The organism is Abiotrophia sp. HMSC24B09 (assembly GCF_001815865.1).
Classification (GTDB): domain Bacteria; phylum Bacillota; class Bacilli; order Lactobacillales; family Aerococcaceae; genus Abiotrophia.
The window spans coordinates 113,809-171,479 of the sequence record NZ_KV822210.1; the positions used below are offsets into that span (position 1 = coordinate 113,809).

The 57,671-nt window shown below is 46.5% G+C and carries 54 protein-coding genes (2 of these 54 only partly in view); 50 read left to right on the plus strand and 4 right to left on the minus strand.

Going from position 1 to position 57,671, the window contains the following annotated elements:
* The 11 genes from HMPREF3093_RS06790 to HMPREF3093_RS06840 form a co-directional block, all read left to right on the plus strand.
* Window positions 1-761, plus strand: partial view of an LCP family protein gene (locus HMPREF3093_RS06790; RefSeq protein ID WP_070756240.1) — the 3' portion only. It extends 70 nt beyond the left edge of the window; 761 of the gene's 831 nt are visible here — the last part of the coding sequence; the start codon falls outside the window, past its left edge; it ends in the stop codon at window positions 759-761.
* A gap of 10 nt (window positions 762-771) precedes the next feature.
* On the plus strand, window positions 772-1,662 hold the full coding sequence (gene galU, locus HMPREF3093_RS06795; RefSeq protein WP_070756241.1) for a UTP--glucose-1-phosphate uridylyltransferase GalU: 891 nt from the start codon (window positions 772-774) through the stop codon (window positions 1,660-1,662).
* Between the two features lie 309 nt (window positions 1,663-1,971).
* Entirely contained in the window at window positions 1,972-3,321 is a 1,350-nt protein-coding gene (locus HMPREF3093_RS06800; protein WP_257244566.1) for a sugar transferase, read from the plus strand.
* A 186-nt stretch (window positions 3,322-3,507) separates the two neighbouring features.
* Window positions 3,508-4,371: a diadenylate cyclase CdaA gene (gene cdaA / locus HMPREF3093_RS06805; protein ID WP_070756242.1), complete on the plus strand. Its 864-nt coding sequence runs from the start codon at window positions 3,508-3,510 to the stop codon at window positions 4,369-4,371.
* Window positions 4,368-5,498, plus strand: a complete 1,131-nt coding sequence (locus HMPREF3093_RS06810; protein WP_070756243.1) for a CdaR family protein — start codon at window positions 4,368-4,370, stop codon at window positions 5,496-5,498. The genes cdaA and HMPREF3093_RS06810 overlap by 4 nt, the downstream gene beginning before the upstream one ends.
* A 51-nt stretch (window positions 5,499-5,549) precedes the next feature.
* Window positions 5,550-6,905 carry a phosphoglucosamine mutase gene (glmM, locus tag HMPREF3093_RS06815; RefSeq protein WP_070756244.1) on the plus strand — a complete coding sequence of 452 codons (1,356 nt, stop codon included), beginning with the start codon at window positions 5,550-5,552 and terminating at the stop codon, window positions 6,903-6,905.
* Between the two features lie 135 nt (window positions 6,906-7,040).
* Window positions 7,041-7,934 carry a methyltransferase domain-containing protein gene (locus tag HMPREF3093_RS06820; protein ID WP_070756245.1) on the plus strand — a complete coding sequence of 298 codons (894 nt, stop codon included), beginning with the start codon at window positions 7,041-7,043 and terminating at the stop codon, window positions 7,932-7,934.
* 140 nt (window positions 7,935-8,074) lie between these two features.
* Entirely contained in the window at window positions 8,075-8,707 is a 633-nt protein-coding gene (locus HMPREF3093_RS06825; protein ID WP_070756246.1) for a GTP pyrophosphokinase, read from the plus strand.
* A 17-nt stretch (window positions 8,708-8,724) separates the two neighbouring features.
* Window positions 8,725-9,561, plus strand: a complete 837-nt coding sequence (locus tag HMPREF3093_RS06830; protein WP_070756247.1) for an NAD kinase — start codon at window positions 8,725-8,727, stop codon at window positions 9,559-9,561.
* Between the two features lie 31 nt (window positions 9,562-9,592).
* Window positions 9,593-10,201, plus strand: coding sequence for a thioredoxin family protein (locus HMPREF3093_RS06835; protein ID WP_070756248.1), 609 nt, complete (start codon window positions 9,593-9,595; stop codon window positions 10,199-10,201).
* Between the two features lie 2 nt (window positions 10,202-10,203).
* A complete protein-coding gene (locus HMPREF3093_RS06840) occupies window positions 10,204-11,106 on the plus strand; it encodes an RluA family pseudouridine synthase (protein ID WP_070756249.1) in 903 nt (300 codons plus the stop codon).
* Between the two features lie 75 nt (window positions 11,107-11,181).
* Here HMPREF3093_RS06840 and cbpA read toward each other — a convergent pair whose 3' ends face one another.
* Window positions 11,182-11,817, minus strand: a complete 636-nt coding sequence (gene cbpA / locus HMPREF3093_RS06845) for a cyclic di-AMP binding protein CbpA (protein ID WP_070756250.1) — start codon at window positions 11,815-11,817, stop codon at window positions 11,182-11,184.
* A gap of 228 nt (window positions 11,818-12,045) precedes the next feature.
* Between cbpA and HMPREF3093_RS06850 the strand changes: the two genes are divergently transcribed.
* The 7 genes from HMPREF3093_RS06850 to HMPREF3093_RS06885 all read left to right on the plus strand — a co-directional run bounded on the left by HMPREF3093_RS06850 (window position 12,046) and on the right by HMPREF3093_RS06885 (window position 20,497).
* The gene (locus tag HMPREF3093_RS06850) at window positions 12,046-13,422 is read left to right on the plus strand and encodes a hemolysin family protein (RefSeq protein ID WP_070756251.1); all 1,377 of its coding nucleotides are present in this window, start codon (window positions 12,046-12,048) and stop codon (window positions 13,420-13,422) included.
* Between the two features lie 69 nt (window positions 13,423-13,491).
* Window positions 13,492-14,007: an ATP-binding protein gene (locus HMPREF3093_RS06855; RefSeq protein WP_070756252.1), complete on the plus strand. Its 516-nt coding sequence runs from the start codon at window positions 13,492-13,494 to the stop codon at window positions 14,005-14,007.
* A gap of 718 nt (window positions 14,008-14,725) precedes the next feature.
* Window positions 14,726-15,514 (plus strand): epoxyqueuosine reductase QueH, encoded by a 789-nt coding sequence (locus HMPREF3093_RS06865; RefSeq protein ID WP_083316316.1) that lies wholly within the window; start codon window positions 14,726-14,728, stop codon window positions 15,512-15,514.
* Window positions 15,507-16,106, plus strand: a complete 600-nt coding sequence (locus HMPREF3093_RS06870; RefSeq protein ID WP_070756255.1) for a GNAT family N-acetyltransferase — start codon at window positions 15,507-15,509, stop codon at window positions 16,104-16,106. Before HMPREF3093_RS06865 ends, HMPREF3093_RS06870 begins: the two co-directional genes overlap by 8 nt.
* A gap of 210 nt (window positions 16,107-16,316) precedes the next feature.
* Complete coding sequence (locus HMPREF3093_RS06875; protein WP_070756256.1) at window positions 16,317-17,366, plus strand: Gfo/Idh/MocA family oxidoreductase; 1,050 nt, start codon at window positions 16,317-16,319, stop codon at window positions 17,364-17,366.
* Window positions 17,367-17,408: 42 nt separating this feature from the next.
* Entirely contained in the window at window positions 17,409-18,884 is a 1,476-nt protein-coding gene (locus HMPREF3093_RS06880; RefSeq protein ID WP_070756257.1) for an HAD-IA family hydrolase, read from the plus strand.
* A gap of 56 nt (window positions 18,885-18,940) precedes the next feature.
* Window positions 18,941-20,497, plus strand: a complete 1,557-nt coding sequence (locus tag HMPREF3093_RS06885) for a ClC family H(+)/Cl(-) exchange transporter (protein ID WP_070756258.1) — start codon at window positions 18,941-18,943, stop codon at window positions 20,495-20,497.
* 36 nt (window positions 20,498-20,533) lie between these two features.
* On the opposite strand, the gene HMPREF3093_RS06890 is transcribed toward HMPREF3093_RS06885, so the two are convergent.
* Window positions 20,534-21,877, minus strand: a complete 1,344-nt coding sequence (locus tag HMPREF3093_RS06890; protein ID WP_070756259.1) for an APC family permease — start codon at window positions 21,875-21,877, stop codon at window positions 20,534-20,536.
* Between the two features lie 295 nt (window positions 21,878-22,172).
* Between HMPREF3093_RS06890 and HMPREF3093_RS06895 the strand changes: the two genes are divergently transcribed.
* Window positions 22,173-24,140 carry an alpha-galactosidase gene (locus tag HMPREF3093_RS06895; protein WP_070756260.1) on the plus strand — a complete coding sequence of 656 codons (1,968 nt, stop codon included), beginning with the start codon at window positions 22,173-22,175 and terminating at the stop codon, window positions 24,138-24,140.
* Window positions 24,141-24,196: 56 nt separating this feature from the next.
* Here the strand turns inward: HMPREF3093_RS06895 and HMPREF3093_RS06900 are convergent, their stop codons facing one another.
* Window positions 24,197-25,030 carry an AraC family transcriptional regulator gene (locus tag HMPREF3093_RS06900; protein WP_070756261.1) on the minus strand — a complete coding sequence of 278 codons (834 nt, stop codon included), beginning with the start codon at window positions 25,028-25,030 and terminating at the stop codon, window positions 24,197-24,199.
* Between the two features lie 495 nt (window positions 25,031-25,525).
* Here HMPREF3093_RS06900 and HMPREF3093_RS06905 point away from each other — a divergent pair, with 495 nt between their 5' ends.
* The 6 genes from HMPREF3093_RS06905 (at window position 25,526) to HMPREF3093_RS06930 (ending at window position 31,140) form a co-directional block, all read left to right on the plus strand.
* The gene (locus HMPREF3093_RS06905; RefSeq protein ID WP_070756262.1) at window positions 25,526-25,912 is read left to right on the plus strand and encodes a hypothetical protein; all 387 of its coding nucleotides are present in this window, start codon (window positions 25,526-25,528) and stop codon (window positions 25,910-25,912) included.
* 68 nt (window positions 25,913-25,980) lie between these two features.
* Window positions 25,981-26,427, plus strand: a complete 447-nt coding sequence (locus tag HMPREF3093_RS06910) for a hypothetical protein (protein WP_070756263.1) — start codon at window positions 25,981-25,983, stop codon at window positions 26,425-26,427.
* Window positions 26,428-26,639: 212 nt separating this feature from the next.
* Window positions 26,640-27,830, plus strand: a complete 1,191-nt coding sequence (locus tag HMPREF3093_RS06915; RefSeq protein WP_070756264.1) for a hypothetical protein — start codon at window positions 26,640-26,642, stop codon at window positions 27,828-27,830.
* 108 nt (window positions 27,831-27,938) lie between these two features.
* Window positions 27,939-28,760: a hypothetical protein gene (locus HMPREF3093_RS06920; protein ID WP_070756265.1), complete on the plus strand. Its 822-nt coding sequence runs from the start codon at window positions 27,939-27,941 to the stop codon at window positions 28,758-28,760.
* Between the two features lie 230 nt (window positions 28,761-28,990).
* Entirely contained in the window at window positions 28,991-29,833 is an 843-nt protein-coding gene (locus HMPREF3093_RS06925; protein WP_070756266.1) for a MurR/RpiR family transcriptional regulator, read from the plus strand.
* A 407-nt stretch (window positions 29,834-30,240) separates the two neighbouring features.
* Window positions 30,241-31,140, plus strand: coding sequence for a DUF7916 family protein (locus tag HMPREF3093_RS06930; RefSeq protein WP_070756267.1), 900 nt, complete (start codon window positions 30,241-30,243; stop codon window positions 31,138-31,140).
* A 57-nt stretch (window positions 31,141-31,197) separates the two neighbouring features.
* Here the strand turns inward: HMPREF3093_RS06930 and HMPREF3093_RS06935 are convergent, their stop codons facing one another.
* Window positions 31,198-32,385, minus strand: coding sequence for an ROK family transcriptional regulator (locus HMPREF3093_RS06935; protein ID WP_070756268.1), 1,188 nt, complete (start codon window positions 32,383-32,385; stop codon window positions 31,198-31,200).
* A gap of 209 nt (window positions 32,386-32,594) precedes the next feature.
* Here HMPREF3093_RS06935 and HMPREF3093_RS06940 point away from each other — a divergent pair, with 209 nt between their 5' ends.
* The 25 genes from HMPREF3093_RS06940 to HMPREF3093_RS07060 all read left to right on the plus strand — a co-directional run.
* On the plus strand, window positions 32,595-32,912 hold the full coding sequence (locus HMPREF3093_RS06940; RefSeq protein ID WP_070756269.1) for a PTS sugar transporter subunit IIB: 318 nt from the start codon (window positions 32,595-32,597) through the stop codon (window positions 32,910-32,912).
* Window positions 32,913-32,924: 12 nt separating this feature from the next.
* Entirely contained in the window at window positions 32,925-33,242 is a 318-nt protein-coding gene (locus HMPREF3093_RS06945) for a PTS sugar transporter subunit IIA (RefSeq protein ID WP_070756270.1), read from the plus strand.
* An 87-nt stretch (window positions 33,243-33,329) separates the two neighbouring features.
* On the plus strand, window positions 33,330-34,694 hold the full coding sequence (locus HMPREF3093_RS06950; RefSeq protein WP_023391244.1) for a PTS sugar transporter subunit IIC: 1,365 nt from the start codon (window positions 33,330-33,332) through the stop codon (window positions 34,692-34,694).
* Window positions 34,691-36,496 (plus strand): beta-galactosidase, encoded by a 1,806-nt coding sequence (locus HMPREF3093_RS06955; protein ID WP_070756272.1) that lies wholly within the window; start codon window positions 34,691-34,693, stop codon window positions 36,494-36,496. The genes HMPREF3093_RS06950 and HMPREF3093_RS06955 overlap by 4 nt, the downstream gene beginning before the upstream one ends.
* Entirely contained in the window at window positions 36,493-37,422 is a 930-nt protein-coding gene (locus tag HMPREF3093_RS06960; protein ID WP_070756273.1) for an aldo/keto reductase, read from the plus strand. Before HMPREF3093_RS06955 ends, HMPREF3093_RS06960 begins: the two co-directional genes overlap by 4 nt.
* Before the next feature lie 156 nt (window positions 37,423-37,578).
* Window positions 37,579-38,757, plus strand: a complete 1,179-nt coding sequence (locus tag HMPREF3093_RS06965; RefSeq protein ID WP_070756274.1) for a nucleotide disphospho-sugar-binding domain-containing protein — start codon at window positions 37,579-37,581, stop codon at window positions 38,755-38,757.
* A 175-nt stretch (window positions 38,758-38,932) separates the two neighbouring features.
* Window positions 38,933-40,015 (plus strand): ABC transporter substrate-binding protein, encoded by a 1,083-nt coding sequence (locus HMPREF3093_RS06970; RefSeq protein WP_070756275.1) that lies wholly within the window; start codon window positions 38,933-38,935, stop codon window positions 40,013-40,015.
* Between the two features lie 9 nt (window positions 40,016-40,024).
* Window positions 40,025-41,647: an amidohydrolase gene (locus HMPREF3093_RS06975; protein ID WP_070756276.1), complete on the plus strand. Its 1,623-nt coding sequence runs from the start codon at window positions 40,025-40,027 to the stop codon at window positions 41,645-41,647.
* 246 nt (window positions 41,648-41,893) lie between these two features.
* Entirely contained in the window at window positions 41,894-42,745 is an 852-nt protein-coding gene (locus HMPREF3093_RS06980; protein WP_070756277.1) for a PRD domain-containing protein, read from the plus strand.
* Window positions 42,746-42,750: 5 nt separating this feature from the next.
* Window positions 42,751-43,212, plus strand: a complete 462-nt coding sequence (locus HMPREF3093_RS06985; RefSeq protein WP_070756278.1) for a PTS sugar transporter subunit IIA — start codon at window positions 42,751-42,753, stop codon at window positions 43,210-43,212.
* Window positions 43,213-43,227: 15 nt separating this feature from the next.
* The gene (locus HMPREF3093_RS06990) at window positions 43,228-43,506 is read left to right on the plus strand and encodes a PTS sugar transporter subunit IIB (RefSeq protein ID WP_070756279.1); all 279 of its coding nucleotides are present in this window, start codon (window positions 43,228-43,230) and stop codon (window positions 43,504-43,506) included.
* 50 nt (window positions 43,507-43,556) lie between these two features.
* On the plus strand, window positions 43,557-44,909 hold the full coding sequence (locus HMPREF3093_RS06995; protein WP_070756280.1) for a PTS galactitol transporter subunit IIC: 1,353 nt from the start codon (window positions 43,557-43,559) through the stop codon (window positions 44,907-44,909).
* Between the two features lie 3 nt (window positions 44,910-44,912).
* Entirely contained in the window at window positions 44,913-45,713 is an 801-nt protein-coding gene (rhaD, locus tag HMPREF3093_RS07000) for a rhamnulose-1-phosphate aldolase (RefSeq protein WP_070756281.1), read from the plus strand.
* Between the two features lie 251 nt (window positions 45,714-45,964).
* Window positions 45,965-47,434, plus strand: a complete 1,470-nt coding sequence (locus HMPREF3093_RS07005) for a BglG family transcription antiterminator (protein ID WP_070756282.1) — start codon at window positions 45,965-45,967, stop codon at window positions 47,432-47,434.
* On the plus strand, window positions 47,435-47,911 hold the full coding sequence (locus HMPREF3093_RS07010) for a PTS sugar transporter subunit IIA (RefSeq protein WP_070756283.1): 477 nt from the start codon (window positions 47,435-47,437) through the stop codon (window positions 47,909-47,911).
* 17 nt (window positions 47,912-47,928) lie between these two features.
* A complete protein-coding gene (locus HMPREF3093_RS07015) occupies window positions 47,929-48,801 on the plus strand; it encodes a ketose-bisphosphate aldolase (RefSeq protein WP_070756284.1) in 873 nt (290 codons plus the stop codon).
* Window positions 48,802-48,818: 17 nt separating this feature from the next.
* Window positions 48,819-49,127, plus strand: coding sequence for a PTS fructose transporter subunit IIB (locus HMPREF3093_RS07020; protein WP_070756285.1), 309 nt, complete (start codon window positions 48,819-48,821; stop codon window positions 49,125-49,127).
* A gap of 29 nt (window positions 49,128-49,156) precedes the next feature.
* Entirely contained in the window at window positions 49,157-50,248 is a 1,092-nt protein-coding gene (locus tag HMPREF3093_RS07025; protein ID WP_070756286.1) for a PTS fructose transporter subunit IIC, read from the plus strand.
* A 22-nt stretch (window positions 50,249-50,270) separates the two neighbouring features.
* Entirely contained in the window at window positions 50,271-50,792 is a 522-nt protein-coding gene (locus tag HMPREF3093_RS07030; protein WP_070756287.1) for a D-lyxose/D-mannose family sugar isomerase, read from the plus strand.
* Between the two features lie 17 nt (window positions 50,793-50,809).
* The gene (xylB, locus tag HMPREF3093_RS07035) at window positions 50,810-52,285 is read left to right on the plus strand and encodes a xylulokinase (RefSeq protein WP_070756288.1); all 1,476 of its coding nucleotides are present in this window, start codon (window positions 50,810-50,812) and stop codon (window positions 52,283-52,285) included.
* Between the two features lie 179 nt (window positions 52,286-52,464).
* A complete protein-coding gene (locus tag HMPREF3093_RS07040; protein ID WP_070756289.1) occupies window positions 52,465-53,541 on the plus strand; it encodes a competence protein CoiA in 1,077 nt (358 codons plus the stop codon).
* 176 nt (window positions 53,542-53,717) lie between these two features.
* Window positions 53,718-55,529: an oligoendopeptidase F gene (gene pepF / locus HMPREF3093_RS07045; protein ID WP_070756290.1), complete on the plus strand. Its 1,812-nt coding sequence runs from the start codon at window positions 53,718-53,720 to the stop codon at window positions 55,527-55,529.
* 158 nt (window positions 55,530-55,687) lie between these two features.
* Window positions 55,688-56,380 carry a sugar transferase gene (locus tag HMPREF3093_RS07050; RefSeq protein WP_070756291.1) on the plus strand — a complete coding sequence of 231 codons (693 nt, stop codon included), beginning with the start codon at window positions 55,688-55,690 and terminating at the stop codon, window positions 56,378-56,380.
* A 13-nt stretch (window positions 56,381-56,393) separates the two neighbouring features.
* Window positions 56,394-57,623, plus strand: coding sequence for a DegT/DnrJ/EryC1/StrS family aminotransferase (locus HMPREF3093_RS07055; protein ID WP_070756292.1), 1,230 nt, complete (start codon window positions 56,394-56,396; stop codon window positions 57,621-57,623).
* Window positions 57,624-57,627: 4 nt separating this feature from the next.
* Window positions 57,628-57,671, plus strand: partial view of a glycosyltransferase family 2 protein gene (locus HMPREF3093_RS07060; protein ID WP_070756293.1) — the start only. Its footprint extends 985 nt past the window's final position; only the first 44 of its 1,029 coding nucleotides appear in the window; the start codon lies at window positions 57,628-57,630; its stop codon lies beyond the right edge, outside the window.

Sequence of the window (57,671 nt, forward strand, 5' to 3'; positions counted from 1 at the left end):
CTCAAGTTCAGGCAACGCCAGATTCTGAGCCTATGTCTTTCCTCTTTCTAGGAATTGACACGGGGGAATTGGGTCGGACAGAACAAGGGCGTTCCGATGCCATCATGGTGATGACCCTGAACCCTAGCCATAAAACCTTACGCCTCGTTAGTCTACCGCGAGACACCTATGTCAATATTGAGGGCTACGAGGGCATGGATAAGCTCAACCACGCCTATGCCTATGGTGGTGCGGAGTTATCCAAACTAACCGTCGAGCACTTACTAGGCGTCCCCATCCAACACTATCTAGCGCTTAATATGAAGGGGCTAGAAGATTTGGTGGATTTAGTGGGCGGCGTAGAAGTAGTGCCACCTGAAACATTTACCATTGATGGCTATGAATTTTACCAAGACACGCCGGTTTATTTAGATGGCCGGACAGCCCTCTACTATGTGCGAGATCGCTTTTCTTCAAGCGGTGACTATGCCCGCCAAGCCCGTCAACGACAAGTGCTTGAAGCCCTAATGCATAAGGCGCAAGATGCTTCTTTTAAGCTAGATCCTTTGAAAGTTGCGTCACTTATGACATCTGTCTCGACTGACTTGTCCCTGGATCAATTGATGGGCCTCTTCAACCAGTATCGTCAGGCCGATTTACAGCTTGAACTTGGCCAGCTACAAGGGCAGGGCCAAACCATTAATGGGGTTTACTACGATATTCCTGATCAAGCCTCTCTAGCTGAATTGCGCACGACCTTGCTATCTGATCTAAAAGAATAGGAGACTCCTCATGAAGAAAATTAGAAAAGCTGTCATTCCTGCGGCAGGCTATGGAACAGGCTTCTTGCCAGCAACTAAAGCCTTTGCCAAGGAAATGCTCCCGATTGTAGATAAGCCTATTATTCAGTTTATTGTGGAAGAAGCTATTGCGTCTGGTATCGAGGAAATCTTGATTATTACGGGTAGAACCAAACGTCCCATCGAGGACCATTTTGACTCCAATATTGAATTGGAAGACAACCTCCGCTCAAAAGGCAAGGCTGATTTGCTTAAATTAGTAGAGGGGACTACCCAGGCTAATCTCTTCTTCGTTCGCCAATCCTATCCAAAGGGCTTAGGAGATGCGATTTTAGCGGCTAAGGCCTTTGTGGCGGATGAGCCTTTTGTAGTGATGCTAGGCGATAATATCATGACGGGTGAAAAACCTGTCACTCGCCAACTCATGGACCTTTATCAAGAGACCCAGACGGCCAATGTAGCCATTATGGAGGTTTCTGATGAGGAAGCTGAACAAATGGGGATTGTTGAATTAGGCAAAGAAGTATCCAGTCAAGTCGGCTTGCCTGTTCATCACATTGACAATATGGTGGAGAAACCAAAGGCTAGCGAACTCAAGAGTCACATGGCTATTGCAGGACGTTATGTCTTGCCACCTGAAATCTTCAATCTCTTGGAAGACCTACCTGTAGGTAAGGAAGACGAGGTTCAGTTGACGGATGCCCTTAATAAGCTCAATCAGACCCAGCGAGTGCTAGCGGTCCAATGCCAAGGCAACCGACATGATGTCGGCAACAAAATGGGTTACATGCGCTATATGGTTGAATATGGTCTAAACCATCCTGAAACGGAATTAGGTCTAAAAGCCTACATCAAGCGTTTGGCAATAGAACTAGATAAATGATAACAAAGGCTGGGATAAGAGTCCCGGCCTTTTTTGATGTCAGTGCGATGAATGTGACTAGCCTCTTGTTGAAAGGGCTTGTATTTTATGATATTATTGCTAAACATTTTGCGCACTTTCTTTCATCTTCTAGATGAAAAACAATAAGTATCAATTTTCATTGTGAAAAGCATAGAATTTTTAGGTAAGAGGTGCTATAATGGGTTAATGTTGTTACTAAGCCCTTGGCTTTTCCTGTAAGGAGGATACTCTGTTGTGACCACGAAAGATCGTGATTTAAAAAAATTTTTAATATGTATGGTTGACTTGATGGGTGTCATATTAGTAGGCCTATTTTTAACCCAGAGTAGTTCACCTCGATTCCATATTGATATAGAAGATGTTAATACCATGCTGCTGATCCATATAGCGGCTTTTTATATGTCAAGCCAGTTTAACTCCTTGTTTGATAGGGGTTATCTAGAGCAACTCAAATCAGTCATCATATATTCTTTGTATTTTCTTGTTGGTATTACCATGATGGTCTTTATGTCAAAAAGTCATTTCTATATTCCTCGGACTGCATCCCTGGTTTTTGTCGCTTTGAATGGACTTTTGGTTTTTGCTATTCATTCGAGTATTAAGTACTATTACCAACACCTCTATCCAACTCTCAAATATTCACGTAAGGTTCTGTTAGTTACTACTTCCGATCGATTAGATATCATCGCTGAACGATTTAAGGTAAGTCAAGGTTGGGGTGGTCAGATTAGTGCGATTGCGCTACTAGATGATCCTCAAGAAATTGCTTTGCCTGATATTTTTAAAGGTAAGCATCTAGTCACGGTTGATGAAATGGAATGCTATGCTAGGCAAAATGTTGTTGATGAGGTTTTCCTCAATTTGTCTCGTGATTTCGATGAGCAGATTTCAGACTACCTTTTGCTCTTCCAATCCATGGGAATTATAGTAAGCCTTAATATTTCGGCCTTTGAGATTCCTCTCAATTCGGATCGCCGAGTCCGCAAGTTAGGTAAATTTAGTGTCTTAACTTTCTCTACTAAATTCTATGATTACGAGTGGATGGTAATTAAGCGACTACTGGACATCCTAGGTGCCTTAGTTGGCCTTGTCCTGACCTTTTTAATAGGGTTAGTGCTAGTGCCTTTGATCAAGCTAGAATCCAAGGGCCCAGCTATCTTCGCACAAAACCGTGTAGGTCGTAATGGACGGGTCTTTAAGTTCTATAAATTCCGCTCCATGTATGCTGATGCTGAAGAGCGCAAGAAGGAATTGGAACAATACAATCAGATGAAGGGCCTCATGTTCAAATTAGAAGATGACCCACGTATTACAAAAATCGGTCGCTTTATTCGCCGGACTAGTTTAGATGAGCTGCCGCAGTTCTATAATGTTCTGATTGGTGATATGAGTCTAATCGGCACCCGGCCACCGACTGAGAGTGAGTTCAAAGCCTATTCTGCTGGCCACAAAAAACGCCTTAAGTTACGGCCCGGTATTACCGGCCTCTGGCAAGTAAGTGGCCGTAGTGATATTACTGACTTTGAGGAAGTCGTGCGGTTAGACGCCGAATATATCGATAACTGGTCCTTGTGGTTAGATGTCAAAATTCTCATTAAAACCATACAAATTGTCCTACTTGGTAAGGGCGCTCGCTAAGTTGCGATAGGAAAAGATCAGCTTTTGCTGGTCTTTTTCTTTTAGAATAGATAGTCATTCAGATAACTCGTGTTCTTGCCCAGTTTCAGTTGACAAGATTATCTGGGAGCTTATCTATACAAAAATTTTCTCCCTTGCCCAACTTATGGTATAATAAGTCGAATACAAGAGAAAGGTGAGGAGAAGATGTTAGAATGGTTTAATCAATTCTTAGCGGACAAGCCCTTGGTTCGGCTCCTAGATATTGCCATTGTCTGGTACATTATCTATCGTGTCTTGCTCTATGCACGTAATACTCGAGCAATGAACTTGTTAAAAGGGGTCGGCATGATTCTGGCCGCAAAATTTATTGCCTCTATTGTTGGCCTGCAGACCATTGACTGGTTGTTACAACAAATCATTTCCTGGGGTGTGGTGGCCGTGGTCATCCTCTTCCAACCAGAATTACGTAGAGCTCTAGAATCAATTGGCCGTACGGTTAGTTCTCGCTCACGAAAGGGATTGGAGCATGATCCGACTGCTCGATTGATTCAAGACTTAGACAAGAGTATTTGGTACATGTCGCGGCGGAAAATCGGGGCGCTGATTTCCATCGAACGAGAAAATAGTCTGAATGAATACATCCAAACAGGGATTCCTATGGATTCAGCTATTTCCCATCAGCTCTTAGTTAATATCTTCATCCCCAATACGCCACTTCATGATGGGGCCGTTATTATCGCGGGCCATCGCGTGGCAGCAGCTGCCTGCTATCTGCCTTTATCTGGTAGTCAGGCCATTCCTAAGGAATTAGGGACGCGCCATCGGGCGGCTATCGGTCTGTCAGAAGTAACAGATGCGGTGACCTTGATTGTCTCGGAAGAGACAGGTGGGGTTAGCTTGGCCATGAGAGACCATTTGCACCGGGATGTAGATTCTAAGGAGCTCAAGGAGCTCTTAAAACGATATTTAAGTAGAGACGACCAAGGCGATAATGCTGAGTCTAATCGTAACCGCCTGGTTAATGAGCTCTTGTCATTCTTTAACAAGCAGAAAGGTGGTGCCGCATGAATAAGTTTTGGAATAGTCGTTGGTATGACAATAAATGGTTCTTGCGGATTGCTTCTCTAGTCTTTGCGGTCTTCCTCTATGGTATGGTACAGGCAAGTAGCCCCTCAGTGACTAGCCTATCTAATTTGCAGCAAGTAGTCAGTGTGGATACAACCGAGACCATCTCCAATGTGCCAGTTAAATTAGGTAAGCACGACGACGATATTTTCGTCAGCCAACTGCAAGAAACCGTGACCGTTACCCTAACGGGTCCTAAGAATATCGTTTCTTCCCTAGCTAGTGGCAATTTAGTTGTCCAAACCGAAGATCTAACCGGTATTGAGACAGGGCAACAAACCCTCAAATTAGAAATTCCTGGCTTGCCAGACAGTGTTAAATATCAGATTAACCCATCGCGGGTAGTCGTCCAGGTTGCAAGACGTAAGACCGTGACTGTACCAGTAGAATACGAAATAGAAGAAGGTACCATTGCCTCTGGTATGGAAGTTGGAAATGTGACGCTCAATCCAAGTCAAGTTGAGTTGACGGGCAATGAGGAAAATATCAATAAGGTGAAACGCGCCTACATCCGCATAGGCAATACTACTGCTCACAACCGGACCTTTACCGGTAAGTTCAAACTCCAGGTAGTGGATGCTGACAACAAACTCTTGGACGTCAATGCCAATGTTAGCGAAGTAGAAGCACATGTTGAGCTTAACGCACAACAGCGTAAGACGGTTAACTTAGTGGTGGCCGCGCAAGGCGAATCCAATAGCTTTCGTTACCAATATCAACTGGTTGATGCTAGTCAAATTGCCCTTCAAGGATCGGCTTCAGTATTAGAAAACATCCGTAATATTAAGGTCAATGTAGACGTCAGCAACTTGACCTCTAGTGCCACACTCAAAGGTCAGTTAGAACTGCCAGAGGGTGTCACCGCCAATCTTTCAGGCCCCGTTTCAGTTGCTGTGACGGTCACCCCAATCACAACGGATACCAGTGATACTACCAGTAGCACACCTGCCGCTAGCTCCAGCAGTGCGGTGGAAGAAGCCCCAACAACCCCCAATCAAAATGGTGGCAACGCCAATCCGGGTGTGACAGAAGACAATAACGCCAATCCTGGCGCTCAAGGTGTCGAATAAGCATCGAACACCTTTAGATTAGCTCATAATAAGAAGGAGAAAACAAACACAATGGGAAAATACTTTGGAACTGACGGCGTTCGCGGCGTCGCTAATACGGAATTAACACCGGAGTTAGCCTTTAAACTGGGCCGGTGCGGGGGTTACGTTTTAATGCAACATGCACCAGAACAGGCGCATCCACGCGTCTTGGTGGCACGCGACACCCGGATTTCTGGCCAATTACTGGAGCAAGCTTTAGTAGCCGGCCTTTTATCAGTAGGGATTGAGGTTATGCAATTAGGCGTCATCTCGACGCCAGCAGTAGCCTACCTGACCCGTACGCAGAATGCGGCAGCAGGGGTTATGATTTCTGCTTCCCACAACCCAGCCTTGGATAATGGGATTAAATTCTTTGGTTCTGACGGTTTCAAACTTTCTGATCAACAGGAAGAAGAAATCGAAGCCTTAATTGATGCACCAGAAGATACCTTGCCACGGCCAAGTACCGACGGTCTTGGTACCATCGATGAGTTCCCTGAAGGGGCCATCAAATACTTGCAGTTCCTGCAATCGACTATTTCGGGTGATTTGGAAGGTATTCGTGTCTGCATCGATGCAGCTAACGGGGCAACAGCACCTCTGGTTAACCAACTCTTCGCTGATTTAGAGACCGACTTCTACACCATGGGTGACCGTCCTAACGGCATTAACATTAACGATGGCGTAGGTTCTACTCATCCAGAAGGTCTGCAAGCCTTCGTCAAAGAAAAAGGCGCCATGGTTGGTTTGGCCTTCGATGGTGATGGCGACCGTCTGATTGCAGTAGATGAGAATGGTGAATTGGTTGACGGTGACAAAATTATGTTCATCTGTGGCCAACACCTTAAATCTAAAGGCCGCCTAGAAAAAGACACCATCGTATCGACGGTTATGTCCAACATTGGCTTCCACAAGGCCATTGAAGAACATGGCATGGTCGCACTGAAAGCCCAAGTGGGTGACCGTTACGTAGTAGAAGCCATGCGTGAAGGTGGTTATGTCCTTGGGGGCGAACAATCTGGCCACATCGTCTTCCTTAACTTGAATACAACTGGGGATGGCCTCTTAAGTGCCGTTCAACTCCTAGCCGTAATGAAGGAAACAGGTAAGAGCCTGTCTGAATTAGCGGCTCAAGTGACCATCTTCCCCCAAAAACTAGTTAACATTCGCGTACGAGACAAACACACCGTTATGGATGAGCCTGCTGTTAAGGCAGTGATTGAAGCGGTTGAAGCTGAAATGAACGGTGACGGACGTATCTTGGTTCGTCCAAGTGGGACTGAGCCTCTCTTACGGGTTATGGCAGAAGCCTCAACCGACGAGAAGGTTTCCCGCTATGTGGATACCATTGCCGATGTCATTCGTGCTGAACGCGGAATCGAATAAGCCTAGTATTAGGTTGGGACCTTAGGGTGCCAACCTTTCTTGTTGTTATTGGCTAGCTCGATTGAAAAATCAGCGGATAAGGGCTATAATGTCCAATGACGATCATGCAATAGTAAAGTGCGGAAGGAGCCAATTATGACGGAATTAAAAAGCAAGAAAGACCGGACCCAGGACTGGCTCCAAGCGCATTTGGGACATCTGAGCCTGCGCTGCCATCACTGCCATCAGGCTTTGAGCCTGGAGGATTATAGTTTGGTTTGTCCTCAGGGACACCGAGTAGATAGCCATAAACAAGGCACCTATTTTTTGAGCAATAAGTCAGTTGATGACCATTATGACCGGAAACTTTTTCAGGCAAGACGGCGGTTTATACAAGAATCTGCTTATTACGCTCCCTTGCAGGACCTGCTAAACCAATTAGTAAGCGACCATCAAGCAAGCCTAGGACAATCAGACTCGCCTTATCGCATCCTAGATGCAGGTTCGGGAGAAGGGAGTCACTTGGCCTGGCTCTTAGCTCAAGACTCTAACCACCGGATTGGACTTGGTGTGGATTTGGCGCGAGCAGGTATTGCACTGGCTACCGATTTTAATGGGCAACAACTTAATCTAGTAGGGGACCTAGCTCAGTTACCAATTGGCGACCATAGCATCGAGGGCCTATTGTCCATCTTATCGCCTTCCAATTATCAGGAATTCGACCGGGTCTTGGCTCCGGGCGGTCGGGTCTTCAAGGTTATTCCAAATTGCGGATATTTGGCAGAAATCCGCCGGGCCTTAGGGCAAGAAACTGTCAAGCAAACTTACGACAACCAGGCAACCCGACAAGTCTTTGAAAGCCACTACCGTCACCATCAAGCCTATCTAGTGCAGGAAAAGCGTCTGCTCACAGACCAAGCCAAGGCTGACTTAGTCTCCATGACGCCTTTGACTTGGCATCTAGATGCAAGTCAGGCTAGCCAATTAGTGGAGTCTCTACCGGATGAATTCCTACTCGATCTGACGGTCTTAGTAGGCTGGAAGGAATAAGGATTTACTTAAGGAGTTAGCTTGAGAGAGCTAGCTCCTTTTTCTATGGCATCTAGTCGCGTATTAGCTTAGGTTTCTAGTAGCCGAAGGGGCTTCAAATATGATAAAATGAAGGGTGTGAGTATCAGGAGGTGGGTTGCATGGTCGCGGATGATTTTATCGATGATTGGCAATTATTTTTGGCACCCTATGAGCAGGCAGTGGATGAGCTTAAGCTCAAACTTAAAAACCTGCGCAAGGAGTTTCGTATCGAGCATCGTCGGGCGCCTATCGAGTTTGTGACCGGACGGGTCAAAACGCGGGAGAGCATCTTAGAGAAAATGGAAGTACGCAAGATTGCGCCAGAAGATTTTTTAGTAGGGGTACAGGATATTGCCGGTGTTCGGATCATGTGTCAGTTCGTAGAAGATATCTATGAAGTGGCCAATATTTTGAAGAATCGTCAGGACTTCAAGGTCCTCTTAATTCGCGATTATATTCAAAACCGTAAGCCAAGCGGTTATCGCTCCTATCATATGGTTTTGGAGTATCCTGTCCAGCTGGCTTCCGGCGAAGTCAAGCAACTCATTGTTGAGGTTCAGATTCGGACCTTGGCCATGAACTTCTGGGCAACCATTGAGCACTCGCTCAACTACAAATACCAAGGCGAATACCCACAAGAAATCTTAGAACGGCTAGAGCGCGCCTCCGAGGCAGCCTTTCGCCTGGACGAAGAGATGTCGGAGATTCGCGATGAGATTCGTGAAGCGCTCTTGCTCTTCGACAAACGCTAAGGAAGGACGGTTGACGGATGAAACAAGCAATCATGATTTATACCAATCAACAGCCCCAATCCTTAGAAATTGAGGCCAGTCTCAAGGATAAATTGGAGCTTGCAGGCTTCCGATTGGTGGAACCTGGCCAGGTGCCTGATTACCTGATTACCATTGGCGGTGATGGCACGCTCCTAGCGGCCTTCCACGATTATCAGGACTGGTTGGATTGTGTCATCTTTATCGGGATTCACACCGGCCATCTGGGTTTCTATGCCGATTGGCTTCCACATGAAATTGACGAGTTAGTCGACAGTTTGGCTCGTTCTGGCGGGCAAGGCCATGTTAGCTATCCTTTACTTAAGGTAGAGGCTGCTTGCAAAGATGGCAAAACACATGAATGGTTAGCTCTAAATGAATGTTCCTTAAGGACTATGGCTGGCACCATGGTGGCCGAGATTCAGATTAACGAGAAGTTCTTTGCGACCTTCCGTGGTGATGGTCTCTGTATTGCAACACCAACCGGGTCCACCGGCCTTAACAAGTCACTAGGTGGGGCTGTCATGCATCCGCGCGTAGACGCCTTGCAACTAACAGAGATGGCTGCCCTTAATAATCGGGTCTATCGAACGCTAGGTGCACCTATGATTATTCCGCGTGATGAATACCTAACCTTGCTAATTCAAGAAGAAGCTCAGACCATGCTCATGATTGACCATCTCACTTGCGAGACTAAGGGCATCCAGTCAGTCAAATTCCAGTTGGCTGATACACGGATTAAGTTTGCCAGCTTCCGCCACACCCATTTCTGGGACCGCGTAGAGAATTCCTTTATCGGCCATAAGCAGGAACGAGATGCAAAAATCAAGCACTAACAAGTCAGCAAATAGAAAAAGAGGGAAACACATGCGTTTTAACCTACAAGTAATCATCAAATTCAGTCTTTTAGGACTAACAAGCTTGAGCCTAGCAGCTTGTAATTTAGGACCAGAGGCGAGTCAGCCTTCAAACAGCTCCGTGGCTAATGTGCCGGCTTCAGAAGTTGATCAAAAGGTCGAGATTCCTGAAGATACTAATATCGCGACCATGTCTGAATCTGATAAGGCGAGTTTTTACGCTAGTTTAGATCAAATTACCTTAGATACGAGCGAGGGCCATAAGGCCTCCAATTATTCCAACTTTAAGGAGATTATAAGCGAACAGGATTATAACGACTTAATCTTGTCAACGGCAGATGGGGCTAAGATTATCTATCTGGGCTTTGACGAGTGTCCTTACTGCCACGCCTTCTCTCCTAAGTTAAACCAACTGGCCAAGGAAAAGGGCGTGACCGTTTATTACTACAATACGCGTAAACACGCAAACGACAGTAACTTCGAATCTGCTATGCAAGTCTATGGTGTGAATAAAGTGCCTAATGCCTTTATTGTTAAAGGGGGCAAGCCAGGAATCAATGTTAACCACGCTAGTAAGATGGCGGAGCTAGAAGCTTTTATCAATGAGGCGGCGAAATAAGCGTGGTTCAGTTTCAATGGCACTATGAGGGGGACCATCCAGTACGGATTAAGGACTACCTTAAGCATCTGGGCATCCCTCGCAAGTTCGTATCACATGTCAAATTCGAAGGCGGTAACATCTTACTGAACGGACAAGAAGTCAATGTCCTTGCCAAATTAGAAGCAGGCGATGTCCTGACCTTGGTGGCGGCCGACGAGGGCACACATGAGACGGTGCCACCTTCACATGTTCCCATCCAGGTCATCTACGAAGATCGGGACCTACTGATTGTCAATAAGCCGACAGACGTTGTCTCCATCCCTTCCAAACGGATTCCGGATTCCGCCATGGCCAATCGGGTTAAAGGCTATTATCAGCGCCAAGGCTACGCAGACCAGGTCATCCATATTGTCACCCGTTTGGACCGCCAGACCACCGGCCTTATGTTGATAGCTAAGCACCGTTTGGCTCACGCCATGTTGGATAAGCAGGTCCAAGGTGGACAAGTTGAGAAGTATTATTTGGCCATTTCAACAAAATCAGACTGGCCGGCTCACGGCGTCATTGATCGCCCTATTGCGCGCACAGAAGATTCGATTATCACGCGTCGGGTCCATGAAAGTGGCCAGCGGGCAGTCACCGAATATTGGCTTAAGCAAGGTTTTGCTGACAGCAGTCTACTCAAGCTTCGCCTTCACACCGGTCGTACCCACCAGATTCGGGTTCATATGCAGGATGCAGGTGGGGTCCTAGTCGGAGATGACCTCTATGGTGGCCCGCATTTGGAAGCGATTAGTCGCCAGGCCCTACACTGCGGTGAACTACGTCTCACCCAGCCTTTCACTGGCCAGCGCCTAGTCCTATCGGCCCCTCTACCTGAGGATATGGCTGCTTGGCTAGCCAAGAGGGAAAGTAACTTATAACAAAAAGAGAGCTCGATCATTGACGAATCGAGCTCTTTTCTTATAGAAAAAGGTTGGAGTTAACTTCAACCTTACTTAGTGTATACGGTAGCTTCGAATGCGGTAGCCACGTCGCTCTAATTGCTTGACCAATTGATTAAACTCAACGGGGTCCAGACTGCTTGGCAGAACATAGAGAATCTGGCCCTTGGTATCCATATCGGTTTTCTCCAGGGTGGTAGCAGAGATAATGTCGCTAAAGCGATTGATTAACTTGCTGACTTGAGCCAGTTCCCCACGGCTCCCCAAGGTCTCAACCGATAGGGCAAAGCCTGCATTCGGCATGGCCCAGGCTTGAGCTAGCCACTGCAACATGGTGTTATGGCGAATAATACCGCTGAAGCGATTGTCACGATCCAGAACAGCTACGTAAGGTAGGTCATTGAGGGTAAAGACCATATGATAGAAGGAGTCCTGCTCGTGCACTACGCGAGTCGTGTTTTTGAGGAAATGGGTGACCGGCAGGCGACTCAAATCTTCATCAGGGTGATGATAGGCATATTGATAGATGTGATAGCGATAGAGATTACCGCGGTAGAGGGTCTGGGTGGCATCTAGGACGGGCACACAGCGTAGTCCCTGATCTTCTAATAAATCCAAGGCGCTTGCGCAGTTATCGGCTTCGGTTAGATAGGTAATCTGCTGTTTAGGGACGACTAGTTGTTCAATCATAGCGACACTCCTTTCTGGGGAACTTTTGCCCCCTAAAATGGGGCCCAATCTCATATAGTGTATCAAAAATAAGGAAAGAACACAATGTTTTCTCATGGATATCTCATATAATATTAAAAATATCTAAAAGAAAACGCATTATTGGTCCCTAGCTCTTGCAATTTGCATCATTTTTACCTATTATTAAACTTAACATTATATTGTAAAAGCAAAAGGAGATTGACGACAATGGACCCCTCGGGGAATTTAAGTACACAAATCTTATTAATCTTAGTACTGACCTTTATTAATGCGATTTTCTCGGCATCAGAGATTGCCTTCGTCTCGCTCAACCAACAAAAGATGACCCAACTGGCGGAATCAGGCAATGTCAAAGCCCAACGCGTAATGAAATTGTTGGATAAGTCGGACGACTTTTTGGCTACCATTCAAGTTGCCATCACCTTAGCAGGTTTCTTCTCTAGTGCGTCGGCTGCAACTACCTTTGCAGATCGAATTATGACTTGGTTGCCAAGTTTGCCGGGCGGAAAAGCAGTCGCGATTTTGATTGTCACCTTTGTTTTATCTTATTTAACCCTGGTTTTAGGGGAACTTTATCCTAAGCAGGTCGCCCTTCAGATGCCTGAAGAGATTGCCTTAGGCACGGCGGGCTTTATCTCTGTTACTCAGTGGTTAGCCAAGCCTTTTGTGGGCTTGCTGACGGCTTCAACAGGGCTTTTGAAGCGATTGACGCCAATTGATTTTACCAAAGAAGAAGAAAAATTCACCCGTAGTGAGATGAAGGCCCTCTTGGCCAACAGCCGTAACGATGGGGCCATTGACACGGATGAGTTTGCCATGATGCAGGGCGTGCTATCGCTTGATAGTAAGTTGGCCCGTGAGGTCATGGTGCCTCGGACAGACACCCAGATGATTGATATTGAAGATCCGCTAGAAGAAAATATCAATGCCTTATTAGATAGTCCTTTCTCGCGGATTCCACTCTATGAAGGGGATAAGGACAATGTGATTGGTGTGATTCATGTTAAAAACCTCTTACGTGCCTCACGCCAACATGGATTTGATAACTTAGACTTACGTGAGATTGCCAATGAGCCAATGTTTGTGCCCGATACCATCTACACAGATGACCTACTTTTAGAGTTCCGTCGCGAACAAACCCATTTGGCCATCCTTAAGGATGAATATGGCGGTGTCGAAGGGATTGTCACCCTAGAAGACTTAATTGAAGAAATTGTCGGGGAAATCGAAGACGAGTCCGACATCAATAGCGAGTCCTTCCAGGCCATTGACGAGACCCACTGGGAAGTTGACGGCGGGGTTACCCTAGATAAGTTTAATGCGACCTTCAATGAGTCGGTGCGATCAGAGGACGTGGAAACCATTGCCGGCCTCATGATTCAAATTATCGGCTATGTGCCAGATGATGATGAGCGTTTGTCGGTGCGGGTTAATGACTATGTCCTGACCACCACTCAAATTGAAAATGGCCGTATTCGTTGGGTGCTGCTGACACTAGATGCAGAGCGCACACTGGCAGCTGATTTTGACTACCAAGACTTCGAAGAAGAAGAATTTGGTGACGAAGAAAACGAAGAAAACTAGACTTTTAAAGAGGTAGAGACGGAGCATCTCTGCCTCTTCTGCTATAGAATTCGAGAGGGAGGAAAGAATATGATTATCTTAATTATGGGGGCGTCTCATACAGGCAAAACCCTGCTCGCGCAGAGACTATTGGAAAAATATCATTATCCCTACCTATCCATCGACCATCTAAAAATGGGCTTGATTCGGAGTGGCCATAGTCCCCATCATGCCATGACGGATGATCAGACCTTGACCGAATTTCTCTGGCCGATTGTGCGGGAGATGATTAAAACAGCCATTGAGAATGGGCAAAATTTGATAGTAGAAGGCTGCTATATCCCGTTTGATTGGGCCAAGGATTTTGAAGCAGACGAACTTAGCCAGATTAAGTATTATTGCCTAATCATGAGTGAGGATTATATTAGAAAGCACTTTGCCGATATCAAAGCACATGCCAATGCTATTGAGCAAAGGATAGATGACACTTGGTGTACCCTGGACAGCGTCTTGCGGGACAATGCAAGGCAGCTCGCTCAGGCTAAGCAAGCGGGCGCCAACTATCTTCTGATTCAAGACGGTTACCAGGTAGAAATCGACTTATAAAAGCTATGGGGTACTGCTGACGTGGTGCCTTTTACTGTGTCTTGCTTTCGCTAAACTCGCAATGTTTGAAGGCGGTCTTTATGACATACCCCTAGGCTTCGGCCTGGGGGTCTTTTTTATTTGCATTCAACTATTGCAAAAAATGCAATGGTTGACTTGGCTTCTATTTACGGTTTTTGGTCTAAAAGTATATTTTCATGTCGAAAAAAAGCCACCTAAACGAGAACACGAGGTAACCTTCGAAATCAGCCTCTGGTTGTTCAAGCTCAAGTGGCGCATCAAGTGGGAAGCGTAAGCTTCCTACACCCCTCCGGGGGTCATGCTTAGTATATCATAAAAAACAGTGAAAATGAAGAACTTCAAGGTCGAATTCAAAATAGAGCGCACGAAGCCAGATTGGAAAGCGCTAATCGGACGGATTATCATCATCGGCGCTTTGTGGCTAACCTTTAAGTAGGAGATGACAACAATGTGTACGGCAGACTAGCAGGAAAGACTAACTAATTGTCACGCAAAGTCTTTTATCTCAAGTGGGTAAGCGACCTATAAAATCTGACCCCATTTTGACCCCTGAAATTTAGAAAGAGGTCAGAATGGGGTCTTTTTTTTGCGCAATATGAATAATAGGAATAACGTAAAATAGCCAATGCTATTTATTCGGCATTTATGGTATACTATAGGTAGATAAATGTGGGAAGGAGATGAGGCCATGCATGCTATGATTAACGCGGAAGAAGTCTTACGACGTCTGAAGAATCAGACCATTAACTATGACAAGGTCTTACGCAAAATGATTGTTAAATGGGAGGCCCAGGAAGACAAGCCAACCATCCTCTTGCATTCTTGTTGTGCGCCTTGTTCGACTTCCACCCTCGAATTTCTCTGCCAACACGCGGAGGTGACCATCTTCTTCTCCAACTCCAATATTCATCCTAAGTCTGAGTATCAACGCCGAGCCCATGAGCAGAAGCGTTTCATTGACCAATTCAATGAACGGACTGGCCATCAGGCGGGCTTTATTGAAGATGAATATCGGCCAGAAGTCTTTACGCGTATGGTCATGTTCCATCAATTGGCTGAAGAAGAAGAGGGGGGCGAGCGTTGCTCGGCTTGCTTTAATATGCGACTAGACCGGGTAGCGCAAGTGGCCCAAGAATTGGGCTTTGACTACTTTGGTTCGGCTCTGACCCTATCCCCTAAGAAAAACAGTCAGCTCATTAATGAATTGGGGCTAGAGGTTCAACAACTCTATGACGTTAACTACTTACCAAGTGATTTTAAGAAGAATAAAGGCTATGAGCGCTCAATCGTCATGTGCCGCGAATACGATGTCTATCGCCAGTGTTACTGTGGTTGTGTCTTTGCAGCCAAGCAGCAAGGGGTGGACTTACGGGAGGTGAATAAGGAAGCCTTGGCTTATCTCAAGGATAAGCACGAGAATTGGGACAAGATTTCATTTAACTTTGGCAGGGGTGAGGCGAAGGAGGCCAAAGAAAACCATGATTAAGATATTTGGTGGCGTGGTGGACAACCACTTGCCACGCGTGGAGACCAATCGCCTAGTCCTGCGTAAGCGGACCTTGGCGGATGCGGAAGACATGTTTGCCTACGCCCACTTGGATACCGTGGCTCAGGCGGCGGGCTTCCCACGCATTCGGAGTCTAGAACAAGAAATTACCTACTTTACCCAAGTTTTTCCTCAAGAAATGAGTTATCGCAGGGTGCCGATTGGTTACGGCATTACCCTCAAGGGCATTGACCGAGTGATTGGCTCCATTGATTTTATTGATCGTCTGGGGCCAGATATCTTAGAGATTGGCTATGTCCTACATCCTACTTATTGGGGGCGGGGCATTGTACCGGAAGCTGTTTCGGCCTTTATCGAGGTGGCTTTTGGCTTATTGAATCTCTATAAATTAGAGGCGTCCTGCTATAGCAGTAATGAACAGAGTCAGTCAGTCTTACGAAAATGTGGCTTTTCCCTAGAAGCATGTTTGCGGGGCAGACATCAGTTGGATGATGTCCGTATCGATGATTTACGTTATGGCCTACTCAAATCGGACTGGGCTCGTCGTCGCGAGCGCGCTTCTTATGCATAGGCTAAAATGGAACCGGTACTGTCTGGTGGTGCGTTACCAGACAGGAAAACCAGGCTAGAGTTCAAGCTCTAGCCTGGTTTTTGTCTTTCGGGACAGAGGGTAGAAAGCGCTTGTCGATAGCCCTAATCATTGCGTATAATAGAAGTAATTAGCAACTTATGTCAGCTTAGAAAATACTATTTCTCGTCACTAGCAAAAGGAGGTAATGCTATGACCACTCAGCCCCTCACTCTGGCCTATATCGGCAATGGCAAGAGTACCAACCGCTATCACCTACCCTTTGTCGATCAACTGCCCCATTTGTTTCGGGTCAAAAGCGTCTATGTTCGGCACTTTAATTTTGCTTGGCCTAAGCGTCAAGGTATCCACTATAGTCAAGACTTAGCGGCTATTTTAGCAGACCCTGAAGTGGACTTAGTAGTCATCACGACGCCCTTGGACTCCCACTATGACTATATTAAACAAGCTCTCCTAGCAGGCAAACACGTTCTGTGTGAGAAGCCCTTTTTAGCGACCGCCCAAGAGGCGCGCGAGCTCTTTGGCTTGGCGGAAGCATTAGGCCTACACCTAGAGTGCTATCAAAATCGTCGCTATGATTCGGACTACCTCACTAGCCTAGCGGTCATCGAGTCGGGCAAGTTGGGTGATTTGCTGGAAGTTGAAATGCACTTTGATTACTATCGACCAGAAGTTCCGCAAGGGCAGGAAACCTTTACTCTCAATTCGAGTTTTCTCTACAGTCACGCATGCCACACCTTAGATCAAGTGATTGCCTATTTTGGTCGACCTGACCGGGTGGTCTACGATGTTCGATCTCTTTTAGGCCCCAATCGTATGAATGACTACTTCGACCTGGATCTCTATTATGGTCCCCTCAAGGTTTCCGTGAAATCCTCCTACTTCCGCCTAGAAGAACGACCTTCCTTCCAACTTTATGGCAGTAAGGGCTCCTTTATCAAGGCTAGCAAGGACCGCCAGGAGGAAGATCTCAAGGCCTTCTATATGCCAGACCAGCCTGATTTTGGTTTGGATAGGCCAGAGCACTACGGCATTCTGTCTAGTCTCAATCAAGAGGGGCGCCTAGTCCGACAAGCCATTCAGAGCCAAAGGGGCGATTATGGCCGCGTCTATCAGGCCCTCTATGCCACGCTCAGAGAAGGTGCTCCCCGTCGCGTTAAACCGCAAGAGACCTTGCTGCAGTTAGAAATACTAGAGGCTGGTATTGCCAGTCTGAAGGCCAGTTGGCAAGCAGCACCTTAGTATTCAGCAAATGACTTAATTCAAGAAAAGGAGTTGTCGCCCATGGCCAACTTTATCTGGGACCTGGACGGGACCCTCATTAATTCCTATCCCCATACCCTAGAGGCGCTAGCCGAAACCTATCAAGACTTCGGACTCAGTTTCGATCGAGACATGGTAGCATCCTATATTATTGATTATTCCATCCGCGACCTCATCGCTAATCTGGTGGCATCAGGCCAGGTGGACCGCGACCCTTTTGTGGCCAGACTTAAACAAGCGACCGCTGCTCGGGACGAGCAGATTGGTCCCATGGAAGGGGCAGATGTCACCCTAGCTGGCTTGAAGCAAGCAGGCCATCGCCACTTTGTCTACACCCATAAGGACAAGGCAGCCTTCCAAGTTCTGGAACGATTGGGGTGGACTGACTATTTCGATGAAGTCATTACCATTGAAGCAGGATTTAAGCGCAAGCCTGACCCTCAAGGGGTGCACTATCTCTTAGCTAAATATCAATTGGATCCGGCTCAAACCTACTATGTTGGTGACCGCGACCTAGATATTGAGTTTGCCCTGGCTGCCGGTGTAGGAAGCATTAACTTTATCGGAGCAAAGACTGGTCAGCAACGCGTCATGACGCAGTTAAAGGATATTCTGGATTGGTTCGCGCCTAGTGATGGCCCCGTCACACCGGAATTTCAGGCTAAGTTAGCGGCCTCTTTGTCAGCCCGTTTAACACCCTTGGACCATCTATCGCTTAACGCGGTTTTCCGGGCCGACTTACCTCAGTACCAGCGGCGCTATTTCGTCAAGGTGTATGCGGAAGCAGACAAGTTTAAGCGGGATAAGCTAGGTCTTCTGGCAATCTGGCCCGATTGGTATGTTGCGGATTTGGTCTTAGAAGGGCGCCATGTTCTCGTTCAGGACTGGCAGGAACTAGCCCCAGTGGTGGCGCCAAGCCTTGAAGATTTAGGTAAGCTAGGTGAGCTCCTAGCCCAAACACATTTGAAGCTAGCGCCTTTAGCTGATCACTTGCGACGTCAACCGCCTCTCAGTCAGCAAGTAACCAGCTGGCATCAGGATTTACTAGGTAGCTCTGAAGCGGCAAGGCTAGCACCCCTCTATGATTTTTTCCAAGCTCGCTTTGAGCAAATCGATGCGGAGTATGCCAGTCTTCCGCAAGCGGTTCTGCATGGAGACTACTCTTGGCGTAACCTCAAACGTAGAGGGGATGAGTGGGCGGTCATTGACTTTGAGCGCCTTGTGGTCGATATTCCCTGGCGTGAATTAGGTAAGCTCTGGTTACGTGAAGTCAAGTCGACAGAAGAACGCCAAGCCTTTCTAGCAGGCTACCGCAAGATTCTGCCCCTGCAAGAACCAAGCCCCTTGCTAGATGCCTGTCTCTCCTTCCAATTGGCCCAAGGCATCTACCGCTATGTCCTCAAGGTCGATGACCGAGAGTTCCGTCAGATGGCGGATGAGGTGATTGAGGATGTTCAAGCCTGGTGCGTGAGTCAAGGATTGGATATGAGTAATTAATTTTTTACCACAGCTCTCAATTTTTTGCTATAATATTCACTAGAAGAGGTGATAGTATGCGTAGGAGATTTCAAGAATTTGCGGCTCGCCGTAATAAGACTCGCTATGTCTTAGCGGGACTCTTAGTCGGGGTCTTGGTCGGGCTGATTGTGTCGGCCTTCCGCTTCCTGATAGGTTTCGTCCTGTCTTGGGTGGTATCGGCTTATCAGGCCATGCAGGCCAACCCTTGGCTGATTTTGCCTTATATTGCGGGGACCATAGTGCTAGGCTATGTTCTGGGGCTGATTGTCCGAAGTGAACCCTATATCAAGGGGAGCGGGATTCCACAGGTAGAGCTCCAGCTTCAAGGGCATCTAAGCCTTAACTGGTGGTCTATTCTCTGGAAGAAATTTGTGGCAGGCGGTATTGCTATTGGGTCCGGACTCTTCCTAGGCCGTGAAGGGCCCTCTATTCAATTGGGATCAGCAGTCGGTCAAGGGGTCGCCAAGGTAACCAAGAGTAATCGTGTCCAAGAAAATATCCTGATTTCCAGTGGGGCAGGGGCCGGCCTAGCGGCGGCCTTTAATGCCCCTATTGCGGGCTTGCTCTTCGTCTTGGAGGAGGTCCACCATAGTTTCAGTCCGACTGTTGCCTTGACGACTTTGACGGCAACGGTGACGGCCAACTTTATTTCCCTTCATGCTTTTGGCAATCATCCAGCTCTTGATTTAGGCAATCATCTTAAATTCCCAGTCGCCTATTATGGCTATTTGGTAGTCTTGGGGATTTTCTTAGCACTTTTTGGCTGGTGCTACCAACGCGTCACCTTTGCTTTGCCAAGGCTTTATGCAAAATTAGTGCCTTGGGTTAAACCACCATTTTATGGCATTGTGGCTGGCTTGCTGATTATTCCAATTGGCATAGTCGCACCCCATATTCTAGGTGGAGGTGGTGAGCTCATCTTAGAATTAGCTCACACTAAGACGCCACTCTTAGTGCTAGCCCTTATTCTTCTGGTCCGTTTTGTATTTTCCATGGTTTCTTATGGGACTGGCCTGCAAGGTGGGATTTTCCTGCCTATCTTGTCCCTAGGTGCCTTGGTAGGTGCCTTATACGGTCAGTTCATTATCAATATTACCGGCATGGATCAGGAACTCTTGCTCTGCTTCATTTTCTTCGCTATGGCAGGGGGCTTTGCAGCCATCGGTAAAGCCCCACTAACGGCTTTACTTCTAGTTAGCGAAATGGTAGGCGGCCTCAACCAACTCATGCCGCTAGCGGTAGTGGTCTTATCAGCTTTTCTTCTTGCAGAAGCCCTTAAGATGCCACCAATTTATGAGGCATTAGCTGAAAAAATGCTGCACCAAGAGGACCTAGCCAAGACAGGTCGACGGACAACCTTTGAAGTGCCAATTTTCGTTGATAGCCCATTGGTAGGCCAAAAGGTAGCCGCTATTAAGTGGCCTGAAGATGTCTTAATCGCTACTATCCGTCGAGGTGAGAAGGAATACATTACCAAAGGCAAAATGGTCCTGCAAGCAGGCGATATTCTAATTGCGTTGACGGACGAAGGCATTGTAGGCCATATGCATCAAGCTATGAACCAACTAGCTATGCCAGCGCAAGATTCATGATAATAAAAAGGCTGAGACAGCGTCTCAGCCTTTTTGTTAGTTTTGCATTTGGCGTTTAGAGTAAAACCACCCGATTAAAATCACTAGGGCGCAGAGTAAACTGAAAACCAAAGTAGTTTGAAGGGAAGAAATCAAACTCCCACCAATGACCAGAGCAGCCCCGATAATCCCCATCACTGGAGCAAAGAGACTGGTCAGACGATTGCTAGCCAAGCCCTCCCGATTGAGTTTGATGACGCGAAGATAGAGGATGATGTAGAAGATGTAGTTGAAGACAATAGTAATTTCGCTGACATCGCCCTTGCCCATAATCCCGAATTTTTGTGTTAGGTAATGAATCAAGAGCCAAACTAGCGTAATAGCAGTAAAGAGGATGGCGGAAGGTACGGATACCTGATATTTAGGGTGAATCTCTTCCAAGCGACCTTTTGGTAACATGCCTTTTTCAGCATAGGCCTGTGGTAGACGCATCCCAGCTAAGAGGAGGCCGTTGAGAACCCCTAGCATGGAGATAATCACCACGACTAGGATTAGGTTGCCAGCGCGTTCACCTAAGAGTGAAGTAAGGGCGTAGGTGATGGCTTGGTCACCAGTTGATAGCACGAAAGTTGCCCCCAGAATGCGGACCATGCCATAGAAGAAGAGCAAGTAAGTCAAGAGAATAATGAGCGGTCCAATAATGAAGGCACGAATCAAATCACGTTTTGGATGTTTGAGCTCGGGTGCAATAGTCACGACATAGTTCCAACCTTCATAGGTGAAGGCCAGAGGAACTAGGGCCGATAGCCAACCTAAGCCCACATTGCTCGGTTCAATTGCGGAAATACTAGCCGGAAGATTTGGCGCGGGTGCTGACCAGAAGAGACCAGCAAAGACAATCAGGGCCAAGGGCACCATCTTGACGAACATGGTTAAGGTTTGGAAGTAACCCCCGAGGACACGAGAGAGGACATTCAAGGCCATGAAGAAGAGGGTATAGGCCATACCTAAGAGCACTTGCTGACCTAGGTTAAGGTCAAGATTGAAGAGTATGCCGGTGTAGATGGCAGAAGCCCAAGACACAACAGCAACCACACTTGGAATCATGACGAAGGCTAAGAACCAACCATAGCCAGTCGCTAAGCGAGAAGAAATAAAGCGGTCTAAGTAAGCCACAACCCCACCACTTGAAGTCTCTAACTTAGCAAATTCTGACAAGGATAGGGAACCAAAGACGATATTGCTGGCCCCAATGGATAGGACTAGTAAGCCTAAGGCTAGGCTACCACCCGTATAGGTCAGGATGTCATCAGCCTTGAAGTAAATCCCCGAACCGACCACAATCCCAATAATCATCGCTACAGCTGTTAAGAGGCCGTAGGCTTTTTTTGGTTGATTCATATATAATACCTCCTAATATCAAAGATGAATTACTCTACATTATACGCTTTTAGACCTTGGCGCACAAGAAGAATTTGAATAAAGTGGCAAAAAAATGAGAATTGGATGAGTCCTACTCGGTTCAGAGCGTTTTTTATACTGGAAATATGTGTAAAATCTACTATAAATATGACAAAAGTCCCTTAGTGATTAATCAGCACATAGAGAAGGTAGCAAAATAAGATAGTAAAATATTTGCTAGGCGCTTACAATTATATTAGGTAAGTATGATTACTTTTATGAGGAGGAGAGGCGTATGGAGCTCCAAAGCCAAACGCTTATCGGACATTTTGTCTGCAATCATCAACAGTTTTACTTAGACCGGCTGACCAATAGACAGACGGGAAAGACCTATGCATTAAGTGAGAGTGAGCCCTTTGTCATCCATTGGCAGGAGGGGGGGCAACTAGCCGCTAGCCAGATGCAAGCTCAGCTTGAGAAGGAGACCGCAGAAGCCATTCAGGTAGATTACCAAGGTGACCTAGCGCGAGTCAAGGTAATCTATGAGCTAATAGACGGTTACCTCAAATGCAAGGTTAGCCTCTTAGAGGCTAAACAGACGATTAATTTCCTAGATTTATCGGCCATGACCTTCCAGGAGGATGCCAAGTTTTATCCACCAAAGGAACAAGAGGCAATTCCTGAGATGGCAGGATTTAGTGGTTACTATGTGGCCTGTGGCCAGCCAGTCTACGCCAATAGTTTCTTCTTAGGGATGGAATTTCCCCTTGCAGAGAACCACCTAGAAGAAGGGCGCTATTGGTCCCGCTACTATCTAGGGCGAAAGGTGACTTCAGACCAACCAGTGAATTTACATGCGACGGTTATAGGGTCAGCAGCAAGCCCTGAATTTTCAAGCATCCAACAAGCCTTTTTCGCTTATATCGATAGCATTGCATTACCAAATCGCTTCCGCCTACAATATAATTCCTGGTACGACCATATGCTGGACATCGACGAGGACAAGATTATGACTTCCTTTGCTGCCATACGAGCAGGTTTCAGTGATTATGGGGTGCCACTGGATACCTATGTGGTGGATGACGGCTGGGCCAATTATGAGAGCTTTTGGGAATTCAACGAGAAATTTCCGCTTGGCCTCTCACGTATCAAGGACCAAGTAGCTAGCTATGGCGGACAGCTTGGCCTTTGGATGGGGCCGCGGGGTGGCTATGGTGGCACGCAGCTGACCATGAGCAATTGGCTCAAGGCTCATCCAGAATTAGGACTAGGGACTAAAAATGAGCGGACTCAAGACGTCAATGTGGGCGACCCGGCCTATTTGGATGCCTTAGAAGCTAAGCTTCTAGCCTATCAGGACCAGTATGACCTGTCTTATTGGAAGCTAGACGGCTTTTTGATTGAGCCTGCTCAGGATGATGCCTCTGGTCCCCATGGCATGCACCAGATGACCGCAACCTACGAACGTTTGATTAAGCTTTTCCAGAACTTACGGTCCGCCTATCGTCAAAAACATGCCCAAGACCATGATGAAAAAGGGACGCAGCGGGACCTATGGCTGAATTTAACCTCTTATGTCAATCCAAGCCCTTGGTGGCTAGCCTATGTCAATAGCCTTTGGATTCAAGTTTCTCAGGATACAGGCTACGATTCACTTGGGGAGACCGATTTGGCTCGCATGATGACCTATCGGGATGATCGTTATCACGCCTTCATTACCGAGCGATGTATCCAAGTGCCACAGAAATATTTCTATAACCATGAGCCAATCTTTGCTCATCGGGCAACTGCAGGCCTCTTAGACCATCCTATCCAGGCCAGTGTCAGTGAATTCCGTGACTACCTTTACTTTATTGGGACGCGCGGCAATGCCTTTTGGGAGTGCTATTACTCCTACGATCTCTTCGATCATGAGCGTTGGCGTGCTAATGCCGAGGCCATTCGCTGGGTACAGGATAACTATGACGATTGCCTTAAGAATAGTCGCTTTATCGGCCATAAGCCGGCTGACCATACGGGGCTGTATGGCTATCGCTGCTTGAGCGATGACGGACGGCGCGTCATTCTGTCACTACGCAACCCAACAAGTCAGCCACAAACCTATGTCTTAGGGGATGGCGAACTCCAGACCCTCATGCAAGTTGCAGGTCGCGCTGTCTTAGAAAGGACGGAAAAGCGTATCTGGCAAGCTACTTTAGCGCCTCAGGAATTAGTCATCTATCAACTAACTTATGCCGATCCCATGATTGGGTCAAGAACTTAGAATGAAAAAATCCGCACTGATTGAGTGCGGATTTTTGTATGTCATCATACTCTCGGCTAACGATAACGTCGACGCCATTCCATAGGCGTCATACCCTTGACACGTTTGAAGGCCGAAGAAAAGTTGAACTGATTGCTGTAGCCGATTTGCTCAGCAATGTCGCGAATGGAACGATTAGTCGAAGCCAAGAGCTCGCAGGATTGGTTGATACGATAGGTCAAAATGAACTGCGAAGGTGTCATTTGGAGCTCTTGCTTGAAGAGACGGGTAAAGTAATTGCGGTTGAGGTGGCAGATGTCTGCCAGTTGATCCACGCTGGGGTTGTCCATATAGTGGTCCTGGATATAGTGGATGGCTTCTCTAATATAGAAGGAATGAATCTCGTTAGGACGCTGCTGAGGACTGTGCTTGGAGAAGCGAATCAGATGATCAACTAAGAGATAGAGCTGAGCAATCAGAAAGGACTCATGCTGGGAGTGGTTGCGGATGATGGTCTCCAAGGTGTCTTTGATACTAGAGATAATCATGGGCTTATGAGGCGTAAAGATCAGGTTGTTAGCATTCAAACCTGCTTGGCGCATGAAATTAGCAGCCTTGAGTCCGTTGAACTCAATCCAACAATAGGTCCAGGGATCGTCTTGGTCGGCAGTATAGGAACAGACCGTGTTAGGGGGCATGAGAAAGCCTTGGCCTGGTCCCAGTTGAATGGCCTCGTGCTTCTCATTCTCAAGAAAGCTCCCCCGCCCCGACAAGATGTAGTGGAAGAGGTAATTATGGGTCAGGGTGGGCCCATAATGATGCCAGGGGTCACACTTCTCCTTGCCAAACTGAATGGGGTAGAGATCAACAGAAGATATATTATGGAAAACGTAAAACTCTTGCTCGGACATGGATATCACCTCGTCTGATAGAAGTTATAATACTATTATAATGCTAGTTAGCTTGGATAGTCAATTTAGATATGTTGTGTATATAATGAAAATTTGTGTAGCTAAGTTAGAATTGGAGACGCGAATGGAGAAGCCGAATATTCTCATATCTATGAGTTGGCTTAGGCTTAACCAATGCTGAGACGGTGACAAGTGTTCTCGACTAGTAAAGGTCATAGTAGGGATATAAACAGAAGTTTTGTAGTAAATATAGTGGGACGAAACATTTAAAATCCGAAAGTCAGCAGAAAGTTGACAAAATACAAGATGTGAATAGATGAAATGTTGATTTATCAGGTTTTTATCGGGTGTATAGGGTTAAATCTAGCGAGAAGGAAAAGGGAGAAAGCTTTACCAAGCTTTGAGAACTTTGGTATAATGATGCCATATTAATAGTCTATTAATTAAAGTCCTAACGGCATTAGGTTGGTTAGGGCAGACTGTGAGGTATGGAAAATGACGGAAGAAGTCAAGCAAAACCATCAACCAGGCTTTGAGAAATATATGAAGATCTATACGGCTTTGAGGCTGATAACCCTCGTGACAGGGATTTATATGTTAAAACTCCCAGTCATATGGTTAGTATACTTAGGCCGTCTGCTAGCCTTTTATTGGTTGATGACAGGTTGGAAAACCAATGATGGCCGACGTTTCAACTATGGCTTTATCCTAGATACTATCTTGTCAGTACTTGAACTTTCGGTTTGGGTGGTAGGGCTACTTGTGGCGTGGCCATACGTAATTTTGGCATTATCCTATGCGCCAATGTTTTTGATTTTTATAACTCCAATTATAGTGTGGACAGTGCTTTTTATAGCCAAGCTTCGCTTTGGTTCAGACTAATAGGGTCTATATGGCGGATAAAGGCGCAGAGATTAGTTGAATTTATAGGTATAGGAGTGATTTGATTGATGGACGAAGCTAAAAAGACTAGCAAATCCGAATTTAACCAATACATGACTGCTTACACGGCTTTGCGAGTATTAACGCTGATAACAGGATTAATTTTATTGTCGTTCCCATTTGTATTTTGGTTTGTATACTTTGGGCGCATATTGGCTTTCTGTTGGTTGATGGTAGCGTGGAAAGACTATGATGAATCAAAGTTAAAAAATGGCTACCGTTTGGACCTGATTTTGACAATCGCAGAATTTGTTTTGTGTCTTATTTCATTCTCATATTTCCCATTATTCCAATTTGCTTTATATGTAAGCAATGGGCTTGTCCTGATACTATTGATAATCCCTATCATAATCTGGCTAGCGCTTCTGAGCGCCAAGAACCGCTTCGAGGAAGCCAAGGATGCCTGGCTATATGAAATGGAAATTAAGAGGTTCAACCGTCAATTGCAAGATTAGTAAGGGGGCCTAATAACAGAATAAATCGAGAAAGATAACTAAGCAGGCTTCGAAGGATTCATGGTCTTATATACTGTTTTAAGAATTTATTTATCGTACTAGTTCTCTTTATATTAGAGTTATCGCCAGTCTACATACAGTGCTGTCTTGCCTAGCTAGTTCTAACTAGGCAAAGCCAGTAAGAGTTAATATCCCTAAGAGGAGGAAAATATATGCAAGTTAGCAGGTCAGTATCTAATCAGCAAGGTTGGTTGCTGGAATGCCAACTAGTCTATCTTTTATTCCAGCTTAGCCGAGTTGTTTTTGGTTCTGTTATGGTCGGACGGATTGGGCAGAGTGATTTGTGGAACCTATTGCTGGAGGAACTCATCTTTTTATTACCACTAGTATTAACCTGGTTAGGCTATAAATCACAGCAAGCTTGGTGTCATTATTTCGCTGGGGCGACCAATGCCGGTATCGTAATCCATTTCTTCGCAAGCCATGATATTCGAGAGTTATCCGTCTTTTTCCACCCTATCGCTTTCTTGGCCATATGCACAATTCTCTATATTCCAGTAGTGCCAGTGCTTTATTGTGCCCATCAGCAATTTTTGGTAGGGCGTGAACTTAGCAAGCGGGAGTCTCGATTAAAGCTAGCTACAACCATGGGGACTAAATCGCTTGATCGTGTTTTATTAGGCTATCTCTTCGTTAAAGGATGGCTGATGGTCGTTTTACGTTTGCAATATTTCCTTGGACTGACATATCTGTTAGTAATTGCCTTATGGTTAGCGACAATCCACTTAACATGGTGGGGCTACCGTCATCATCGCTCGGACTTGCTTAAGCTTGCCTGGATTTTAGATGTAGTTTATCTCCTGATGGGGATTTGGCCTTTTGTAGCGGCTCCGATTTTTTATAATTTGAACTATTACGAGACCTGGATGAAAGTAATCTTCAACCTAGGCTGGTCTGTTCTATTCTTGGTAGGGCTACCGGCACTAGCTCTATTGCTTTTATGGAAGCTCAAGGCTAGCGTTAAGGGCTATGTCTTTGGCGTGACGTCCCATTACCAAGGGGCAGAGGCCTATCAGTTACAAGATTTAGACCAAGTATTGACCCAAGCAGAGTCCTTATCTGGACAATCGATTGAATGTCGAATGATCATCGATGAGAAGGGCTTTTTAGGACAAGTAGGGGATGCTTACTGGTTTACTTTCAGTCAGTCTACTGGTGGGGAAGCCACAGCTAAAGTTCTGCGAGTGCGCGTTCAGGGGAAAGTCCCACAGGCTATCAGCAGTTGGCAGGGAGTCCTAACCCTTCGTGGTCAAGTAGGCTATCATGAAACAGACAGTCAGGCCATTCCAGATGGCTGGTATTTGGATGCAGATTGGCTTGCATTTGTGCCAGACAAGAGTTAAGAACTAATATGAGAAAGTGCGGGCGAGTCCGCACTTTTTTGAGCTAGTCGGTTAATGACGCCTTTTGGGGAGTCTGTTATAATAAAAGAAGGGAAAGGAGGGACTGCCATGGAACCCATAGTGGACAAAGCACGTCAAGAACGCGCTTTTGCCTTGTTTTTAGCCTTCAAGGTGCTGGCCGGTTTATGGATATACCAGAACATCTTTAACTGGGACTTCATTAACTTGCCTTTTGCTGCCTGGCTGCTAGCTATGGCAGTCACCTGGATGGCCTGGTTATTTCAATCTGGGGCTATCATGCGATGGGCCTATCGATTGGAGTGGCTAGGGCTAGTTGTGCTCTGGGGGCGTCTGCTGATGGGGCTGCTTGTGCCAGGACAAGGAAGTACAAAACTAAGGACTGCCTACGAAGTCGACTTGATGATTCGGTCAGGGGTCTTCTTCCTCGCTTCGCTATTTTGGAGCCATCGCCTTAAAAAATTTGCCCAAGCTTGGCCTAAACCAGAAAGGGCTCGAAACAAGAAGCAAGTAGCCTTGGAGCGTCATCAGTTGGGCTTGGCTTACTTACAGACGGGGATGTTGCTCTATTTTTTAGTCCCTTTATTGAATAATTTGCGTTTTGGTTTTAATAATTTAGATTGGCGTGAAGCAGCGCTTCTCAATGGTCTATTAGTTTTGGGCGCTATTCTAGCGACGGTGGCTCGTTATGGTCAGACCTGGCGGCTTTATCTTGGGCTCACCGGGGTCAATCTCCTGCTCTTCAGCCATCCTTTTCTTTTTTGGCTCATGATGCGGGGCGGTGTGGGCGTCGGTCCTGCCTATTGGCGGAGCCTGGTCTTGTACCTGCCTTTTGCCTATTTGTCGGCGCAAAGCCTATGGCTAGCGAAATGTCTGGGTAAAAAGGCGCTACAAAATAAACAGTGTGGATAGTAAAGAATGCAAAATATGTCGATGTTGTAAAATAAGTCAGATAAAAACAGGCTCTTAGAGCCTGTTTTCTTTTGGATAATGACAAAAATCTCTCTCTGTTTGTGAATAAACATAGGGAAAGCTAGTTGCTGTAAGCGATTTATTGTGATATACTGTAGGCGAAAATGGGCTAGGCGTGGCTATCATGGAAAGTAGGATTCAGTGTTTGGTATAACAAAGGAGAGAATCGTATGAGTTGTATTACCAAGATCAAAAGTGCCCTAGGATCAATGACAGCGACTGAACAGATGATTGGTCGCTATATACTGGAGCACCGGCATGAAGTGTTAGATATGAATACTGTGGAGTTAGGTTTTGCTTCTGGAACATCGGGGGCGGCTTGGACTCGCTTTGCTAAGAAGATGGGTTATAAAGGCTTGCCTGCCTTAAAATTGGACTTGGCACAGGACCGGACTGATGAGGAAATGCCAGAGGTGGATCTCTTTTTAGATCCTAAAGATTGTCTGTCTAAGCTCATCCATAAGACCCAAAGTATCCTAGAACAGAATCTACGCCAGACCTATGAGCTCATGGATGAAACAGATCTAGCGCAAGCCATTGATTGGATGGCTAGCGCCCATCGTCTCTTCCTCTGCGGAATTGGAGGCAGTGGCGTAGTTTGCATGGACTTGGTTCATAAGTTGACGCGAATTAATCGTCCAGTCACCTATGATCGTGACACTCATATACTAATGGCGCAAATGGCGCACTGTATGCCTGGCGATGTGGTGCTGGTAGTCAGTTATAGTGGTAGCACCCATAGTGTCAATCAAATGGCCTACCTTGCTAAGGAGCAGGGTGCCAAAATAATCGCTATCACGGGACATAATCTCAAGGCGCCCCTCGTCAGCCTTGCTGATATTTGCCTTTTCATCCCTCAAGATGAAAAAGAAATTCGCCTAGGCTCGGTTACTTCCCGAGATGGATCTTTGATTATTACCGACTTGCTCTACTATGGGGTGGCTCAACGCCAATTCCATGCAACCAAGGAGCATTTGGTTAAAACTCGGAAGATGATTCGAAAGATGGATTAAAGCAAAAGGTTGGGCCTAAACCCAACCTTTTTTGTCCATATAGGGTGAATAAACTAGGAGCTCAAGTTCCTAATGATTAGCAGATTTTATAAGTAGATTCAGCGGATTTTTTTAAAAGGCGTTTTGAAAAGAATTTATTTCGACCAATGCTTATATAATGAGGAAAATGCTCCTGAAATATAATTTTCTTAAGCGGTCACGATTTTATGGTGAGTTCGGGTTAACCCGAACTCGGCGTATAAAATTGACCCGATATAGTTACATCAAGACTAGCGCCCCCTAAAAACATAAACCGTTTACATAACTGACGAATCATGCTATACTAATTAATAACAAAATGTAAACAAAAAGGCGTAATCAAGTGTTAGGGTTGTTCTGATTAAGAAATAATAGAAAGAAGGATTCACATGGTAAAACGTTTGATTAGTGCCAACACGTCGGAAATTCTGGCCATGTCAGCAGCAGAACTAAAACAGAGTATTAAGGCTAGTGAAGGTCGAGTGATTTTGTCTGAGAATGTGGGCTTTAAGGAGTCCTACATTGGGGATATTACCAACTCAGAGATGGCTCGCGCTTTTGGGGCGGATCTCATTTTACTAAATGGGGTAGACTTACTAAACCCCGTTATATTTGCTATTGATCCTGATGCACCCAATTTTGTCGCAGAGCTCCATCGACTGGTGGGCCGCCCGATTGGCGTCAATTTGGAGCCTGTCGATCTTAACGCTAAGATGAATGAAGAACGGCAAGAATTAGTGACTGGGCGCCAGGTCAATGTGGCATCGCTACAGGCGGCCGAAGCTTTTGGTCTTGATTTTATCTGTTTGACGGGTAATCCTGGGACTGGTGTGACCAATCATACCATAGCGGAGGCCATCCGACTAACCAAGCAGCACTTCTCTGGCTTGGTTATTGCGGGGAAGATGCATGGGGCAGGTGTTGACGAGCCTGTTGCAGACTTAGAAGCGGTCAGCCAATTCATTGAGGCTGGAGCCGATATTATTTTGGCGCCGGCTGTAGGCAGTGTGCCAGGCTTCGATGAGGCGGATCTCAAGGCCATTGTTCAGCGAGCCCATCAAGCAGGGGCTCTAGTGATGAGCGCCATTGGAACTAGCCAAGAAAGCTCGGATACCGACACCATTAAGCAGATGGCTATCCGCAATAAGATTTGTGGGGTAGACATCCAGCACATTGGGGACTCTGGCTATGGTTGTTTGGCTCCTGTAGAGAACATTTTTGCCCTCAGCAAGGCAATTCGCGGTCAACGACATACCATTTCCATGATTGCGCGTTCCATTAACCGCTAATTAAGGCAATAAAAAGAGCGGACCATCTACTAAATCTAGTAGATGGTCCGCTTATTTTTATGCTGATAAGAAGCTGGCTTTGACACAGAGGCTAGTGGCTGCCCGCGCAATATTAAGTGGGCTATAGGCTAGGGGAATGAGTCGTATTTTCTTTTGCTTATGGAAGAGCGGGGTGGTAGCCGCCAGCTCCTGGTGCAAGAGGGTGTCAACTAGCGGATAGGAGAAGAATTGGCCGTCAAGGTAGATGGCGTCACTGTCAATCAGCTGACTGAGATTGGATAGGGCAATCGACAGGTAGTGACAGGCTTGCTGAATCAATTGGAGACAGCTAGTATCGCCTAAGGCGCAGGCATCCATAATGGTCGTCAGCGTGATAGATTCGGGCTCTGATACCAAGCTAGGCAGGAAGGTGGATTGGGCTACCCGATAGAGGGTTTGGGCCTTAGCAATCAGGCTAGCTTCGCTAGCATAGACTTGCAGGCAACCCCGTTTACCACAGGTGCAGGCTTCTCCTTGTGGATTCAAAATCGTATGACCGATTTCGCCAATCAGGAAGTTCTGTCGCCCGTAGATTTGCCCTTGATACATATAGGAACAATGAATACCGTTAGCGACATGGAAGACGATAAAGTTATGGTCGTTTTTGTCATCTTGGCCATAAAGCCTTTGGGCCAGGGTCAAGCAGTGAGACTTATTATCAAAATAAACCGGCAGGCTAAAGGCCTGGGCTAGCTCTTCCAGATTGAGATTCTGCCAATGCTGATTGTTGGATTGAATATAGGGACTCAAGTTGAAGTCCACATGACCTGGTAGCCCGACGCCAATGGCGGTCAGGGGAAAGTCAGGGTGTTGCCTTATAAATTGATGAATGAAGTCGGCTAAGTCAGCGCTAGTCGGGTAGTTACCTAGTTGTTGGAAGGTCATGCTGTAGTCGCTGGCTTGAATTTCGCCAAGGTTATCCGTAATGACCAAGGCTAGGTATTTTTCAGAGATTTCGACACCTAGATAGTAGGCACGACGGGGCATAAGACTAAGTAAGGTTTTTTTCCGGCCTACACTATCATCTTCAGCTTCCCCAACTTCATAGACGAGTTCTTGGCGAATTAAATCCCCGATAATAGACCCCGTAGTAGCAGGCGTTATGCCCGTTTCTTTGGCAATATCAATACGTGATAGTGGTGCTTTTGCATATAGTTTATCTAAGATGGTGGCCCTTAAGGCGGCTTGTTTTTTAGTTAACGTCATGGATATTCACTCCCTCACGAATATCATAACAAAAAACATGCATAGCCTCAAATGTAAACGTTGACAAAAAGCCCTTTCAATCCTATAATAGTAATAGAAAGTAAATAATAAATTAAGAATCGGTTCCGTTCACGCCTGCTTGTTTACATTTTCAAAATAATAGGGACCGGTTATTTTTTCTTTCGAATTTTAAGGAAAGGGTGTTGTAAATGGAAACCAAGCAAATCATGTTAGTCTGTGCCGCTGGGATGTCGACTAGCCTCATGGTATCCAAGATGGAAAAGGCCGCGCAAGATCAAGGGTTAGATGCCCATATTTTTGCTGTGCCAGTGCCAGAAGCCAAGGAATATCTCCAAAACAATGCAGTAGATGTCTTATTGTTAGGCCCCCAAGTCCGCTATTTGAAGAACGAATTTTCCGCTGACTTGTCAGCCCGTGGCATCCCAGTGGAGGTCATCCCCATGACAGATTATGGCATGATGAAAGGCGATAAGGTCTTGGCTTTAGCCGTAAGCCTCATGGGATAAAGGAGCAAGCCTATGTCACAAGAAGCCGCATTAGAAGTAGCCATGCAGTTAATTATGTATGGTGGTGAAGCCAAATCCTGTGCTATCGAAGCCATGGCAGCAGCTAAGAAGCGAGATTTCCAGATTGCGACGGAGCGAATGGCAGCGGCTCGAGCAGCCCTCTTAGAAGCCCATCACGCCCAGGCCGGAGTCTTGGCTCAAGAAGCGCAAGGGATTGAGCAGCCCCTCAGTCTCTTTATGATTCATGGTCAGGATCATCTCATGACCAGTATCGCCTTTGTCGATTTAGCTCAGGAATTAATCGAAGTCTACCAAGTCTTACCCCAATAAGTGGCTTTGGAGCAGTCCGAGCTAGGTTGGTAGACACCCAAACCGTAGTTTTAATTAATTTATGTAAAAATTTAAGGAGGAATTAACATGGCAAGTTTAGTCGATCGTTGGCAAGAGCGCCTGATGCCTATCGCCAACAAAGTCGGGAACCAACGGTTCCTTGTTGCACTTCGGGATTCCTTTATTGGGACCATGCCGGTTATTATGGCCGGATCATTCGCTCTCATGATTAATGCCTTTTTGGCGGATTTACCTGGCCAATTTGGCAATACCTTCATCCCGCAGACTTTTGGGTGGTTGATTGATATCAACTACATCCTCTTCAAAGGGTCTATCCCAATTGTTGTCTTCCTCTTTCTCTTTAACTTTGGTGTTAATATCGCCAAGATTTACAAGGTGGATACAGTCTCCGCTGGTTTGGTGGCTGTTGCTTCCTACGTCATTACAATTGCCAATACGGTAACGCAGAACTTTAAGCTAGAAAATGTTGACTCTAAGGCCTTAGCTGGACTTCTGGGCGATAAGCTACAAGGTGTAGCAGTTCAAGGGGAGGAATTAGCGGTTACGGTACGTAATGCCATTCCGCTAGACCAAATCGGGGCCAAGGGTTACTTTACGGGGATTATCATTGGTTTCGTATCAGTTATCATCTTCTGTAAGGTTATGAATCGCAACTGGACCATTAAGTTGCCAGATTCAGTACCACCTGCTATCGTTAAGCCATTCCTATCCATCATTCCGGCAGCCATTGCCATGTATGTAGTCGCCATTGCCACCTATGCCTTCAATCAATTGACCGGTGAATTGATGATTACCTGGGTTTATAAGGTCTTACAAGCGCCACTGCTTAATATGTCGCAAAGCTTCTTGGCTGTCCTCATCATTGTCATCTTAAACAAGATTTTCTGGTTCTTCGGTCTCCACGGCGGCAACGTCTTGGCGCCTGTTATGTCCAGTCTCTTCGGGGTGACTATGCTAGCCAACTTGGAAGCCTACCGCGCTGGCACCACTATTCCTTATCTATGGACAGATAACTCCTTCGGTGCCTTTGTCTGGTTCGATGCCATTGGTTTAGCTATCTCCATTCTCTGGATGGCACGTAGCCGTCATTTGCGTGAAGTGGCTAAGTTAGGGATCTTCCCTATGGTCTTTAACATTGGGGAACCTGTCATGTACGGGGTGCCAATTGTCCTCAACCCAATTATGTTCATCCCATTTGTCCTCAGTCCAGTGCTGATGGTAACAGTGGCTTATTTTGCGACAACGATGGGCTTGGTAGCACCGGTTACTCAGAACGTAACTTGGGTAATGCCACCTGTCCTCTATGGTTTCTTCGCAACAGCCTTTGACTGGCGGGCTATTGTCCTGTCCTTGATTAATATCGGGATTTCCACTGCCGTCTACTATCCATTCGTTAAGATTGCTGATAAACAACAGGAGATGGGCGCATGACACAGTTCGAAATTCGCGACCAATTCTATTTAGACGGTCAGCCCTTCAAAATCTTGTCAGGAGCAATCCAGTATTTCCGTCTGCATCCAGATCAATGGGAAGACACCCTCTACAATCTTAAGGCGCTAGGTTACAATACCGTCGAGACTTACATCCCTTGGAATTTGCATGAGCCTCATGAAGGGGGCTTTGAAGACCGCGGCTTGCTGGATTTCAAAGCCTACTTTGACCTAGTCAGCCGTATGGGACTGCACTTGATTGTCCGCCCCTGTCCCTATATTTGTGCGGAGTTTGATTTTGGGGGCCTGCCGGCTTGGTTGCTCAACTATCCCGGCATGCGATATCGCACCTATGATCAGGCCTTTTTGGCCAAGGTAGCGGCTTATTATGATTGGCTCCTACCACAGCTAGTACCTTATCAGTTCACTCATGGGGGCCCCATCTTGATGATGCAAGTCGAAAACGAGTATGGTTCCTATGCAGAAGACAAAGACTATTTACGGGCAGTGGCCCAAATGATGCGTGACCGGGGGATAGATGTGCCACTCTTTACCTCCGATGGCACCTGGATTGAAGCGCTAGAGTCCGGCACCTTGATTGAAGATGATATCTTTGTCACCGGTAACTTCGGCTCAGATGCACCGGGCAATACCCAAGCCCTCCAAGCCTTCTTCGACCGTCATGGCAAGCAATGGCCACTTATGTGCACGGAGTTCTGGGATGGTTGGTTCAACCGTTGGAATGAGCCTATTGTCCGCCGTGACCCAGAGGACTTGGCCCATGATGTTAAGGAAATGATGTCTGTCGGCAGTGTTAACCTCTTCCTCTTGCGAGGCGGGACTAACTTTGGCTTTATTAATGGCTGTTCTGCGCGCAAGCATCGGGATCTTCCGCAGGTCACTTCCTATGATTTCGATGCCCCAATTAATGAATGGGGCCAACCAACTGCCAAATATTATGCAGTTCAGCGGGTGACCCATGAGCTTTTCCCAGACTTACCTCAGTTTGAGCCGCGTAGCCGCCAGGCTAGAGCCTATGGCACCTATCCAGTGCTTGGCTGGGCCGACTTGTTAGAAGTCGCCGACCAGTTAGGAACCGGCAAAGAAGTGGACTACCCGCTAGCCATGGAAGCCTTGGGCCAACACTATGGTTATACCCTCTATCGGACGCAGGTCGCTCACCATGGCCATCCGGAACGACTTAAAATCATCAATGCCCATGACCGAGTTCAAGTCTTTATCCAAGGCAAGCACCTAGTGACCCAATACCGAGAAGACATTGGCGATGAAGTGCTCTTTGATACCGACCAGGCCACTGCTCAAGTCGATGTCTTGGTAGAAAATATGGGGCGCGTCAATTACGGCTTCAAACTCAATAGTCCAACCCAGTCTAAGGGCATTAAGGGCGGAGTTATGATTAACCACCAGTTCCGCAAAGGCTTCAGACAATATGCCCTAGAATTCAAGCCAGACATGTTAGCAGCAATTAGCTACCATGAAGGTCCGCGACCTACACAACCAGAAAGTCCCCATTTCTACCGCTTCGAAGTTGAGATGGATCAGATTCAGGATACCTTTATTGATTGCTCTGCCTATGGCAAGGGTTGCGTCTGTGTCAATGGCTTCAACCTTGGCCGTTACTGGTCTCAGGGGCCTATCCAATACCTCTATGTTCCGTCAGGCTTCCTCAAGGCTCACAACGAGTTCGTGGTCTTTGAGACGGAGTCGGTGCCAGTAGAGAGTTTGAACCTAGTCGATCAGCCTGTTTATCGACCAGAGGAAGAAGAGGAGGCTGAGTCATGAAGACCATAAACTTAGGAGGTCAGCTAGCAGGTGCCAGCGCCATCGCCTTAGGTTGTATGCGCATGGATAGCCTAAGCTTGGCTGACAGCCAGAAGGTCCTAGCGACCTGCCAAGACCTAGGAATTAATTTCTTCGATCATGCAGATATTTATGGCAAGGGTCAATCTGAATCACGTTTTGGCCAAGCCTGGACAGACATGGGCTTAGCCCGCCAGGACCTCTTAATCCAATCCAAATGTGGCTTGGCCGATGTCTGGTCTAACTACCATTTTGATTTTTCCAAAGACCACATTATCCAAGCGGTGGAAGGTAGCCTCAAGCGACTTCAAACAGATTACCTAGACGTCTTGGCCCTGCATCGGCCAGATGCCTTGATGGAACCAGAAGAAGTAGCCGAGGCCTTCCATGACCTTCATCAGGCGGGTAAAGTTCGCTACTTCGGCGTTAGCAACCAGAATCCAGGCCAAATGAGTCTCTTGTCTTCCTACTTAGATCAAGCCCTCATTGTCAATCAGTTGGAATTTGGGCCAGCCCACACGGTCCTCTTAGATGCTAGCTTGAATGTCAATACCAAAGACCCGGAGAGTATCAATCGTGATGGTGATGTCCTCAATTATTGTCGCCTTCATCAGGTAACTATCCAGGCCTGGTCGCCTTTCCAAGTGGATTTACACCAGGGCCCCTATATGTTACATCCAGACTATCAGGACTTAAGGGATTGTTTAGCTAGCTTGGCTTTAAGCTATGGTGTCAGCTCGGATGCCTTGGCTCTAGCTTGGATTCTACGCCATCCTGCTAAAATGCAAGTCTTAGTAGGTTCCATGCAGCCTTGGCGCTTAGTGGATTTGGCGCAAGCTTGTCGCATTGACGTCAGTCGTGAGGACTGGTATCGTATCTATAAAGCGGGGGGCAATCGGCTCCCATAAGTAAGTCAGTTACCATCCTATGCTGCCTAGCATAGGATGGTGTTTGTCTATTTTGGCTAGGGTAATTTTATTGGGGTTTAGCGAAGCACCGTGTTATAATAGGGTTAATATATTGTCTCTATTATTTGCCCTTGTCTTGTAAATGAGGTGATAAGAATGAAAATTGCGTGGTTCTGTATACCAGCTCAAGGCCATACCAATCCAACTCTGGGTTTGGTGCGCTATCTAGTGGAAGCCGGGCACCAAGTGACTTATTTTTCCTTTGAACGCTTCAGACAAGCCATTCAGGCGACAGGTGCTCAATTTGTGGCTTGCGATGACTATGGGGAATTAGACTTGGGGCTAGATGAGCGCGAGAGCTCAGACCGCTCGGGCAAGGACTTGGCCTTTGCCACACATTTGCTAGTCCAGTCTACCTTGGCTATGGAAGGTCCAGCTCTAGAGGCCCTAAAAGCACTTCAGCCGGATTTAGTGGTAGGCGACTCGATGGCAACCTGGGCCAAGCTCTTGGCTAAGAAATTGGGTCTACCTTATGTTTGCTCCAACACGACCTTTGCCTTCAATAAGGAGTCCTCACGTTATATGAGGCAGAGTATCTGGGCCTTATTGAAATTGCTCTGGTCCATGCCGAGGATTAATCGCGAGCTCAATCGCTTGCGGGAGCGAGGTTATGATATTGGCAGTGTCCTAGACCTCATTCAAAATGATGAGGCTACCCCTACCATGGTCTATACTTCCCCATATTTTCAACCTTGCTGGGATAGTTTTGGCTCCAACTATCGCTTTATTGGACCGTCAATTCGACCGGTTGAAAAACCTTATCCTAAGACACGAGCCAAGACCATCTACGTGTCCTTGGGGACAGTCGTTCATAATGAGGACTTCTATCGAGCCGTAATAGAGGCCTTCAGGGATTTGCCGGACTATCAAGTCATCATAGCTTTAGGCCAGAGTGAGCTTAGTGACTGGCAGGGCTTGCCTGACCATATCGAAATTCACGATCGAGTAGACCAAATGGCGGTATTGGCCATTGCGGACGTCTTTATGACCCATTGTGGTATGAATTCTGCCTCAGAAGGGCTCTATCATCAGGTACCCCTTATTCTCTGCCCCCAAACGCCTGAACAAGGAGCCGTAGCCAAACGGACTGCTGAACTGGGAGCCGGTTACTGGCTCAAGCTCATGACACCAGCCACCATTCGGCATGCCGTCCTAACCGTTTTGGAAGAGCCTCATTATCGTGATGCAGCGGGACGTGTAGCCAAGAGCTTTAAGGCCAGTGGCGGTTATCAAGAAGCCCTTGCCTTTATGGAGCAAGTGGCCCAAAACACTTAAGTATCAGGTGCTCTACTGGATGAGTAGAGCATCTTTTTTTGATAGTTTAACTAGATAAAAAGCCGAACGTTTAAGGTATCCGCCACTAAGGTCGGCAAACAGGGCTAGTAGCAGACTGGCGACTATGATAGAATGAAAGAAGTGAATGAATCCGGTTTAGAAAGGGGGACGCGCAGTGCGGCGTTTGGTACAAGGATTAGTAATTTTGGTTGGGGTAATGGCTGCCCTGTGGGGGATACGCCATCATTTGGAGCAGTCCCTTCAAACAACCGCCCAAGGGGTGGAGCGCCAACCCCTCTATATCTTTAACTGGGGGGATTATATTGACCCTGAACTGATTACTGCCTTTGAAGAAGAAAGTAATTATCGGGTCATCTACGAGACCTTTGATTCCAATGACGCTATGGAAGCCAAGCTTAAGCAAGGCGGAACACCCTATGATTTAGTCTTTCCTAGCGAGTCCATTGTTGCGCGTCTTAAAAATCAGAACTTACTCAAACCGCTAGATTATAGCCGCTTAGAAGGGACAGAGCATCTAACACCTTGGTTGCTCAACCATGCTTTTGATCCAGGTAACCAGTATAGCTTGCCTTATTTCTGGGGGACCTTTGGGATTATGGTGAATACAGAGCAAGTTGACCCAGCCACTATTGAGAATTGGTCGGATTTATGGAAACCAGAATTTAAGAATTCTATCCTAGTCCTAGATGGCCATCGCGAGACTCTGGGGATGGCCTTGCAGGCGCGTGGCTATTCGCTTAACAGCCAAGATCCAGGGGAGTTAGCCATTGCCGGCACCTACCTCAAGGCACTGGCTCCTAATGTTCGAGCAGTCTTGACCGATGAAATCAAACCACTCATGCGCTTAGGTGAAGCGCCGATTGGCATGGGTTATTCCGGCGATGCTGCCAGTGTCATAGCCGACAATCCTAATATTGTTTATATCGTGCCAAAAGACGGCTCGGCTGTATGGACAGATAATTTCGCTATTCCTAGCACTAGTAAAAATGAAGCCGGGGCCTATGCCTTCATTAACTTTATGCTACGACCAGAAAATGCCGCTAAAAACGCAGAATATGTAGGTTACGCCACTCCAAATGAGTCAGCCAAGGCCTTACTGCCTCAGGAGACGCTGGACAACCCAGCCTTCAATCCGCCCGCTGAAATCTTACAACAACTTGAACACTATGAGTTCCTACCGGCGGATGTCATTAAGGAATTTAACGAACAATTCTTAGGCTTCAAGATGGCCTTATAGGAGGAAATCATGCACTATCTATTGAAGACACAGGCCCTCTATAACCCGACTAAGGGAACCATCGGGCCAGCCCTTGTGGAAATTCGCGACCATCGAATTGCGGCTGTCTATGAGCCGAATAATCAAGAAGCAATGGGAGGCCAAGCTAATCTTGAGGCTCTAGTGCCAGAAGCACTCAAGCACTTGCCGCTCAAGGACCTAGGTCAGCAAATGTTGCTGCCTGGCTTTATTGATGCGCATGTCCACTTCTATCCTTCTAGCTTGATTCAAGCGGGCATTTTGGGGCAAGTAGGGGGAGCGACGCCCGAAATAGTCGCACGTCAAGCCCAGGAGCTACCTATACGTCAGGGTTGGCGCTTAGGCATTGGTTGGTATGCTAGCGAGTTTCAACCGGCTCAGCAGCCCCATCGTCGTACGCTTGATCGTTACTGTTCGGAGCCAACCATGCTCTTGTCAGGGGACGCTCACTCTATTTGGCTCAATACCGCAGCCTTGGAGGCCTTGGACTTGAATCCTGACAATGTTGTGACCCTGTCAGGCCAGGCTCTAGTTGATGAGGTAGATGGCCAATTAACGGGAACTTTCCTAGAAGCTGCTGCAGTCTACTATCAGACGGAGGTCTTCCGACGCTTCCATGAAGAAGCAGTTCTAGCTATGCAAGATTTTAGTCGTCACCTTCATGCTATGGGGGTAACGGCGGTAGGGGATGTTGCCATTACAGGTGAGAGTCCTGATGATATGGTCTATCCGGAACTCTATGAACGCGCCTTGGCTCAGGTTCCGTTGCGTCTCAGCTTCTTCCCAGCTATGCGGGCCAATCGCGAGCCCCTGCGTCAACTCTATCAGCGCTATCGTGGTCCTTGGCTACAAATGGGTGGGGTTAAGCAATTCTTTGATGGCGTGACTTCTTCTCATACAGCCTATCTCAAGTCAGAGTATCCGGAGCCCTATTACCCAGGAGATGTGGGTGGGCCCTTAATCCCGATTGAGACCCAGCATGACTTTATCTTAGCTGCTAGCCAAGAAGATTGGCCGATGCGGATCCATGCCATTGGTGACCGGGCCATTGAGTTAACCTTGACCTATTACAAGGAAGCCCTAGCCAAATTTCCTCTCAGTCTGGGTAAATTCCACACCATTGAGCACCTAGAAGTAATGGATTGGGCTGATTTAGATCTAGTTGCCCAAGAGCAGCTAGTAGTTTCTGTTCAACCAAGCCACCTGATGGTGGGCTACGATAGCTTGGATGAAGAAGTAGGGCCTGAACGTGCTCAGCACATGTTTCCTTTTAAGGAATTCCTGAAGCAAGGTGCAACTCTGGCCTTTGGGACCGATACGCCCGTGGTGGTCAATGTGACACCACTGGAGAGTTTACATTACGCAGTCCACCGCCAGACTTGGGATGGGCTACCAGCACAAGGCTTGATGCCAGAACAACGCTTGACCCTAGAGGAGTCTCTCTATGCCCATACACTTGGGGCCGCTAAGGCCTTAAGTCGAACTGATATTGGCGGTGTGGAAGCTGGGATGTGGGCAGACTTAGTTGTCCTGTCCCATGATTTACGAACCATCAAGGACTGGCGACAAGTCAAAGTGACGGCTACTTATTTGGCTGGCCAGCAAGTTTATTAAGATTATAGAAACTGAGACCTGATTGGGTCTCAGTTTTGCTTTTAAGAATGGCTTGGCAAAGGGCTTTTGGTGGAACCAGTTCTGCATATTGTAGGTAAAAAGATGGATTTGTAAAGGAAATACCCTTGAATTTAGGTAGCGCATACATTATAATGTAGGTAATAAGTGGTGTAACTATTAGATTAGGCATAACTTTCCCATAAAGGGAGAGTTGTGCCTATTTTTTGTCGAAAGGGGAGGTGCGCAGTGAAAGTCATTCAATCACTCAACCAGAATGCTGTCTTAATCGCCAGAGATGATGGGGCGGAATTGGTAGCATTAGGGAGAGGTGTAGGGTTTGGCAAGAAAAAAGGGGACACCATTGACTCATCTGCTGTGACTAGGGTCTTTAGTTTAGCGTCTAGTTACCGTCAGGAACAGTTGCTAGGCCTAATTAAGGAACTGGAACCATGGGTGTTCGAACTAGCTCAAGACATTACTATCATCGCCGAGGCATGTTTGAAGCAATCCTTGATGGATACCTTCATTTTCACCATTGCTAAACATTTGCAATATGCCTTGGACCGGGAGCCTATTGAAGGGGGCGATTACGATCCTTTCCAGTATCAGCTCCATTATCTTTATCCGGACGAGTATCAGGCGGCGGCCGAGGCCATTGCCCAGGTCAATGCCAAGTATCAACTTGACTTGGCCCAGGAAGAGGTTTCCTTCCTGACCTTGCATCTGGTCAATGGCCAAATCGATCAGGCAGGCTTCCACAATGTGGTAGAACTGAGCGAAATCCTCAATCGTATGATTGAAGTGATTGAGACACAGACGGGAGAGCTCCTTGACAAGGAGTCCCCCGACTATGGGCGCTTTGTGGTTCATATCCGCTACTTCCTGATTCGGACTTTGAGCCATCAACCAGGCCAAGAGACCGTCTCACCAGAAAAAATCGAGACCGTCTTAGAGACGACTGCTGGGGTCTTTCCCCGGGAATGGGACCTCGTGAAGGTCCTTAAGGAGACCTTACTGGAAGAGTTCAATCTAAGCTTTGGTCAGGATGAAGATTTCTATCTCTTATTGCACCTTGTTCGTATTCTAGGAAGGAAGTGACCCGAATGGGGGTTGTAGCAAGTTTAATTCAGTCGGAATTGATTGATTTGGCGTGTGAGGAGACAGACCAAGCCCTCTTCTTCGCCCATCAGGCGGCCAAGTTGCAAAACTTGGGCTATGTGGCCGATAGCTTCGGTCAGGCCTTGGCAGAGCGAGAGGCGGAGTTCCCGACAGGATTGGCCTTAGAACATGTGACGGTGGCTATTCCCCATACCTATGTTGAACATGTCAAACGTCCCTTTATCGCCTTTTACCGCTTGGCAGAGCCGGTAATACCTTTTATTCAGATGGGGACCGATGATGTGGTAGTTTATCCGCGTTATATCATGATTTTGGGCATAAAAGAAGCCAAGGCTCAGGTGGATCTCTTAGCAGAGCTCATGGCACTTTTAAGCCTGGAAGACCTGGTGGCCAAGCTAGAAGCTGCCCAGTCGCCAGAAGCAATTGTAGACTTATTAAGCCATTAGAAAGGATGATTGATTATGAAAAAGATTATTGTTGCCTGTGGTTCTGGGGTTGCGACCTCTCAAACAGTGGCGTCCAAATTAGATAAGCTGCTCAAAGGCAAGGGCGTGCCTGCTCATGTCGAAGCAGTGGACATTAAATCACTCAAACATCACATCAAAGATGCGGATGCCTATGTCTCCATCGTTAAAACTAAGGATCAAATCGATATCCCAACCTTTAACGGCATTGCCTTCCTGACAGGTATGGGGCAAGATGCTGAGTTACAAAAGATTATTGATTTCTTGAAGGCCTAGGACCTGGCTTTCTAGCAACGACGACCGTGTGAATCAAGGAGGAATGACACATGGATATCTTACAAACAGTTGTCAATTATGTCTTAAATGATTTGGGAGCAGCCGTTTTTGTTCCCCTCTTAATGTTGATTATCGGGCTTCTCATGAAGATGAAATTCTCCGAAGCTTTCCATTCAGCGCTAACCTTAGGGGTAGCCTTCTCCGGGATGGGGCTATTGATTGGTTACATGATGACCTCCATGGGGGATGCAGCTGCCTCGATGGCTACGAGAACCGGCTTCTCCTTACCAGCCGTAGACGGCGGCTGGCCTGGTATGGCGGCCATCTCTTGGGCTTGGCCATATGCCTTTCTCATGTTCCCTCTGACCATTGGGGTCAACATTGTCATGCTGATGCTCAAACAAACCAAGACCGTCAACGTGGACATGTGGAATGTCTGGGGTAAAATCTTTACCGCCGTTATGGTTTCCTATATTACCGGCAATGTCATCATGGGCTTTGTTGCAGCAACTATTCAAATTATTTTCGAGCTCAAGGCGGGCGATATGTACGGACCTGAAGTGGAACGTTTGACCGGGATTCCAGGGGTAACCGTGCCGCACTTTATTGTCTTAATCTCCGTTATTCTCTATCCAATTGATGAGTTGCTGAAGAAGATTCCTTTCTTCAACAAGCCAATGGATGCCGATGCTCTTAAGGAAAAAATCGGGATTTTTGGTGAAAACTCCGTTATGGGGGCTATTATTGGTTTCGTCTTGGGCTTGGCAGCCGGTTATGGGCTATCAGGTTCCCTCAAGTTAGCCGTCCAAGCTGCGACCGCTATGACCCTCTTCCCAATGATTTCTAAGCTCTTCTCTCAAGCCCTATCGCCTGTATCTGAAGCCATCTCTGAATTTATGCGGACGAAGTTTAGCGACCGTGAAGTCTTTATCGGCTTGGACTGGCCAATCTTGGCAGGGCGTAATGAGCTATGGGTAGCCGTGATTATTACTATCCCAGTGCTATTGATTATGTCGGTTATCTTACCTGGTAACATTGTCTTACCATTTGCTGGGATTATCAACTTGTCCTTTGTTGTAGGGGCTTTGCTTCTAACCAACGGGAACTTGGCGCGGATGATCTTCCATGGGGTAGTGTCTGCACCGCTCTTCCTCTATGGGGCAACTTTCTTCGCTACTTATATTACCCGTTTGGCTAATGAAACAGGGGCTGCGGTAGTAGAAGCTGGCAAGCTCTTGTCCTGGTCAACCTTTGAAGGTCCTGACTTCCGTTATCTCCTATCTACTGGTTTGTCTGGCAATATTGTCAGCATCCTACTCTTCGTCTTATGGGCTGGCCTCTTCTATGTGCTCTACCGTGCACGGATGGCCTACAACAAAAAAATGGAAGAGGCAGGTGAATAGAAGATGTTCCAAAACAGCACCATCGTTGCGGAATTTGCTGATATTACACACGTTATGTGGTCTATGGGTTGGGATGAGAAGAATGGGGGCAATGTCTCCGCTATTCTGACTGAAGAGCAACTCACACAAGTTGATCAAGTGGCATCCCCACCTTTTGTTCCCTTGGAACATGTGCCGGAGAATATGGTAGGTCGTCATGTCCTGATTACAGCGTCAGGCTCAGAATTTCGCCGGGTACGGGATTCCCTGACGGAGACTTTGGGTGTGATTCGAGTAGATCCCAATGGTTACGCCATTGTCTGGGGCTTCGAAGGGGACAATAAACCAACATCAGAGATTTATATGCACCTACTCAGCCATAGCACCCGACTGGCGGTGGATCCTAATCATCGGATTGTCCTCCACAACCATGCGACAGAAGTCTCTGCCCTCAGCTTTATCCTGGATCAGACAGACCAAGCCTTCACTCAGACCCTCTGGCGTATGATTACCGAGTGTTTGATTGTCTTCCCTGATGGTATCGGGGTCGTACCTTGGATGGTCTGCGGGACCGAAGCCATTGGCCAGGCGACAGCAGCCAAACTCAAGGATAGTCGCATCGTCGTCTGGGCTTATCATGGCATCTTAGCCACTGGCTCTAGCATTGCGGACTGCTTTGGCCTCATTGAGACCGTCAACAAGGCAGCCAAGGTCTACCTCAGCATCGCTCACTTGCCACATCAAGATGGCATTAGCGATAGCCAGTTACATGATCTAGCTGACTTCTTCAAAGTAACCCCACGTTGGGAACTACTAGAAAAATAGCCCACTAGTAGGTGGCGGGCACCAGCCCCCGGCAGCCTTACAGCTGTCGGGGGCTTTTTGCATAGAGAAAAGTTGAAGACTACTAGGAAAAGAGAGGAGACTATGGACATTTTAGTTAATAAATTTCAAAGGCTGTCTATAGCTAAGGCCACCTTCTAGTTCCAATACTAGCAGAGTGGCTCGTCCTAAAGACAGTGATTGACGTAAAAAATGCAGTATCTTAACTATAATAAAGATAAGAGGTGACAAGTATGACATTCAGTTTGAAGGAAGAGTCGGTCTTGAAGGCTTTGAATTTCGATGACTACGTGTCCGCATCTGATTTATCCAAGCATATGTCTGTATCATCTAAGACCGTTTATCGAATGGTTAAAAAGATTAATGAGGTGGCGATTAGCCAATATCAAGAACCAATTATTCTAGCAGAGACAGGCAAGGGATACAAACTCAGCAGTTACTACCTCGATAAAGATTGGAGGCAACTTTTCGAGGACGACAGTGATGAGACCAATCGATTATTGCGCCTACTCTTTAAGTATCCTTACCGTCTAGATTTGACTAGTATCATGTCAATTGATTACATGAGTAAAAGTACAGTTGAGCGCCATTGCCGAAAAATGGAGGATACGCTAGCGGCCTTTCAGCTTAAACTGGTTGTAGAAGGACAAAAAGTAAGAGTTGAAGGTAGTGAACAACAGGTTAGAATAGCCATCAATACCCTGTTTATACAGCAAAATAAAAGCGCCTACATGAATAATGCAGAGCACGAAGTAAGCTCTTTTGATCACCATTTTATTATGAGTCAACTGACTTATATTGAGACCGAATTAGGGCAAGCCATTTCCTATCCCTATGACGTCAATTTATATTCACATCTCTATATGGTGATGAAGCGCTATAGAGAAGGAAATGTTAGTTTTCTAAAAAGTCAGTCTCCCTTAACAACAGAAGAGGAAGGCTTAATGCAAGATAACCAAGCTTTAGTGAATTTATCCCACCAAATTATTGGCCGTATGGAGCAGTTCCTTCATCAAGAGCTACATGAATTAGAAGTTTATTTTCTCTTCCAAAACATTTATGCCATTAACTTAAAGGACCGTTCAACTAGCCAGTTTGACCAAAGCCTAGCAGCGCTCATGACAGAGTATTATATTTTGAATTTCTTTTCTCTTGAGCAGTTTAACAGAGAAAATAAATTCTACTCTAGTCTTTATAACGACCTCTATTATCATATACTACCTATGATTCATCGACTCAAAACGGGGATCCAAGTAGGCAACAGCATGTTGGAAGAGGTCAAGGTAGAGTTCCAGGCAACTTTCGAACGTATCAAGCAAATCACAGAACGGTTGAGCCGAGATATACCGGGTAATCCCCTTATTAATGAAGCTGAAATGGGCTACTTAACTCTATATTTTGAGAAATTTAAACTGAAGCATCCAGATATAAACCGTGTACTACTTATTTGTTCTACAGGGATTGGAACCTCAGAACTGCTCAAGATTCGCCTTAAGCATCTCTTTCCCACTTTGGAAGTGGTGGCTACTATGGGAACACGGCAATTAGAACGGCAGGCCGAAATACTAGACCAGGTGGATGTGGTGATTTCTACGGTACGAACAGTTCCGTCATTTGTAACCCAGCCTGTCATAATCATTAGTCCGGTCTTGATAGAAAAAGATATTCAATTAATTCGCAGTATCTTGGAAGGAGGAATATAGATGACGACACTTAGCCTAGATCAACTAATTGATAAAGATATTATGGTCGTCAATTCTACGGCTAGAAACAAACAGGAGGTGTTAGAAGAACTTGGAAGGCTTTTGGAAGCCAAAGGCTATCTAAAAGATGTTGATACCTTCATTGAGGATGTTTACCTTAGAGAAAGTGAAGGTATTACAGGTATTGGAGGGGGAGTTGCAATTCCTCATGGCAAGTCGAAAGGAGTGAAACAAACAACAGTTGCCATTGCCAAATTAGCGCATCCTATTGAGTGGGAAACACTTGATGAGGGAAAGGTGTCAGTGGTTTTCCTCTTTGCAGTGAGGGATATAGATGCCAATACGACACATATTCTTTTGTTGCAACAAGTAGCAATTCTACTTGCAGATGATAGCTTTATTCAAGCAGTTCAAGAAGCCAAGTCAGTAGATGAACTCTATCAGTTAATTGTTAGCCGTCAAGCTAATATCCAATAAGTGAAGGAGGAAAATATATGTTAATCAGTGGTAAAGAAATCCTAAGTGTAGCAAATCAACATGGTTTTGCTGTTCCTGCCTTTAATGCGGGCTCCGGTCAATTATTAGAAGCTGTCATGCAGGCCTGCGAAGAATTGCAGTCACCTGTTATGATTGCCATCCACCCAGATGAACTCTCATTCCTAACAGACTCATTTGTCGATCAGGTCAAGTATTATGCTAACCATACAAAACTGCCGGTCTGCATTCATTTAGATCATGGGGCGTCCTATGAACAAGTAATTCACGCCATTCAGCTAGGATTTACATCCGTTATGATTGATGCTTCCCATCTCCCTTATGAAGAGAATGTGGCGATTACACAAAAAGTGGTAGCTGCTGCTCATCCCGTGGGCGTATCTGTGGAAGCAGAGCTTGGGACTATTGGCGATACAGGGAATAGCATTGAAGGAGGAGTGACAGAAGTTATTTATACAGATCCTGATGTGGCGCAAGATTTTGTAGAACGGACGGGCACTGACAGTCTGGCCGTTGCCATTGGCACGGCACACGGTATTTATCCGAAGAATATTAAGCCTCATTTACGGCACGATATTCTAGAAGAAATCACCAAGAAGGTATCTATTCCACTTGTTTTACATGGGGGATCAAGTAACCCAGATGAAGAAATCGCCAAGGCTGTGAAAATGGGGATTAATAAGATTAATATTTCGAGCGATATCAAGATTGTATTTGCCAATAGATTGCGGGAGCAACTTAATAGTGGGGATAGCGAAATGCGTGAGCCAAATGTGCTATTCCCACCATGTATGCTAGAAACTAAGAAAGTGGCAGAAGATAAGATCCGTCTCTTTAATTCAGCAAATAAAGCACAGCTCTACTATCAATAAGGTGAGGAGGGTTTCGTATGAAAATTGTTGGGATTGCAGCTTGTACAGCTGGTATTGCTCATACCTATATTGCAAGGGAAAAAATCATGAAAGCTGCGCAAGCCTTAGGGCATGAGATAGCCATTGAAACACAGGGATTAGCAGGTACTCAGAATAATTTATCTGCCCAAGAAATTTCAGAGGCGGATATCGTTTTAATTGCAGCTGATATTAAGGTTGGTGGCCGTGAACGTTTTAGCGGTAAGAAGGTAGTGGAAGTTCCAACAGGTGTGGCGGTTAAGTCACCCACAAAATTAGTTGAGAAATTACAAGAACTCGTTCAATAATAACCTCAAATCTAAAAGGAGTGAGTCTTATGAGTAAGAAGATTGAAATTAAAAAGCACTTGATGACTGCTATTTCCTTCTTTCTTCCCATTGTGGTAGCCTCAGGTTTCTTATTGGCTATTGGGAATATGATGGGAGGTACGTCCATTACGGACTTCAAGGCAGGCTTTAGTTTTGCAGATACGATGACGACCATGGGGGGCTATGGTTTAGGCCTCTTGCCAATGATTGTTTCTACAGCTATTGCCTACTCTATTGCGGATAAACCGGGTATTGCTCCTGGCTTAATCGTTGGGATGGTGGCCTCAGGGATTGGGGCTGGCTTCCTTGGTGGCTTGGTAGGGGGCTACCTTGTGGGTTATACCGTGGTTACAATTGTAAAAAGTCTTAAGGTGCCAGAATGGATGCAAGGCTTAATGCCAACCTTAGTGATTCCATTTACTAGTTCATTCATTGCCGGGCTAATTATGTATTACATTATTGGTACACCAATTAACTGGGTAGCTTCTCAAATTACTGGTTACTTAGGTGGATTAGATCGGTCTCAATTACTCTTTTATGGTGCGATTATTGGGATTCTTAGTTCAATCGACTATGGTGGTGCCATTAACAAGGTCGTTTTCGCCTTTGTCTTCACGCTATTCTCAGAACAAATCTATGAACCTATCACCGTCTTGATTTTAGCTTCTATGGTGACACCATTTGGCTTGACCATGGCTTACTTCATTGGCAAGGTAATAGGGAAGAATATCTTCAATAAACAAGAAGTTGAGACCCTAAAAACAGCCTTTCCTATGGGGGTGTGCCAAATTACAGAGGGCTGCTTCCCAATTGTCTTGAACGACCTCTTCAAGAATGTCATTGCGACAGGTGTCGGCGGGGCTGTTGGGGGTGCGCTCAGTATGCTTTGGGGAGCAGATAGCCATATTCCAGCTTCAGGTATGTTTGCCGTCTTTACTATGACTCGTCCATGGGCATTTATTGGAGCCTTGCTATTAGGTTCCTTGGCAACAGCCATCACAATTTTAATTTTACGTCCACAAGTGGATCCAGAAGCAGAAGTTGTAATCCAAGAAGTGGAAGAAGACGAATTATCATGGGATGATTTGAAAATCAGTTAGATTGCGAAAGGAGGGGTGCTATATGATATCACCTGAAATGAAGTTAGCCGTTCAACAACTATATCGTGAGTCAGGAATGGTTTTTCGTCCAGATGAGCTAGAAGCAATTGAGTATGCAGATTTTGGGCTTAATGATTTTGAACGAGAAGGATTAAGTCTTATCATTTATGATAATAACGAACGCTACTGTGCTAAAGAACTTGTATTATTACCAGGGCAAATTTGCCCTGAACATCGTCATCCTGAGAGAAATGGTCAGCCAGGAAAGCAGGAAACTTTTCGATGCCGCAAGGGCTCAGTAGACTTATTCGTTGAAGGTCCTGAGTCAGGTGGAAGAGATCAGGTTCCTAAAGGCAAAGAGTCAGTATATACGGTATTTCACCATATTCATTTGGAACCAGGACAGCAGTTTGTGATTAGTCCCAATACAAAACACTGGTTTAAGGCAGGGGCTGAAGGAGCGATTGTCTCGGAATTTTCTTCTTCTAGCGATGATGCCAGCGATATATTCACGGATCCTAATATTCGACGTGTGGAACCATAAAAAGGAGGTGAAGCTTCATGGCATATGTGCTAGGGATTGATTTAGGGACAACGAGCCTTAAAGGCTTAGTCGTGGATAAACAAGGACAGCTTGTCGCCCAAGCGCAGGTTAGCTATGAAACGCAGCACCCACAGCTTGGTTATTCTGAACAAGATCCGGCTGTCTGGACAGGCGCTATGGATGAGGTGATGGAGCAATTAACTAGGTCTTTGCCTGAGCTTGCGAGTGGCTTAGAAGCCATCTCTTTCTCTGGGCAGATGCATTCACTTGTTATGTTAGACCAGAAAGGCCAAGTTTTGCATCCCGCTATCTTATGGAATGATGGTAGGACCCACGAGGAGTGTAAAATTCTGGAACATATTTTAGGGAAAAGGCTAATCGAAATTAGTAAAAATGTTGCTTTGCCTGGATTTACACTGCCTAAATTACTTTGGGTAAAAAGAAACTTACCTGAAATTTGGACTCAGATACGATATTTTCTCCTGCCAAAAGACTATTTGCGCTATTGGTTAGGTGCCCCTATGCAAATGGATTATTCTGATGCCTCGGGTACCTTGTTGCTTGATATGAAGCAAGGCAAATGGTCGGAAGAATTGTGTCAGAGTTTGGGTATTCCATTGGAATGGTGTCCACCTTTGGCCGAATCTATGTCGGTTGTTGGTTGGCTTCGGCCAGAACTTGCCCAAGAGTGGGGGCTGAAAAAGCCTGTTAAGTTAGTAGCTGGTGGGGCGGATAATGCCTGTGGAGCTTTAGGAGCGGGATTAATTCCAGAACAAGGCCTTGTGAGTATCGGGACTTCAGGTGTCTATCTGCAACTAGGGGCCTTACCTGACGAAACTACTGGACGTACGCATGTTTTCCAACATGTTGTGCCTGGCCAGTACTATCAAATGGGGGTTACGCTAGCAGCAGGAGATAGTCTCAAGTGGTATAAGACACAGTTTCTGCCTGACTTAAGTTATGAGCAGTTATTTGAAGCAATAGCAGAACATGACGCTAAGGAGGCTATTCCACTGTGGTTTACGCCTTACTTACAAGGTGAACGCTGTCCTTATCCTGACAGCAAGGTGCGAGCAAGTTTTATGCATCTCGATATTAGTCACGGCCCACTTGATTTAGCACGTAGCATCGTAGAAGGGATCACCTTTTCCTTGCGAGATCTGTTTCAACTAGTAGAAAAGGAAACTAAGGGTACCCCGACTTTGCTTCGTTCTATTGGGGGTGGAAGCCAATCTGACTATTGGTGCCAACTCCAGGCCAATATCTTCGCTAAACCTATCATCACGATTCAGCCTGAGCAAGGTCCTAGCTTGGGAGCTGCTATGCTAGCTGCGATGGCCATGGGCTGGTTCGAGAATTTTTCATCCTGCCAGGAACAGTTCCTAAAACTGAATCAGCAGTTTCATCCTGAAGAGAATAAAATTCAACATTATCAAGAATTATACGAAGTATATGGGCAGATTTATCCTCGTACATGCAACCTGACAGATTAGTTTTTTGGTCTGACCTTGAATAGTCGAACCATAGAAAATGAATAGAGCCAAGACCTTAGGGAAGATAAGGTCTTGGCTCTATGATTATTCTAAGAGAACCCTACTCTGTAACCAAACTGTAAGCCACCAAAAAATGCGAGAGGTAGTTGTTTGGGCTATATATAGAGGGAGGGGTCTTTATGTATGCGGCTTTGAATGGAGCGGGTAAGTTGGTCTATGCTAGTCAGGTGGCGGGGTTAGTGGGGGAGGGGCCCTGGTTTTGTCCGCGCTGTCATCGGCCGCTTAAATTACGGTCGGGGAGACGGGTTAGACCCCATTTTGTTCATATGGATGGTGTTTGTGGGCAAACTAAATTAAGTAAGCGCCAGGTCATGGAGTCGGAGCGGCATCAAGCGGCCAAGCGTCTTTTAGGTCAGACCTTCCAAGCCCAAGGCGAGAGTGTGAGTTTGGAGTATTATTTGCCTTCTTCGGGACAATTTGCGGACCTCTACCTGCCCCAGCGTCAGTGGGTGGCGGAGTATCAACAATCGATAATTTCCGCTCAGCTTATGACTAGTCGGCAGGCGGATTATCAAACCTTGGGTCAGACAGTGGTCTGGCTATTATCAGCTGACGTCCTAAGGGGCAAGTTCAAGACCCGTTGGAAACAAACTTGCCTACACTATGCTCCTGGTTGGGGTTATTATTGGCTAGCCCTGGATGTGGAGGGCGCCTGCCTAGTTCAGGATTTTAATCTGCCTTTAGTCTATTCCCGCCTGTCCTATACTTACCAAAGTCGTACCCTCTTACTGAGGACTTTGTCTCAGCAGGCTTGGCAGGCGGATTGTCTGGCTTATGGTGCTTGGTTGGGACCAAGGGCTTGTCACTGCCAAGAAGGCCAACCTACCAGCCATATACGCAGCCATTTGGTGGCTGGTCACCAATCTTATTGGCGTCAACTCTATCAGGAGGGGATTCAGGTGGGCTCTCTGCCGGCTTGGTGCCTACAGGGGCGCTATCAAGTCCTCGTCAGCCCAGAGCCTGGTTGGGTCTGGTTGGCCTATCAGGCTGCTTTTTTGAAGGAGGCTAAGGAAGCCAAGCAAGGATTTACAGGCCAGGAATGGTTGCTTTTCCATGAAAGTCTAGTAAAGGCCGATAAGCTTCACCTTGCCCCGACGCCTTTGTTAGGCGAGGAGGGGCGAGCTAGACTGCTGCCTGAAATTTGCCAATCATTCCTTCGGCTGTGGCATTGGCTGGCACAAAACCTAAGCGTTTGATCGAGATAGGGGCCTTTATCGTGTTGTTAGCTAAGGATTGGCATGTCAAACATGATCGATGTGACTAAAAGGGCACTTCTTCCTCTTCTTCAAGGGCTTTCAATTCAATTTATAAGTGAATTGTGCTAGAATTTATTATGTCTAACTATTTACTAACTTTAAGATGAGGTGACCTTATGTCAGAAGAAACATTACGCACGCGTGAACAACAACCTGAAGCCTTTACCTGGGACCTGACTTCGCTCTATGCGGACGCAGATCAATGGCAGGCTGAATATGACAAGGCAGAAGCTATGGTAGCGGACTTAACATCCTACAAGGGCACCCTGGATCAAGGTGGCGCCCACTTAGTGACTGTTATTGAGGCTATTCAAGCGGCTTGCTTAGTAGTTGAGCGTCTCTATGCCTATGCCCACCTAACCTACGATCAAGATTCGACCAATAGCGCTGCCCAAGTCCTCAATGCTCGAGCTATGCAGCTTTACAGCAAGTTGGCAGAAGCCATTGCCTTCTTCGACCCTGAACTTTTGAGCTTGCCATCCGAAACGCTGGAAGCTTACTTCCAAGAAACACCTGAATTAGATTTCTACCGTCAGTACTTGGATGATATTACCCGTGGGCGTGCCCACACCTTGTCGGCTTCCGAGGAGACCCTCTTAGCGCAACTAGGTGAGATTTTCAGCAGCCCTTATTCTACTTTCTCCTTGTTGGACAATGCTGACTTTGTCTTCCCAACCATTGAAGGGCCGGAAGGGCAAGCGGTACAATTAACACACGGGACCTATGGTCGTCTCTTGGAAAGCACTGACCGCCGTGTGCGCCGCGATACTTTCCAACAGTACTATACTGTCTACAACCAATTCAAGAATACCTTAGCCAATGTCTTATCTACCAATATTAAGACTGATAACTACAAGGCCAAAGTCCGCCACTATTCATCTGCACGGGCTGCTGCCCTCTTCCGCAATAATGTGCCGGAATCCGTCTATGATACCTTGTTAGAGACAGTGGGCGATCACTTGGGCTTACTCCACCGTTATACCGCCTTGCGTAAGGACCTCTTGGGTCTAGACTCACTCGAAATGTATGACCTTTATACGCCGCTTCTTGGGGATGCTCCAATCAAGTTTAGCCAAGCAGAAGCGCGGGATATTGTGATGGAAGCTCTGGCGCCAATGGGACCAGATTATTTGGAAATCATGGCTAAGGCCTTCGATGAACGCTGGATTGACTGGTATGAGAACAAGGGCAAACGCTCAGGCGCTTACTCAGGTGGGATGTATGACAGCAAGCCTTATGTCCTACTCAACTGGCAAGACAATATTAATTGGCTCTTCACCTTAGTTCATGAGTTGGGTCACAGTGCGCATTCCTACTTGTCTCGCACTAACCAACCTTATGTTTACAGTGATTATTCGATTTTCTTGGCTGAGATTGCCTCAACTACTAATGAAAATCTTCTGACGGACTACCTCTTGAAGAAATATCAAGATCCTCAAATCCGTCTCTATGTCCTCAACCACTTCTTGGATGGGGTTAAGGGAACGGTCTTCCGCCAAACCCAATTTGCGGAATTCGAGCACTTCATGCACCAAGCAGATGCGGAAGGAACCCCATTAACTCACGAATTCTTGACCGAGAACTACCGCAAATTGAATGCTAAGTACTACGGACCAAGCGTTAACTCTGACTCTGAAATTGGGCTAGAGTGGGCTCGAATTCCACACTTCTATTACAACTACTATGTCTTCCAATATGCGACTGGTTTCTCCGCAGCAACCTTCTTCGCAGACAAGATTGCCGCTGGCGACAGTGCTTTACTTGAAGCCTACAAGGGCTTCCTTAAGTCAGGTTGCAGCCTCTATCCAATCGATACCATGAAGAAGGCTGGGTTGGATATGACGCAACGTGACTATATCGAAGCAACACTCAAGGTCTTCGAAGCGCGCTTGAACGAGTTTGAAGCCCTCTTGGCAGAAACGAAATAATTCAATAAACTGGGGAAGTGAGCCTTCTCCAGTTTTTTTCTTAGCTATGGGGTTTAGGACTGAGCACTACTTTTATTTTCCCACCGCAACTGCTAGAAATCTGACGCTATACGTGATAAAATTTAAGTATGCGACTTTCTAAGAATATGAGGGATTGAATGAAAAAATTTGAATCATTACCGGCGGAACTGCAGACCGAGCAGGTGCGCCCATATTACGAGGCCTTGGCCGCTAAACGCGGGCAACTATTCTTGAAACGGGCCTTCGATATCTTGGTGAGTGCTATCTTGTTACTCTTACTCTCGCCAATTTTACTCTTTTTCGCTATTTGGATTAAGTTAGACTCACCAGGGCCGGTCTTCTATCGCCAGGAACGGGTGACAACCTACGGAAGAATCTTCCGAATTTTCAAGTTCCGGACGATGAAGGTGGATGCGGACAAGATGGGGTCCTTAGTGACTCTCAAGAATGATGACCGCATTACCCGCGTAGGCCATGTCATTCGCCGTTATCGTCTAGATGAACTACCTCAATTGTTGAACATCTTAACAGGGGATATGAGTCTGGTTGGTACGCGACCCGAAGTAGCCAAGTATGTGGCTGCTTATACGCCTGAGATGAAGGCTACCTTGCTCTTGCCAGCTGGGGTAACCTCTACGGCTAGTATCCTCTTCAAGGACGAGGAAGAATTAATTGCTAAGTTCATCTTGGAGGGGATGGAAGTGGATGATATCTACATCACCAAGGTCCTACCAGAGAAGATGCATTATAACTTATCTTATCTTAAGAATTATAGCTTTCTAGGCGATTTGAAACTCATGGTTCGAACTGTCTTGAAGGTCTTCAAATAAAGGAGCGTTCGCTATGAAAAAATGGAATATTCCCTTCTCACCACCTGACTTAGGCCAGGAAGAAATTGATGAGGTAGTGGATACCCTCAAATCCGGTTGGATTACCACCGGACCTAAGACTAAGAAATTAGAAGTAGAGCTTTCCAGCTATACTCAGACGCCACGGACAGTCTGCTTAAACTCAGCTACTGCAGCTCTGGAATTAATTTTACGTGTATTAGGAATTGGGCCTGGCGATGAAGTCATTGTGCCAGCCTTTACCTATACGGCTTCCTGTGCGGTAATCGAGCACGTAGGAGCGACGCCAGTCTTAGTTGACTTGCAGTCGAGTGGCTTTGAGATGGATTACGACTTATTGGCTGCTAGCTTAACGGCTAAGACCAAGGCAGTAATCCCGGTTGAAATCGCTGGGATTCCTTGTGATTATGACCAACTCATGTCAGTTCTAGAAGCTAAGAAGGATCTCTACCAAGCCAATCCTGATCATGCTATCCAAGTGCTCTTTGATCGCGTGATTGTTATTTCGGACTCTGCTCACGCCCTAGGGGCAACTTATAAGGGCCAACCAGCAGGGACTTGGGCGGACTTCACTTCCTTCTCCTTCCATGCTGTTAAGAACTTTACGACTGCAGAAGGCGGAAGCGTGACCTGGAAGGCTCGTCCAGGTCTTGATGATGACGAACTCTACCGTCTCTTCCAAGTCTTCTCCCTACATGGCCAAACCAAGGATGCCTTGGCTAAGACCCAGCTAGGGGCGTGGGAATATGATATTGTCATCCCAGGTTTCAAATGTAACATGACCGATATCATGGCTAGCATCGGCTTGGTACAATTACAACGTTATCCAGGTCTCTTGGCGCGTCGTAAAGAATTGGTAGCGCAGTATGATCAAGGTTTCGCTGGCACCCCTATCAAGCCTTTGCCTCATCAAGGCGCGGATTATGAATCTTCTCGCCACCTCTACATTACCCATATTGAAGGGGCTAGTCTGGAAGACCGAAACCGCATCATCACCTTGATGGCAGAGCGGGGCATTGCGACCAATGTCCACTACAAACCACTGCCGCTGCTCACCGCTTATGCTAATATGGGCTTTAAGATGGCGGACTATCCAAATGCCTATGCTTATTATGAAAATGAAATTACCTTGCCTCTACATACCCGTTTGACGGATGAAGAGGTAGCCTACATTATTGAAAGTTTCCGTGAGGTTGTGGCCCAAGTCCTTGAGGAAGGGGTGTAGACTGATGTTAGTTTCAATCATCACGACGGCGATGAACGAGGAGGCTTA

Bases quoted from the DNA above. Each gene is read 5' to 3' on its own strand.
- galU (WP_070756241.1), top strand. From the start codon at position 772: ATGAAGAAAATTAGAAAAGCTGTCATTCCTGCGGCAGGCTATGGAACA.
- HMPREF3093_RS06800 (WP_257244566.1), top strand. From the start codon at position 1,972: ATGGGTGTCATATTAGTAGGCCTATTTTTAACCCAGAGTAGTTCACCT.
- cdaA (WP_070756242.1), top strand. From the start codon at position 3,508: ATGTTAGAATGGTTTAATCAATTCTTAGCGGACAAGCCCTTGGTTCGG.
- HMPREF3093_RS06810 (WP_070756243.1), top strand. From the start codon at position 4,368: ATGAATAAGTTTTGGAATAGTCGTTGGTATGACAATAAATGGTTCTTG.
- glmM (WP_070756244.1), top strand. From the start codon at position 5,550: ATGGGAAAATACTTTGGAACTGACGGCGTTCGCGGCGTCGCTAATACG.
- HMPREF3093_RS06820 (WP_070756245.1), top strand. From the start codon at position 7,041: ATGACGGAATTAAAAAGCAAGAAAGACCGGACCCAGGACTGGCTCCAA.
- HMPREF3093_RS06825 (WP_070756246.1), top strand. From the start codon at position 8,075: ATGGTCGCGGATGATTTTATCGATGATTGGCAATTATTTTTGGCACCC.
- HMPREF3093_RS06830 (WP_070756247.1), top strand. From the start codon at position 8,725: ATGAAACAAGCAATCATGATTTATACCAATCAACAGCCCCAATCCTTA.
- HMPREF3093_RS06835 (WP_070756248.1), top strand. From the start codon at position 9,593: ATGCGTTTTAACCTACAAGTAATCATCAAATTCAGTCTTTTAGGACTA.
- cbpA (WP_070756250.1), bottom strand. From the start codon at position 11,817: ATGATTGAACAACTAGTCGTCCCTAAACAGCAGATTACCTATCTAACC.
- HMPREF3093_RS06850 (WP_070756251.1), top strand. From the start codon at position 12,046: ATGGACCCCTCGGGGAATTTAAGTACACAAATCTTATTAATCTTAGTA.
- HMPREF3093_RS06855 (WP_070756252.1), top strand. From the start codon at position 13,492: ATGATTATCTTAATTATGGGGGCGTCTCATACAGGCAAAACCCTGCTC.
- HMPREF3093_RS06865 (WP_083316316.1), top strand. From the start codon at position 14,726: ATGATTAACGCGGAAGAAGTCTTACGACGTCTGAAGAATCAGACCATT.
- HMPREF3093_RS06870 (WP_070756255.1), top strand. From the start codon at position 15,507: ATGATTAAGATATTTGGTGGCGTGGTGGACAACCACTTGCCACGCGTG.
- HMPREF3093_RS06875 (WP_070756256.1), top strand. From the start codon at position 16,317: ATGACCACTCAGCCCCTCACTCTGGCCTATATCGGCAATGGCAAGAGT.
- HMPREF3093_RS06880 (WP_070756257.1), top strand. From the start codon at position 17,409: ATGGCCAACTTTATCTGGGACCTGGACGGGACCCTCATTAATTCCTAT.
- HMPREF3093_RS06885 (WP_070756258.1), top strand. From the start codon at position 18,941: ATGCGTAGGAGATTTCAAGAATTTGCGGCTCGCCGTAATAAGACTCGC.
- HMPREF3093_RS06890 (WP_070756259.1), bottom strand. From the start codon at position 21,877: ATGAATCAACCAAAAAAAGCCTACGGCCTCTTAACAGCTGTAGCGATG.
- HMPREF3093_RS06895 (WP_070756260.1), top strand. From the start codon at position 22,173: ATGGAGCTCCAAAGCCAAACGCTTATCGGACATTTTGTCTGCAATCAT.
- HMPREF3093_RS06900 (WP_070756261.1), bottom strand. From the start codon at position 25,030: ATGTCCGAGCAAGAGTTTTACGTTTTCCATAATATATCTTCTGTTGAT.
- HMPREF3093_RS06905 (WP_070756262.1), top strand. From the start codon at position 25,526: ATGACGGAAGAAGTCAAGCAAAACCATCAACCAGGCTTTGAGAAATAT.
- HMPREF3093_RS06910 (WP_070756263.1), top strand. From the start codon at position 25,981: ATGGACGAAGCTAAAAAGACTAGCAAATCCGAATTTAACCAATACATG.
- HMPREF3093_RS06915 (WP_070756264.1), top strand. From the start codon at position 26,640: ATGCAAGTTAGCAGGTCAGTATCTAATCAGCAAGGTTGGTTGCTGGAA.
- HMPREF3093_RS06920 (WP_070756265.1), top strand. From the start codon at position 27,939: ATGGAACCCATAGTGGACAAAGCACGTCAAGAACGCGCTTTTGCCTTG.
- HMPREF3093_RS06925 (WP_070756266.1), top strand. From the start codon at position 28,991: ATGAGTTGTATTACCAAGATCAAAAGTGCCCTAGGATCAATGACAGCG.
- HMPREF3093_RS06930 (WP_070756267.1), top strand. From the start codon at position 30,241: ATGGTAAAACGTTTGATTAGTGCCAACACGTCGGAAATTCTGGCCATG.
- HMPREF3093_RS06935 (WP_070756268.1), bottom strand. From the start codon at position 32,385: ATGACGTTAACTAAAAAACAAGCCGCCTTAAGGGCCACCATCTTAGAT.
- HMPREF3093_RS06940 (WP_070756269.1), top strand. From the start codon at position 32,595: ATGGAAACCAAGCAAATCATGTTAGTCTGTGCCGCTGGGATGTCGACT.
- HMPREF3093_RS06945 (WP_070756270.1), top strand. From the start codon at position 32,925: ATGTCACAAGAAGCCGCATTAGAAGTAGCCATGCAGTTAATTATGTAT.
- HMPREF3093_RS06950 (WP_023391244.1), top strand. From the start codon at position 33,330: ATGGCAAGTTTAGTCGATCGTTGGCAAGAGCGCCTGATGCCTATCGCC.
- HMPREF3093_RS06955 (WP_070756272.1), top strand. From the start codon at position 34,691: ATGACACAGTTCGAAATTCGCGACCAATTCTATTTAGACGGTCAGCCC.
- HMPREF3093_RS06960 (WP_070756273.1), top strand. From the start codon at position 36,493: ATGAAGACCATAAACTTAGGAGGTCAGCTAGCAGGTGCCAGCGCCATC.
- HMPREF3093_RS06965 (WP_070756274.1), top strand. From the start codon at position 37,579: ATGAAAATTGCGTGGTTCTGTATACCAGCTCAAGGCCATACCAATCCA.
- HMPREF3093_RS06975 (WP_070756276.1), top strand. From the start codon at position 40,025: ATGCACTATCTATTGAAGACACAGGCCCTCTATAACCCGACTAAGGGA.
- HMPREF3093_RS06985 (WP_070756278.1), top strand. From the start codon at position 42,751: ATGGGGGTTGTAGCAAGTTTAATTCAGTCGGAATTGATTGATTTGGCG.
- HMPREF3093_RS06990 (WP_070756279.1), top strand. From the start codon at position 43,228: ATGAAAAAGATTATTGTTGCCTGTGGTTCTGGGGTTGCGACCTCTCAA.
- HMPREF3093_RS06995 (WP_070756280.1), top strand. From the start codon at position 43,557: ATGGATATCTTACAAACAGTTGTCAATTATGTCTTAAATGATTTGGGA.
- rhaD (WP_070756281.1), top strand. From the start codon at position 44,913: ATGTTCCAAAACAGCACCATCGTTGCGGAATTTGCTGATATTACACAC.
- HMPREF3093_RS07005 (WP_070756282.1), top strand. From the start codon at position 45,965: ATGACATTCAGTTTGAAGGAAGAGTCGGTCTTGAAGGCTTTGAATTTC.
- HMPREF3093_RS07010 (WP_070756283.1), top strand. From the start codon at position 47,435: ATGACGACACTTAGCCTAGATCAACTAATTGATAAAGATATTATGGTC.
- HMPREF3093_RS07015 (WP_070756284.1), top strand. From the start codon at position 47,929: ATGTTAATCAGTGGTAAAGAAATCCTAAGTGTAGCAAATCAACATGGT.
- HMPREF3093_RS07020 (WP_070756285.1), top strand. From the start codon at position 48,819: ATGAAAATTGTTGGGATTGCAGCTTGTACAGCTGGTATTGCTCATACC.
- HMPREF3093_RS07025 (WP_070756286.1), top strand. From the start codon at position 49,157: ATGAGTAAGAAGATTGAAATTAAAAAGCACTTGATGACTGCTATTTCC.
- HMPREF3093_RS07030 (WP_070756287.1), top strand. From the start codon at position 50,271: ATGATATCACCTGAAATGAAGTTAGCCGTTCAACAACTATATCGTGAG.
- xylB (WP_070756288.1), top strand. From the start codon at position 50,810: ATGGCATATGTGCTAGGGATTGATTTAGGGACAACGAGCCTTAAAGGC.
- HMPREF3093_RS07040 (WP_070756289.1), top strand. From the start codon at position 52,465: ATGTATGCGGCTTTGAATGGAGCGGGTAAGTTGGTCTATGCTAGTCAG.
- pepF (WP_070756290.1), top strand. From the start codon at position 53,718: ATGTCAGAAGAAACATTACGCACGCGTGAACAACAACCTGAAGCCTTT.
- HMPREF3093_RS07050 (WP_070756291.1), top strand. From the start codon at position 55,688: ATGAAAAAATTTGAATCATTACCGGCGGAACTGCAGACCGAGCAGGTG.
- HMPREF3093_RS07055 (WP_070756292.1), top strand. From the start codon at position 56,394: ATGAAAAAATGGAATATTCCCTTCTCACCACCTGACTTAGGCCAGGAA.